Below are 56,563 nucleotides of genomic sequence, written 5' to 3' on the forward strand. Positions count from 1 at the left end.
AGCTCGATCAGGAAGGGGTGATCAGCCGAACGCACGGCGGCGTGACCCTCAACCGGTTTATTCCAGCACAACCGACCACGCAGGAGAAATCCCAGCGTAGCCAGCAGGAAAAATACGCCATCGCCAGCGCGGCGGCGGCGTTGGTCAAGGCCGGGGACGCCATTGTCCTCGATGCCGGGACTACCATGATTGAACTGGCCCGGCAAATTACCCATCTGCCGCTGCGGGTGATCACCAGCGACCTGCATATCGCCCTGTTCCTGTCGGAGTTTAAGCAAATTGAAGTGACGATCATCGGCGGGCGCATCGACGACAGCAGCCAGTCCTGCATCGGCGATCACGGGCGCCGCCTGCTGCAGAATATCTGGCCCGATCTGGCATTTGTCAGCTGCAACGGCTGGGACCTGGAGAAGGGCGTCACCTCGCCAACGGAAGAAAAAGCGGCGCTGAAGCGCGACTTAATCGCCAACGCCCGGCGGCGCATACTGCTGGCGGACAGCTCTAAATACGGCGCCTGGTCGCTGTTTAATATCACGCATCTCGACTCACTCACCGATATCATTACCGACAGTCATCTGCCGGAAGCGACGCGCGAAGCGTTAACGCATATTCATCCCCGGCTGATCGTGGCCGGCTAGCCGGGAAGCGGCTTACGGCAGACGGGCGATACTGGCTTTAATCACCTCGATAGCGTGGCGAAACTTCTCCGCTTCATCATCGGCCAGCTGCAGCTCAATAATTTGCTGCACGCCGCTTTGCGTGAGCACCGCCGGAACGCCGGCCGCCGCGCCGGTTACCCCGTACTCGCCATCAAGAATGCACGATACCGCCAGCGCACGATGGCTGCCGGTGAAAATATTGCGACAGATTTCGGCGATGGTCCCAGCGACGCCGTACTCCGTGCAGCCTTTGCCGGCGTAAATCTCAAACCCCAGCTTACGCACCTTGTCGGCAATCAGCTCCCGGTCGAGGGCTTTACCGGTATGTTTCTGGTAAACATCGGCGATGGCGGAGCCGTAAACCGCCGAGTGCGACCATACCGGAAACTGGGCATCGCCATGCTCGCCCAGAATAAAGGCGTCGATGCTTTGCGCGCCGATATCCAGCGCCTGGGCCAGCACCCTGCGTAAGCGGGTGGTATCTAACCAGACGCCGGTTCCCAGCACCTGGCCGCGCGGCAGGCCAGAAAGCTGCCACACCTGCCAGGTGATGATGTCGCAGGGATTGGTGGCAACCAAAAAGATGCCGTTGAAGCCGCCGTTCATCATCTGCGGGACAAGGCTTTTGACGATTTTCGCCGTGTTGGTCAATTCATCCAATCGGGTCTGGCCCGGCTTGAGCGCGCCGCCGGAAACGGTGATCACCGCGATATCGACATCGGCGCAGTCGCTGGCTTCGCGGGTGGAAATGGTCATCATTCCCGGCATATAGGCGGCCGCGTCGCTCAGGTCCTGAGCGTGCGCTTCGGCGCGTGGTTTATTGAGATCGACAAGGATCAACTCCTCGCAAACCGACTGGTTTAACAGGGCGTAGGCCGCAGAGGCGCCGACGTTTCCGGCCCCGATAATCATCACCTTGCGCGCTTTGGTATTCATCGTTTTATCCTGATAAAAGACATCATGCCGCAAAATTACTGCCTCCCAAGGGGTTAGCGCAAGCGGGGCCGGAAGCTATAAGTTAATGCTATGGCGGCGCTGCGGACGCTGCGCGCTACAGTACGCTCAAAAAAGGAGCTTATTTATGTACACCATCGCCGCGACCCCGCTAAACCACCCGGACCTCACCGCTTTAATTGCCGAACTGGACGCCTACCAGCAGACGCTCTATCCGGCGGAAAGCAACCATCTGATCGACCTGAGCGCGCTTCCGGCGGAGTCGGTTATCGCGCTAATTATCCGCGATACCCGGCAGCAGGCCGTTGGCTGCGGGGCGATCGTGCTCGGCGAAGAGGGGTTTGGCGAGATGAAACGGGTGTTCATTAACCCGGCCCATCGCGGCCAGCAGCTGGGAGAAAAACTGCTGGCGGCGCTGGAGAAAGAGGCGATAAATCGTGAATGCCATACCCTGCGCCTGGAAACCGGCATCCATCAGCACGCCGCCGTTGCGCTATATACGCGCAATGGGTATCAGACCCGCAGCGCCTTCGCGCCGTATCAGCCGGATCCGTTAAGCATCTTTATGGAGAAACTGCTGCTTGTCGATCTTCGTTCAGCAGCGCTATAAACGCTTCGAGCTGGCGAGTTTTCGCCCCGCGCCGCCAGACCAGCCAGGTCGTTAACCAGCGCCACTCTTCGGCCAGCGGCCAGGCGGAAACCTGCTGGTGGCCCGGCATGCTCTCGAGCATGCTGCGCGGGATCAGCGCCAGCCCGGCGCCGGCAATGACGCAGGCCAGCATTCCGTGGTAGGACTCCATCTCATGGATCCGCCCCGGGGTGGCGCGATCGGCGTGGAACCAGCTCTCAAAATGACGGCGGTAGGAGCAGTTGGCGCGAAACGCGTAGACGCTGGCGCCGTTCACTTCGCTGGCCCGGGCGATGGGCGGATGGCCAAATGGCGCGACGATCATCATCTCTTCCGGGAACACCGGTAACCCTTCAAGCCCCGGATGCACCAGCGGGCCGTCGACGAACGCCGCGCTCAGGTTGCCCTCGAGTACGCCGTCGATCATGGTGCCGGACGGGCCGGTGGAGAGGGCCAGATGGATCTTCGGATAGCGCTGATTAAAGTGCGCCAGGGTCGGGGAAATACGCACGGCGGCGGTACTCTCCAGCGAGCCGAGCGAAAACAGTCCCTGAGGCTCGTCCCCCGCGACCACCATCCGCGCCTCATCAACCAGCGCCAGGATCTGCTGGCTATAGCGTAAAAAGCTGTGTCCGGCGGGCGACAGGCGCAGGCGCTGGTTTTCGCGAATAAACAGTTCGACGCCGAGATCCGCCTCCAGCTGGCGAATGCGCGTGGTCAGGTTCGACGGCACGCGATGCACCTTCTGCGCGGCCTGGGTAATGCTGCCTGTGCTGGCGACGGCGTTAAACATCTCAAGCTGGGTCAGATCCATAGCGTTCTTCTTTTGTGAAAGGGTTGCTCAATATTATTCATTTTTAATGAAGGGAAGGGTAAGCCAGAATAAGGTCACTTCACAATCAACACAGAGAGAAAAATGATGAATTTATCTGCCACTCATGCGGTTTCCGTGAACCCAACGACAGGTGAAACGCTGTCGTCTCTGCCATGGGCCAGCGAACAACAGGTTGATTCAGCCATTGCCCTTGCGGAACAAGGCTATCGCCAATGGCGCAAGGTCAGCGTGGCGCAGCGCGCGACGACGCTGCGTAACGTCGGCGCCGCGATGCGCGCCCGGAGCGAAGCGCTGGCGCAAATGATTAGCCTTGAGATGGGCAAACCGATTGCCCAGGCGCGCGGCGAAGTCGCTAAATCCGCCAATCTTTGTGACTGGTATGCCGAACACGGCCCGGCGATGCTGAATACCGAAGCGACGCTGGTTGAAGACAATAAAGCGGTAATTGAGTACCGTCCGATGGGCGCTATCCTCGCGATCATGCCGTGGAACTTCCCGGTGTGGCAGGTGCTGCGCGGCGCGGTGCCGATTCTGCTGGCGGGCAACAGCTATCTGCTTAAGCATGCGCCAAACGTGCTGGGCAGCGCGGCGATGATTGGCGAAATTTTTGCCGCAGCGGGCGTGCCGGAAGGCGTGTTTGGCTGGGTGAACGCCACCAACGACGGCGTTTCGCAAATGATTAACGACCCGCGCATCGCCGCGGTGACCGTCACCGGCAGCGTGCGCGCCGGGAAGGCGATTGGTGCTCAGGCCGGCGCGGCGTTGAAAAAATGCGTGCTGGAGCTGGGCGGTTCCGATCCTTTTATCGTCCTTAACGACGCCGACCTTGATGAGGCGGTGAAGGCGGCGGTGATTGGCCGCTACCAGAATACCGGGCAGGTCTGCGCAGCCGCGAAGCGTTTCATCGTCGAGGCGGGTATTGCTGAAGCCTTTACGCAGAAATTTGTCGCCGCCGTCGCCGCGCTGAAAATGGGCGATCCGCGCGATGAGCAGAATTATATTGGACCGATGGCGCGTTTCGACCTGCGCGATGAGCTGCACGAGCAGGTGCGGGCAACCCTAAAAGAGGGGGCGACCCTGCTGCTGGGCGCGGAAAAAATCGAAGGCGCAGGCAACTACTATGCGCCAACGGTGCTGGGGAACGTCACCGCTGAGATGACCGGCTTTCGCGAGGAACTGTTTGGGCCGGTGGCGACGATTACCGAAGCCCGTGATGCCGATCATGCGCTGGCGCTGGCTAACGAGAGCGAATTTGGCCTTTCAGCAACGGTTTATACCACCAGTGAAACGCAGGCCCGGCGCTTTGCCGATGAGCTGGAGTGCGGCGGGGTGTTTATCAACGGCTACTGCGCCAGCGATGCCCGCGTGGCGTTCGGCGGCGTGAAGAAAAGCGGTTTTGGCCGCGAGCTCTCCCATTTTGGCCTGCATGAATTCTGCAACGTGCAGACTGTCTGGAGAGATCGCCGCTAACCCTACAAACTGCCCCCGGAGGCGGCGCAATGCCCCTGCCCGGGCTACGGGTCACAGCCATCTGCGATCGCGTAGCCCGGGAAAAAAGCCCCGATATGATTAAGCTATTCACTTAGCGGCACCGAAGCGAGAAAGAGGCTGTTTCTTCGCGCCGCGTGCGCCTATAATTACCGCCCGAATTTTGTTGTTGGCAAGGAGCCGCGCGTGGCGACGGTAATAAATAACGCAATGCTCGATGCCATTTTGGCTGAAGTCAGGCCGCTGATTGGACGCGGTAAAGTGGCGGACTATATTCCGGCGCTGGCCAGCGTCAGCGGCGATAAGCTCGGCGTGGCCATCTGTACGGTCGACGGTCAGCACTACAGCGCCGGCGACGCGCACGAGCGTTTCTCCATTCAATCGATCTCGAAAGTCCTGAGCCTGGTGGTGGCGATGAATCACTATCAGGAAGAGGAGATCTGGCAGCGGGTGGGGAAAGATCCCTCCGGCCAGCCTTTTAACTCGCTGTTGCAGCTGGAAATTGAGCAAGGCAAACCGCGCAACCCGTTTATTAACGCCGGGGCGCTGGTGGTCTGCGATATGCTGCAAAGCCGTCTTAGCGCGCCCCGCCAGCGAATGCTGGAAATCGTTCGTCGTCTGAGCGGGGTGGGCGATATCGCCTATGATCCGGTGGTTGCCCGCTCGGAGTTCGATCATTCGGCGCGCAATGCCGCTATCGCCTGGCTAATGAAATCCTTCGGCAATTTCCATAACGATGTCGCCACGGTACTGCAAAACTATTTCCACTACTGTTCGCTGGAGATGAGCTGCGTGGAGCTGGCGCGCACCTTTCTGTTTCTTGCTGACCGAGGTATCGCCCCGCACCTTGAGACGCCGGTGATTGCGCCGATTCAGTCGCGGCAGGTCAACGCCCTGATGATGACCAGCGGCATGTATCAGAACGCCGGTGAATTTGCGTGGCGCGTCGGTTTGCCGGCGAAATCCGGCGTCGGCGGCGGGATTGTGGCTATTGTCCCGCAGGAGATGGCGATCGCGGTGTGGAGCCCGGAGCTCGATGAGGCGGGGAACTCGCTGGCCGGGATTGCTTTACTGGAAAAACTCACCCAAAAGCTGGGGAGGTCGGTGTTCTGATGGTGCCAATCGAAAGCCTGTTTGCCCGCCTGCAGCGTTCCACTTTTCGCTCCCGTTTTCGCCTCAGCGTGAAAGAACGGCAGTACTGTTATGATAAGGGCGCGGAAGTTATCGACCAGCACGCGGCGGACTTTATCGCCCGGCGGCTGGCGCCCGCGCGCATTCCTAACGACGGCAAGCAGACCCCGATGCGCGGACATCCGGTGTTTATCGCCCAGCATGCCACCGCGACCTGCTGTCGCGGCTGTCTGGAGAAGTGGCACGCCATCCCGCGCGGGCGCGAGCTCAGCGACGAAGAGCAGCGCTACGTGGTGCAGGTTATTCACCACTGGCTGGTGATCCAGATGAATTCGCCGGATCGCGGCAGACCGTAATTCATCGGGCGGCGGTATATGCCTGATAATTATTCTCATGATATGATGAACCGCTTACTCATTATTAACATAATAATTGCCTGAAACATTTAGACGGATAATCATGAATGTCTCCACTGTCGATTCGGTCATTCACGCTGTTTCGTGAGGAACAGCCCGTGCGTGATGCGCTGGTGTTGTTCACTTTAACGCTACTGCTGCATTTCTTCGGCGCGATGCTGCGTCTGGTACAAGAATTGTCGTTCTTCTGGCCGCTTAACGCGGTGATGGCGGGGATTTTCGCGCGTTATATCTGGCTAAATCGCAGCTATTTTTACGCCATCTGTTTTGCCGCCATGCTGGTATATGACGGTTTAACTTCGCGTTGGGGGATGGGGCTCGCCTCCTTTCTGATCAATTTCTCCAATATCGTATTTATCGTTACCCTGGCGCAGCTCATTTTGTGGGATAAGCGGCGGGCGGATTCGATGCCGGGACCGATCAACGCGCTAAGCCTGTTTTGCTATTGCCTGCTGGCGGCGCTGCTGTGCGCGGCCGTTGGGGCGCTGGGTTCGGTAGATGTGGAACGCGCCACGTTTATTCCCCAACTGGCGGACTGGTTTAGCGAACAGTTTTCCACTGCCGTACTGATCCTGCCGTTCATTTTAACCCTCACGCTCCCTTCGGCGTTCGGGCGTTTTCGCCTGCGTCAGCTGTTACCGGCGATTGCGCTGGTGCTGTCAATTGTGCTCGGCGTGGCGGTGGGCGGGGCCGGGAGCATCACCTTCCCGCTACCGGCGCTGATCTGGTGCGCGATTCGCTACCCGCTGCCGCTGACCTGCCTGCTGACCTTTATTACCGGGATTAGCGAAATTCTGCTGGTGGCGAACTCGCTGATTCACCTCACGCCCGACACCCGAATGCAGCCGTGGCAGCTGTTTTCGACGCGTCTGGGTATCGCGGCGATGCTGATCAGCCCGATTATCGTCGCTTCCAGCGTCGAGGCGATAAATAATCTTGTCAAACAGCTGGCCCTGCGCGCTGACTTTGACTTTCAGACCCGGGTCTATTCTCGCTCGGGGTTAAGCGAAGCGCTGAAACGTCAGCCGCTGTCGGAAGATAAGCGGTTAACGGTCATGGTGCTGGATATCGACGGCTTCAAGCAGGTCAACGATCGCTGGGGCCATGAGTGCGGCGACTGCGTGCTGGCCCAGTTTGCGCAGCAGGTAAGGCTACTGGTGGGCGAAGAGGGCATGGTGGCGCGCATTGGCGGGGAAGAGTTTGCCGTCGCGGCGCTGACCTCATCAGAACGGGACGGACAGGTGCTGGCGGAAAAAATTCGTCAGGGAATCGAATCGCAGACCTTCACCTGGGGGCAATACAAAATCCAGCTGACCGTCAGCATGGGGCTGGAGAGCCAACCGCTCGCTACCGCCAGGGTTACGGATCTGTTCAACCAGCTGCTGATGGAAGCCGATGATTCGATGATTCGGGCGAAACGTGCCGGGCGCAACCGGATTTTTACGCACGAAATGGCCTGAATAACCCCATAAGAAAACGCGATGATAATTTTGCTTGTGTTAAATATAAGTTAAAAACATAGTGATGTGGTCAATTTCAAGGAGTTACCTATGACCACATCTTTCACTCTGCGCACGCTGTCGCGTGACGATATTCTCGAACACCTTTCTGAATTAACCGATATCCTCGTCAGCTGCGTCAACGGCGGGGCCTCGGTGAGCTTTATGCTGCCTTTCGCCCCGGAAACCGCGACGGCGTTCTGGCTGCGAATGGCGCAAAGCGTTGCCGCCGGGGAACGCGTTGTCCTCGCCGCGGCGGATGCAGAGCAGCGGCTCGTTGGTACGGTACAGCTGATTACCGACCAGCCGGAAAACCAACCGCACCGCGCCGATGTTGCCAAGCTCCTGGTTCACCAAAATGCGCGTCGTCAGGGGCTGGCGAATGCGCTGATGACCCGGCTGGAAGCGATCGCGCGCGAGCAGGGCAAAAGCGTTCTGGTGCTGGATACCGCAACCGGCAGTGGGGCAGAAAACTTTTACGTGCAGTGCGGCTGGGAAAAAGCCGGGGAAATCCCCCGCTATGCGCTGATGCCGGACGGCGAGCTGACGGCAACGTCGCTGTTCTATAAATTTCTGTCTTAAATTTGATATTGCATACAGCTTTGATCAAAACGGGGTTTCACTTAGCTAAAAACCTGATAACTTATTGGACCAATTACTCAGGTTGTATGACTACTCTATGAGGGAACCCTTGTGAAAACACTAAACCGTCGCGATTTCCCGGGCGCGCAGTACCCTGAACGTATCATTCAGTTTGGCGAAGGCAACTTCCTGCGCGCGTTTATCGACTGGCAGATCGATCTACTAAACGAGCATACCGACCTGAATGCCGGGGTGGTGATTGTGCGTCCGATTGAGAGTACGTTCCCGCCGTCGCTCAGCGTCCAGGACGGTCTCTACACCACGATAATTCGCGGCCTGAATGAGAAGGGTGAAGCGGTCAGCGATGCGCGCCTGATTCGCTCGGTCAACCGCGAAATTAGCGCCTATGCGGATTACGATGAACTGCTGCGGCTGGCGCATAACCCGGATATGCGCTTTGTGTTTTCCAATACCACCGAAGCGGGAATTAGCTACCATGCGGGCGACCGTTTTGACGATGCGCCCGCGGTAAGCTATCCGGCTAAACTGACCCGTCTGCTGTTTGAACGCTACAGCCATTTCTCCGGCGCGGCGGATAAAGGCTGGGTCATCGTTCCCTGCGAGCTGATTGACTATAATGGCGAAGCGCTGCGTGAACTGGTGCTGCGCTATGCGCAGGAGTGGGCGCTGCCGGAAGCCTTTGTGGCATGGCTGGATGAAGCCAACGCTTTTTGTTCTACGCTGGTAGACCGCATTGTGACCGGCTATCCGCGTGATGAAGCCGCGCAGATTGAAGAGCAGCTGGGATATAAAGACGCTTTCCTCGATACCGCCGAACACTTCTACCTGTTTGTCATTCAGGGGCCGAAATCTCTGGCCGCCGAGCTGCGACTCGATAAACTGCCGCTTAACGTCCTGATCGTGGACGATATTAAGCCGTACAAAGAGCGTAAAGTGGCCATTCTTAACGGCGCGCACACCGCGCTGGTGCCGGTCGCCTTCCAGGCAGGGCTGGATACCGTGGGCGATGCGATGAACGATGCGGAAATTTGCGCTTTCGTCGAGAAGGCGATTTACCAGGAGATCATTCCGGTTCTCGATCTGCCGCGCGATGAGCTGGAGTCTTTTGCCAGCGCGGTAACCGGTCGCTTCCGTAACCCCTATATTAAGCATCAGCTGCTGTCTATCGCGCTTAACGGGATGACTAAATACCGTACCCGTATTCTGCCGCAGCTGCTGGCGGGACAGAAGAAAGCGGGGAAACTCCCGGCGCGTCTGACCTTTGCGCTGGCGGCGCTGATCGCATTTTATCGCGGCGAGCGTCACGGCGAGAGCTATCCGGTACAGGACGACGCCGAATGGATAGAGAGCTATCAGGCGCTGTGGGCCCAGCATCGGGATCGTCAAATCAGCACCCGCGAGCTGGTAAACGCGGTGCTTTGCGTTGAGTCCCACTGGGAGCAGGACCTGACGAAAGTTTCCGGCCTGGCCGAGCAGGTGGCGCAGGATCTGGATGCTATTTTGCGCGACGGTATGCGCGCCGCCGTTAAGCCGCTGTGCTGATATCCTGAAACGACCGGATTGCGGCCGGGTAAGGCGCCAGCCGCTACCCGGCAAGAATCCCGGCACCGTGCCGAACGCGATTGGTTATCGAACGCAACCCGGCCGCTGCCGGGTTATTTTTTTCCCTTCATTAGTTACAACATCCTTTTTGCTTTTTTGACTGGCACAGGTCTGTAAGAACGCGCCAATTTCGTCCAGCAGCGATCATCAGGGCAAATAAGAGAAAAAGATGAATTGTGTCCCTGACGCTTGATCAAATTATCCGGCAGGAAAATAATGCCTTATCCAAACGAGAGGTTAGACCAATGGTCATCGAAATTCGTGAAGTGGGCCAGCAGGATAAAGCGCAGTGGCTACGGCTATGGGAAGGCTATACCCGTTTCTACGGTAGCGCGCAGCCGCCGGACGTCACGGAATACACCTGGCAGCGCATGCTGGATCCCGCTTCTCCCATGTTGGGGCGCGTGGCCCTGGCGGATGGCAACGTCGCTGGATTTGCGATTTGTGTCCTTCACGAAGGCACCTGGGTAAAGATGCCTGTTTGCTATCTGGAAGATCTGTTCGTTGCTCCGCCGATGCGCGGAAAAGGCATCGCCAGGGCATTGATGCAGGCGCTGCAAGCGGAAGGGAAAGAGAAAGGGTGGTCGCGTCTGTACTGGCACACTCGTACTGATAATCCGGCCCGGCGTCTGTATGATGAATTTACGCCAGCCGATGACTATGTTCGTTACCGCGTGACGCTCTGAAAATCTGAGATTAAGAAGTTATTAAGATTTCCCCTGTAAAACAGGGGAAACGACTCAGGAGTAACAAAATGGAAAAACGCATAGAGACGGTTGTGAACCTCATCATGTTTCTTTCGCTGCTGGCCACCGCGTGGGATCTCTCCCTGGTCCATCACCTGTCCTGGTAAACCTGAACGTACGGCGCCAAAGCCTGGCGCCGCAACGTTAGTTCCTACTTTAACATCAATACGTTATGCCAACCACGCTAGCGGCGCGCGACGATAAACAGGCGCGGAAATAGCAGTAGCACCTTTTCGTTACACTGTAACGGATAGTGCTGTTTCAGACGTGCCAGATAGCGTTCGAGAAAAGCCTGGCGCTGCGGTTCATCAAGAGGCTGTAAAAACGGGCGTAGGCCCGTTGACTGCAGCCATTCAATAATGGCCTGGTGCGAAGCCAGCGGGTGAAAGTAGGTGGTGCGCCAGATATCCACCTCGCAGCCGCAGGCGGTCAGCATATCGTAATACTCCGGCACATCCGGCAGCGGCGGCCGCCCGCTGGCTGGATATCCCAGCTCTTCCGCGACCTCACGCATCAGCACGTGCGAGGGTTCCTGCCAGTTAACCGGCATTTGCACCGCCAGTACGCCGTTTTCCGCAAGATTGCTGACCAGATGGGGAAAAAGCCGCTGATGATCCGTTAGCCATTGCAGCGAAGCATTGGCGTAAATAACGTCCGCCGGGCGCTCGGGGCGAAACCCGGCGATATCTCCTTCGACAAAGCGGCAGTCCGGGAGCCGCTGAGCGGCTTCTTCCAGCATGGCCGGTGAATTATCGACGCCAATAATTGTTGCTTCTGGCCAGGCATGCCGTAGCAGAGCGGTACTGTTGCCTGGCCCGCAGCCCAAATCAACGGCCAGCGCTACGGGATGGTGGGCGATGCGGGCGAGAAGCTCGGCGGCGGGCCGCGTGCGCTCCGCGCCGAATTGCAAATACAATGAAGGATTCCAGTCAGCCATAGCACGCTCCGGTTAAGAGAAACTCGTTCATCAGCATAGACGGCAATGCTTAACTGGCAAATAAACAACAGCTATATGCTAATGAAATGTGACGGTGTCACTTAACTTATGCCGGGTTCGTCACGGTAGACCCGGCGGAGGTTGGCTAGAGTAGGCGTCGCAAAAAAGGGGGGATGGTCATTAAATGGCGTTAATCATTAAGGTGTTACTTGAAAACCGGCTCGGCGAGGGGCAGGACAGCCTGCTGCAGGCGAAACCCGGATTAAGCCTGCTTGTGGAAGATGAAACCAGCCGGGTGCTGTTTGATACCGGGCCAGACGGCAGTTTTCTTCATAATGCGCAGCGGATGGGCGTCTCTTTATCTGACTTGACCGCCACGGTGCTCTCCCACGGTCATTACGACCACTGCGGCGGCGTGCCGTGGCTGCCGGATAACAGCCGTATCATTTGCCATCCGCTGATCGCGCAACAGCGCTACTCGGCGTTATCCCTTGCTGGACGTCGCTGGAAAGTCAAAAAACTGTCGCGAGAAATTGACTACTCCCGCCACCGCATGGAGTACAGCCGCGAACCGCTTGCGATCGGCGAACGACTGTTGTGGTCCGGCGAGATTGCGGTCGCGCGTCCGCGAGCCTATGGCGTCCTCGCGGGTCAATCGCCGAGGGAAGATTACCTTGCCGACGAAGGCGTGCTGATCTACCGCTCGACGCGGGGGTTAGTCATTATTTGCGGCTGCGGGCATCGCGGATTGATCGATACGATTCGCCACTGTCAGAAGATCACCGGCGTCCAGCAGATACGCGCCATCATCGGCGGCCTTCACCTGCGCAGCGCGACGCCGTGGGTGATACGTCGGCTAAAGCAGTTCTTGCGCCAGCAGAAGGTCGAGGAGGTGATGGCCTGCCACTGCACCGGTTCATGGGGGCGCTGGTGGCTTGCCGCGGATAGCGCCCCGGCCACCGGCGATACGTTGGTGCTGGAATAACAATCGCATTCACTTTTTCTAATTACATATAAATAACATTTTTGCTATTTATTAAATACATTAACCGTCGGCTATACACCTTCCCCCAGGGGGAAGGTCAAATACTGATATCCCTTTTTGGTGTAAATATTTATAGAGAAACTTCATTCTATTTAACCTGGGGTTTTCTCTTTGAAATATCATTTAATTCTGCCGGTGAGTGTGATTTAATTCAGCGGTCTTCTTATTGCGAATATCTCTATGATTGCGTCACTGCAGGCATTATTAAAACAAGCAACCCGGCGTCGGCTTCGTATCCGCGCGGGGCTTGTTATTGCCTGTTGGCTACTGCTCAACCTTCAGCTGACCATCGCGGCGCACCACGGCGGCCAACAGCAGCCGGTGGCGCCGCAGGCGCAGATTCACCATATTGTCGATGGCGTGATGAGCATGCCAGGCATGGAAAGCGTCGGTCAGAAAGCCATCTGCGAGAAGCACTGCGACCCCGATACCGCGCAGCCAAACTCATTAACCTCTTTACAGCTGAATGCGCTTCCCTCCGAAACCGCGCTATTAGTGGTTTCCCCGCAGCAGGAGACCTGCGCTGAACGTATGGACTGGCGGACGCCGCCGGTCACCGGTCCGCCGGCTGAAATACGCTTCTGCCGTTTCAGGGAATAAAACGCCGTTAAAAACATCCATCAGATCTGCCCGGTCTGCGGGCGACTTTATGTTTTTTTCGGAGACTTTATTATGCGTTCGACCTCTATTTTTCTGCTTATTACCAGCGTTCTGACCTTTTCCCTCACTTCATTTTCCGCCAGTGCGGAAGACGGCGCGATGCATCACCATAATATGTCCGCGAGGGCGGAGATGCCGGGGATGAATAAGCCGGATGATTCCGCCCCCCTTTATTCAACGAACGGGGTCATTAAAGCCTGGCGCGACAATGCCGTGGTGATTGCCCACGCTCCGGTTGCCGAGCTGAACTGGCCAGCGATGACCATGAGCTTTGCGCTCGGCGATAACCACGATAAAGAGCTGGCGGTGGGACAAAAGGTTGATTTCACCTTCCGTCAGACGGACTCCGGCTACGCGCTCGTTTCGATGACCGCGCACTAATTCCGGAGTCATTATGTCCATCTTAAATAAGGCGGCCCGCGGGCTGCCGCTTTTACTGTCGCTGATTTCCGCCAACGGCTGGGCGACGACGCTGGCTGAGGCCCTGTCGGCGGCGGAAAGCTACTCCGCCGAGCTCTCCGCCAACGATCATCAGGTGAATGCGTTAAAAAACAGGGCGGATTCCGCCATGCAGCTTCCCGATCCGAAGCTGAAGTTCGGCATTGAAAACGTTCCGCTGGGCGGCAACAACGCCAGCCGACTGACCCGCGAGGGGATGACCATGCAAAGGGTCGGCGTGATGCAGGACTACGTCAGCAGCACCAAGCGCGAACGAAAGGCCGACTCGATAACCGCCGAAGCGCGCCAGGCCGCCGCCAATGCCGATGTGATCCGCGCCCGGCTGCAGCGGGAAACCGCGCAGGCGTGGCTGGCGCTGGCGCTGGCGCAGAAATCACTGCGTTCAGTACAGGCGTTGATCAGCGAAACCTCCCGGCAAATCAACGTACAAAAGGCCGGCGTAAGCAGCGCCAGCGCCAGTCCCGGCAGCGTGCTCGACGTTCAGCTGGCGCTGAATGCCATGAAAAATGAGCAAGATAACGCCCGCCGCGATGTGCAGATTGCCCGGGCGCGCCTGTTGCAGCTTACCGGCAAAGAGGTCCGCGATATCTCCGGCCCGCTGCCGCGCATTGAACGCCTACCGGCCGATGAAGCCGCGTTAATGGCGGGGATTAAGCTACATCCTGAGGTGATTCAGGCCGCGCGCGAGGCCGATTTGGCGAAAGCGAAATCAGGGCAGTCGGAAGTCGCGGCGATCCCTGACGTTGGCGTCGAGGTCTATTACGCCCGGCGCGGGGACGATTACGACGATATGGTGGGCGTCATGTTTACCGTCGATATGCCTATTTTTCAGGGCAAACGCCAGGACAAAGAGCACGCCGCCGACGTCTCCCGTACCTATGAAGCCAACGATCGGCTGACGTTATTGATGCGCGAGCATCAGGCCCAGCAGTATCAGCTGATCTCGCAATATAACGCCGCGAAAGCCATTTACGATCGTCAGCAAAGCGAGGTGCTGCCGCTGCTGCGCAAGAAGGTGAGCCTCGTCAATGCCCAGTATCGGGGCGGCAGCTCGGCGCTGGCGGAACTGCTCGCCGCCCGTCGCGATCTGCTGAGCGGAGAAATTGCCAGCAACGACGCGGAGAAAGCGCTCGCTGATGCGTGGGCCGCCATTCGCTACCTTATTCCTCAGGATGTTAAATAATGAAGTCAAAATCTGCTATTACCCTTGTGGCGCTGGCCATCGCCCTGGCCGCCGCGGGCGGATACTGGCTCGGTTCGCGAAACGCGCCGACGCTTTCCGCGGACGGGGCTCAGACCGAAACGGGCCGCAAAGTGTTGTACTGGTACGATCCGATGACCCCCGGCACCCGCTTCGATAAACCGGGAAAGTCACCGTTTATGGATATGGATCTGGTGCCGCGCTACGCCGACGAAGGGGCGGGAGAGGAGGCCGGGAGCGTGCAGATTAGCGCCCGCCAGCAGCAAAACCTCGGCGTACGCACGGCTGATGTTGCCCGGCGGACGCTGGCGCAGAAGCTCAGCGCTTTCGGTACCGTCGCGATTGACGAGCGCAGCGTTGAAACGGTTCCGGCGCTGGCCAGCGGCCTGATCGAGAAACTTTACGTCAACGCCTCCCAGCAGTTTGTGAAAAAGAACGAGGCGCTGGCCGAGCTGTGGATCCCGCAGTGGGCGGCGGCGCAGCAGGAGTATCTGGCGGTGAGGCTGCTGGGCGATAGCGGTTTAACCGTCGCCGCGCGCGGCCGTTTGCAGCTGCAGTTTATGCCGGAAGCGATTATCCGCAGCGTTGAGCGCAGCGGTAAACCGCAAACCCGCATAACGGTACGCGCGCCGCACGATGGCTACGTCAGCAAGCTTGACGTGCGCACCGGCGCGCAGGTCACGGCAACCCAGCCGCTGTTCGAGCTGGCCAGCCTCGACCCGGTCTGGATCGTGATTGATTATCCGCAAAGCCAGGCCAGCCTGCTGCGCGTAGGCAGTCAGGTAACGGCCGTCACCAGCAGCTGGCCCGGCACAACGTTTCAGGGAACCGTCAGCGAGCTGCTTCCCGACCTCGAAGCGACCACCCGTACTCTGAAAGCCCGCGTAGTGCTCAATAATCCGCAGCATCAGCTCAAACCGGGCATGTATTTGAACGTTGAGCTGGCTGAGGCGCAGCAGGGGCGCGAGGTGCTAACTATCCCGGAAGAGGCATTAATTGCAACAGGCACCAGCAACCGGGTGCTGATCGCCGACGGCGAGGGGTATTTCCGTCCGGTCGAGGTGACCGCGGGACGAACGCAGGATGGTCTGGTTGAGGTAACTTCCGGCCTTGAAGAGGGGCAAAAGGTGGTCACCTCAGGTCAGTTCCTGATTGACTCCGAAGCCAGCCTGCGCAGCGCGCTGCCGCAAATGGCCGGGCAGAATGAAGAGGTAAAAAGCTACTCGGCGCAGGGCGTCATCAAGGCGGTGAGCGATGAGGCGGTAACGATCGCGCACCAGCCGGTCCCGGCGCTGAAGTGGCCGGCGATGATCATGGACTTTGCCATTACGCCGCCGCTGCGGGAGCAGGTGCGTCCCGGCGAGTCGGTGATGTTTCATTTCGTGCTGACCGATGAAGGGGCGCGGGTGACCTCAGTGATGCCGATGAGCGGCGCTAAGGAGCAGCCATGATTGCCGCCGTTATCCGCTGGTCGTTGCGCAACCGCCTGCTGGTACTGCTGGCGACGCTGATTATGGCCGCCTGGGGCGTCTGGTCGATACAGCAGGCGCCGCTGGACGCGCTGCCGGATCTTTCCGATACCCAGGTGATCATTCGCGTCAGCTATCCGGGCAAAGCGCCGCAAATTGTCGAAGATCAGGTGACCTATCCGCTGACCACTACCATGCTGTCGGTGCCGGGGGCGAAAACCGTGCGCGGTTTTTCCATGTTCGGCGATGCTTACGTTTACGTACTGTTTGAGGACGGTACCGACCCGTACTGGGCGCGCTCCCGCGTGCTGGAGTACCTGAGCCAAATCCAGAGCAGCCTGCCGCCGGAAACCAAAGCGTCGCTGGGGCCGGATGCCACCGGCGTCGGCTGGGTATTTGAATATGTGCTCACCGACAAAAGCGGCCAGCATAGCCTCGGCGACCTGCGGGCGATTCAGGACTGGATCCTTAAATATGAACTGAAAACCGTACCGGATGTTTCGGAGGTGGCCAGCGTCGGCGGGATGGTGAAAGAGTATCAGGTGGTTCTTAACCCAGACCGGCTGCGGGCGCTGAACGTCACTCACCAGCAGGTGATTAGCGCGATCCAGAGCGCCAACCAGGAAGGCGGTGGCTCGGTACTGGAACTGGGTGAAGCGGAATATATGGTACGCACCACCGGCTACCTGAAATCCATCGACGATTTTAACCAGGTCGTTATCGCCGAGCGCGGCGGCGTGCCGGTGCTGCTCTCCGACGTCGCCAGCGTGCGCCGGGGTCCGGCGATTCGGCGCGGCGTCGCCGAGCTCAACGGCGAAGGCGAGGTGGCGGGCGGCATTATCATCATGCGTTCGGGCAAAAACGCGCTGATCACCATTGACGCGGTGAAGGCCAAACTGGCGGAAGTGCAAAAAAGCCTGCCCGCAGGGGTAGAGATTGTCCCGGTGTACGACCGCTCGCAGCTGATTAAAAACTCGGTCGAAACCCTGACCCATAAGCTTATCGAAGAGTTTATCGTCGTGGCGGTGGTCTGCTCGCTGTTTCTGTTCCACTTCCGCAGCGCGCTGGTGGCGATGATCACGCTGCCGCTGGGGATCCTCGGCGCGTTTATCGTGATGCACTATCAGGGCGTCAGCGCCAATATGATGTCGCTCGGGGGGATTGCGATCGCTATCGGGGCCATGGTCGATGCGGCAATCGTGATGATTGAAAATATGCATAAGGTGCTGGAGCAGTGGCGGCACGAGCATCCCGAACGCCAGCCGTCTTCCGCCGACTACTGGCAGATTGCCCAGCACGCGGCGTCGGAAGTGGGGCCTGCGCTGTTTTGCAGCCTGCTGATTATCACCCTGTCGTTTATTCCGGTGTTCACCCTCGAGGCGCAGGAGGGCAAGATGTTCTCGCCGCTGGCCTTCACCAAAACCTGGTCGATGGCGGTGGCCGCCGGGTTGGGGATAACTCTGGTGCCGGTGCTGATGGGCTACTTCATCCGCGGCAAAATCCCTGATGAAAACGCCAATCCGCTCAACCGCTGGCTGATCCGCGCCTATGAACCGCTGCTGGATAAAGTTCTGCAGTGGCCGAAGGCGACGCTGGCGGCGGCGGGGCTGCTGCTGGTCGCCACGCTGTGGCCGCTGGCGCAGCTCGGCAGCGAATTCCTGCCGCAGATTGACGAGGGCGACCTGCTGTACATGCCCTCCACGCTGCCGGGGATCTCCAGCCGCGAAGCCGGACGTCTGCTGCAGCAAACCGACCGCCTGATCAAGACCATCCCTGAAGTGCAAAGCGTATTCGGTAAGGCCGGACGGGCGGATAGCGCCACCGACCCGGCGCCGCTGACCATGCTGGAAACCACCATTCAGTTCAAGCCGAAAAGCGAATGGCGGCCCGGCATGACCATGGATAAGCTCATTAGCGAGCTGGACAATACGGTGAAGGTGCCGGGCATCGCCAACGTCTGGGTGCCGCCGATTCGTAACCGCCTGGATATGCTGGCGACCGGTATTAAAAGCCCGGTCGGCATCAAAGTGAACGGCAACAATCTGGCGGAGATCGAAAAAACCGCCGAGGAGATTGAGCGTATCGTACGTAACGTACCGGGGGTGACCTCGGCGCTGGCGGAGCGTCTCGACGGCGGTCGCTATATCGATATCACTATCGACCGGGTGAAAGCCGCCCGCTACGGCGTGTCGGTGAAGGAGCTGCAGTCGATCGTCGCCAGCGTGGTCGGCGGCGATAACATCGGTGAAACCATCGAGGGGCGAGAACGTTACCCGATCAGCGTCCGCTATCCGCGCGACGTGCGCGACTCGCTGCAAAAGCTGCGCGATCTGCCGGTGGTGACCAGCGGCGGGGCGCAGGTGGCGCTTTCCGAACTGGCGGATATCGCCATCACCGACGGCCCGCCGATGCTGAAAAGCGAAAACGCCCGCCTGTCGGACTGGATCTACGTCGATATTCGCGGGCGTGACCTGAAATCCGCCGTGGACCAGATGCAGCGTGAGGTCAGCGAACAGGTCAAGCTGCCGGAAGGCATCTCGCTGACCTGGTCCGGGCAGTATGAGTATCTGGAGCGCGCGACGGCAAAGCTAAAAATCGTGCTGCCGTTTACCCTGATGATTATCTTTATTCTGCTTTACGTCACCTTCGGTCAGGTCAAAGACGCGCTGCTGATTATGGGTACCTTACCGTTTTCGCTGGTAGGCGGCGTCTGGCTGCTTTGGCTGCTGGGCTATAATCTGTCGGTGGCGGCCGCCGTGGGCTTTATCGCGCTGGCCGGCGTGGCGGCGGAGTTCGGGGTGATTATGGTGCTCTATTTAAACCAGGCGATCGCCAAACGCCGCGGACGGCTTGATGACCAGACGCTCAACGAGGCGATTCATGAAGGGGCGGTGCTGCGCGTGCGCCCGAAAGTGATGACCGTGGCGACGATTATGGCCGGGCTGCTGCCGATTATGTGGGGAGGCGGCACCGGATCGGAGGTGATGCAGCGTATCGCCGCGCCGATGATCGGCGGGATGATCACCGCGCCGCTGCTGTCGATGCTGGTGATCCCGGCAGTCTATCACCTGACGCACCGTAACAAACGCTAAAGTACAACGCCCGGGCCAGGCGGCTCGGGCGTGAATCAGTCGGCGTTCTTAAGATCTTCCGCGCGTTTGGCGGTGGCGTAAACAAAGTCCAGCATCGGCTCAAGGTCGGTATCGTAGCCGGCCTGAATGATTTTACCGCGCAGCCATTCGATCTCGCTGGTGATATCCGGGTGGAATATATTGTTGTCCTGCGCTTTGCGCAGCCATTTGAGCAGGAAATTATTTTTCCCGCGAACTCCGCCCGATTTCTTTGATTTTGCGTGCATTTTCAGCGCCACCAGAATGCAGTAATAGAAATGAACGCGCTGATTAAAACTTTGGTGCATGTCTTTATTTCCCGCCAGAATCAGGTTGCGGACGGGCATGGACCTTAAGCATGCGGTCTCTGATATTCACCCGTACCACCTACGCGCCGCTTGCCGGGCGCCGAGGCGATGGTGGCACGGAAGCCGAATTACAGTCAAATATTGATTAGTTTTATAGCAATATTTATTTGCGTCGATCGCCGCCCGACGGTCAGATTTATGCCCCGATGTGCAGCCGTAGTGAACACAGAAGGCTGGGCAAGTCGCGCGCGGCAGAGTATAAAATTTGTTAACGCATCATGGACAATGACGGGAGAGGGTATGGAATACGATTTAGACGGAATGGATGTACTTTTTGTCGCCGGCTTTGGGCCAATAACGCAGTCGGCCGCAGCCAGCCGTGACTTCTATGTCGCCGCGCTGGGGCTACCGCTCAAACCGATGCCCGGTAACGAAGCCTATCTGCTGACCGAACATGATGCCCTCGGCGGGGTAAAACATTTTGCCCTCTGGCCGCTGGCGCAGGCGGCGCGCTCCTGTTTTGACGCCGATAGCTGGCCAGACTATCTGCCGGTGCCTCAGGCGTGGATCGAGTTTGAAGTACGCGATATCGATTCGGCAACCGACGCGCTGAAGGCCAGAGGCTATCGGCTGCTGGTGGACAACCGCATTGAGCCGTGGGGGCAAACCGTCACGCGTCTGCTTAGCCCGGAAGGACTGCTGGCGGGGATCACCGTGACGCCGTGGCTGCGCGAGGGCAAAGCATGATGGCGGCGGAATTGATGACTGAAAGACTCCTGCTGATCCCCTTAACCGCAGACGATGCGCCGCAAATTCAGGTTCTCTTTCCACAGTGGGAAATCGTGCGTTATCTTGCCGCCGGTTTTCCATGGCCGTTCCCGGAGGATGGCGCGTCGCGCTATGTCAATAATGTGGCTTTACCGGCCGCAGCTAACGGCACCGCCTGGTTTTGGACCATTCGCCTTAAAACGGCGCCGGAGAGGGTAATTGGCCTGATTACGCTCTCTGATGAAGTGGATAACAACCGCGGGTTTTGGCTGGATCCGCGCTGGCACCGCCAGGGATTGATGACCGAAGCCTGCCACCGGGTGACCGATTTTTGGTTTAACACGCTTAACCGGGAGGTGCTGCGCGCGCCGAAAGCCTGCGACAATAGCGGGTCGAAAAAGATTTCGCACCGTAGCGGTATGCGGCTGATTCGTGTTGAGAAAAAGCAGTTCATCTGCGGTCTGCTGGACGCCGAATTGTGGGAAATAACCAAAGCGGAATGGAATGCATTGGCTGCCCAAGCTCCCGCGTCACATAGGGTGACAGGATGCTGATTTATAACGTATTCGGGCGTCATATTGGCGTCCAGCGTCAGGGCGAACGCTGGCAGCTTTTCCGCGTCGATCTTAACGAGGGGAAATTTTCGCCGCTGGCCGGGGTTATCATCCCGGACGATCTTACGGAGGCGGAAATTCCCGGCTGGCTGGGGGATATTTTTCACGAAGCGGCAAGCCCGCGCCATCCTGACGTCCGTCTTGTGGTTTAGGACTTAGGTCGCTACAAAGTGCGTCTTTTTTATAAATACCTTTTTTAACGAGTTAGATTTGTGTCGAAATTATTCCGGCAAGATATCCGACTCGTTGTTTTAGGATAGTTGAGGAGAGTGATCCAGGAAATTCGATGGTAAATGTTGAAAACAAAGCATCATTATATTCTGCAATATCAAATTCTAGCTTACAGACACTTATTACTGCTTCTTGTATAACATCCCCCGTTTTGAAAGAGCGGATGAATATCCCTGGGAAACATTTTTGTCAAACATTAACATAATGCTGCACCCCTTTAAAAGCGCCTTTTTCTAGTTCCGGGGCATAGACTCAATACGCTTCAAGTTGCATGTTCGGGCAACAGTGCAGCCCAAACCTTAAGGGTATAAAGCAACACGCGCAACATGCGACGCCTGGTATGGCGAGTATTGGGTTTTCTGGCATAGATTATTGATATTACAACTTTATTTAGGATATCCATGGAAGTGAGTAATCAGTTTTGTAATGCCCTTAAAGAAATTAAAACGCAATAAAATTTTATTAAATATTTCATATGTTATTGATTTTTATTGATTTATTATCTTGTTGTTATTTTAATTGATTTCGTTTTTGCAATTACTTTAGCTGGTGGTATAGTTATTACAGACCACAGAAGGTAAAGGGATTATGCTCATCATGCGACCAAAAGAAGTTCCAGCAACGACAGCCAGTACGATGTACAGAGATGAAAGTAGAGGTTTGCTTTCCCGTAAAGTCGTTATTGTTCTGGGTTTGCTTAGCGCCGTTGCTGCATTATCCACTGATATGTACTTGCCTTTATTCCCAGCTATCGCCAGTGATTTGCATACGACGCCTGACAAAGTTCAGCTTAGTATCACCGCTTTTATGGTGGGTTTAGGAATTGGGCAGTTATTCATTGGCCCATTGTCCGATCATTACGGCAGACGTAAATTATTGCTAGGCGGGATGACTCTATTAACCATCGCTTCATTAGCTGGCGCTATATCTACGAACATTCAGCTGCTTATTGTTACGCGATTCTTCCAGGGATTGGGAGGCGCGGCTGGTATCGTTCTTTCCCGGGCAATTATTTCCGATCTGTGCCCGGGGACTAAAGCCGCTCGATATTTTAATCTGGTGTTAGCGATACAGGGGATTGCCCCTGTTATTGCACCATTACTTGGCGGCGTGGCTGCATGGTTTATCTGGCCGGTGGTTTTTGTTTTTATGGCTGCAATATCATTAGTCTCCACCTTGCTCAGCAGTCATTTTATTAGCGAAACCTTACCCCGCCATCAGCGATTACCTTTCAACCTCAACGAGTTTATCAGTCAGTTTATCGAGCTGCTTAGTCATAAGAAATATATTGGTTATACTTTAATTTTTGCAATCCAGTTCGGGGCGCTATTTGCTTATATATCAGCATCGCCGTTTATCTATCAATCGGCGTTTGATTTATCCTCAGGGGAATTCGCTGTAATATTCTCTATCAACGCCGCAGTGATGATGTTTGGTAGTATTGTCAGCGCTCGCTATGTTACGAAATTTGGCGAAGATAACCTCATAATAGTGGGGGTAATAAGCACGCTGGTGATATCTATATTACTTTGCATTGTTAACTATATTTCTCATTTCCAGTTTGAGATTGCGGCGGTACTACTGTTAATAATGATGTTTACTATGGCTTTGACATTTGGTAATGCCGCGAGTATGGCCATGGCGGCATCTTCACATTTAAAAGGAACGGGTTCTGCTATTTTAGGTGTTTTTCAGTTTGGTATCGCTGCGATAACCCCATTACTGCTTGGATTTGGCGACCCGTTGTCATTACTGCCGATGTCGCTGATTATAGCGGGATGCTGTTTAATAGCCATCATGGCATTATTATTGACAGGTAAAAAAGGATAGTGTGATGAATACACATGACGCTATAAAAATTATTGGCGCAAGACAAAATAATCTGCAGGATATTGATTTAGAGGTCCCTAAAAATAAAATAACAGTTTTCACCGGTGTTTCCGGGTCGGGAAAAAGTTCTTTGGTATTCGGAACTATCGCGGCAGAATCTCAGCGTCAGCTAAATGACACGTTTCCTCCTTTTATTCGACACCGTTTACCGCATTATGGTAATCCTGAAGTTGATGACATTGAAAACCTGTCGGTGGCCATTATTATTGACCAAAAACGTATTGGTGGCAACGCACGTTCAACGGTGGGCACCGCATCAGATATTTATACCCTGCTACGGCTACTCTTTTCTCGTGTCGGCGTACCTTTCGTAGGTTATTCGAATGTTTTTTCATTCAATCATCCTGCGGGGATGTGTGCGACATGCGACGGGTTGGGGATTGCCAGTACCATTGATATCGACCAACTGATTGATTCAAATCTGTCATTAAATGCAGGTGCTATTCGTTATCCTTCTTTTGCACCGGGTTCATGGCGCTGGAAACGTTATGTTTATTCAGGGCTTTTTGATGCTGATAAAAAAATCGCGGATTATTCAAAAGAGGAACGAGAGTTATTACTTTATGCAGATAATCTCACTCCTGAAGCGCCGTTAGCCGGTTGGCCTAAGAGTGCAAAGTTTGAAGGCGTCATTACACGCTTTACGCGAAGTTATTTGAAACAAGAAACTAAAGATACTAAAACTGAGGAATTTCAGCGAGTCGTTAGTTTGCAGGTTTGCCCTTCTTGTCAGGGCATGAGGCTCAACGAGAAAATACTTTCCTGCAGAATTAGAGGGAAAAATATTGGCGAATGCGCAACGCTGCCTGTCACAGAGTTAAAGCTGTTTGTAGAAAAGCTCGATTATCCTGAAGTCAGGCCGCTGCTCGAAGCATTGCTGGAAAGGTTAGATGCAATGTGTGCAGTAGGCTTGGGATATCTGGATTTGAACCGGACGACTCCTAGCTTATCGGGCGGTGAATCCCAGCGATTAAAAATGGTCCGGCATCTGGGAAGTAGTCTGACCGGGATCGTTTATATCATTGATGAACCCAGTACCGGGCTTCATCCAGCAGATATTGTGAAACTGAATGTTTTAATTGGCAAACTACGTGACAAAGGCAATACCATTCTGATGGTGGAGCACGATCCCGACATGATAGCGATAGCCGAGCATGTTATTGATTTAGGGCCGGGAGCGGGTAAGCAAGGCGGGAATATTGTCTTTGAGGGCGACCTGTCGGCACTTAAGCAGTCCCAAACCTTGACGGGAAGATATTTCTCTTCACGGGCAGAGATAAATAACAGACCGAGATGTGCCAAAGGTTATATTTCGGTAAGAAACGCCACATTGCATAATCTACATAACTTATCGGTAGACGTGCCTTTGAGCGTTATGGTCGCTGTGACGGGGGTCGCTGGGTCGGGCAAAAGTTCATTCGTCATGGGAGCCCTGGCGCCACAATGTCCGGACGCGATCGTTATCGATCAAAAACCGATACATACTTCGATTCGATCGCATATTGCTTCCTGGTGCGGTGCATTTGATACGATCCGTTTACTGTTTGCCGAAAAAAACCATGTGTCAGCGTCGTGGTTCAGCGCCAATGCCAAAGGCGCCTGTCCGGAATGTCATGGGCTAGGAGTAATACAAACCGATCTGGCATTTATGGATACGGTTACGTTGCCCTGTGAGGCCTGTCAGGGGCAGCGCTATAGCCCACAGGCGCTAAAATATCGTTATCAGGGGAAAAATATTGCGGAGGTATTATCCCTGTCGATTAACGATGCTGGCGATTTTTTCCTGAATGAGCCACAGCTCAGGCCAATTTTTCGTAGTCTGGTCGAAGTCGGGTTGGGATATTTGCGCTTGGGGGAATCGTTAAATCATCTTTCAGGCGGTGAATGCCAGCGGCTGAAGTTAGCCTCACAATTAAATCATGATAGTGACATGTATATTTTCGATGAGCCAACCACCGGACTTCATCCCAGTGATGTTGCCTCGCTGCTGAAACTCTTTAACCGACTGGTAGATCGCGGAAACACCGTCATTATTATTGAACATAATATGGAGTTGATCGCTCAGGCTGACTGGATTATTGATATTGGACCCTATGCCGGGCAAGAAGGGGGAAAATTACTGTTTAGCGGTACACCTGAATCGATGCTGGCCTGTCGCCATTCTTTAACCGCGGAGTGGTTGCGCAAACATTGCCAGGTGGAGTGAGAAAGGGTGGTCGGGACAGCCAGAAGAGACTGGCAATAATGTGATGCATACCCATTATTATACGGATGTATTGTCCCGATAATCTTATTAGTCTACAGGCCAGTGGTAATCGCGATCCAGCCAGCCATCCAGGTCATAATCCATCATACATTGTTCGGCAAAACCTTTATATTCTTGTACCTGCCCCGACATCTGTGCGGCGAGCAACAATTCGATACGAACATTTTCATGACTGCCGGTATAATTTCGTTCATAGAGTTCGTGTCTGCTGGCGAATTCTGTTCCTACCGAGTCCCAAATTAGCTTCATGAGCTTGACCCGTTCCACGGCATCCATTCCGTTGGAACCGCGCATATATTTTTTCAGATAAGGCTCCAGTTCCGGCGCGGCAAAATCTTTGGCATGCGAATTGATATAAATAAGCGCGCTGCCAAGATCTTGCTCAATAATTTCTCTGATCCGTGGATAGCCGAGACTCATAAACCAACGGTAGGCTAAACCATAATCCAGATTAGGCAGGAGGGCGCCGTTGTGCCAGGGATTCGGCGATTTAGCCATTGCATCGCTTATGGCCCAGAAGAGGTTGCGCCAGGCCAGCATTTCCCCAACGCGGGTCTGTATACCGCGGAAATCGGCTACGCCGGTGGCCTCCACGCCTTTAATGAATAAACCACAGATAAAATCGATTTTTACCGCCAGACGCGTCACACCGTGGAACGTAGAGCGGTGCAGGAAGCCTGAACTGGGTAAAAACGTGGCCGCTTTAGCGGTATCGCCATAAATAAAAATGTTTTCCCAAGGAATCTTCACCTTATCCAGAATGAAGATCATGTCATTCTCGTCGTAGCGTGAGGAGAGTGGATAGTCAAAAGGACTGCCGATCTTTTCGGCGGCTAAGGAGTAAGAGGGGCGGCAAACCAGCTTCAGCCCTGGGGCATTCATGGGTAATGTGCATACCAGGGCAAATTCTCTTTTTTTGACAGGTAAACCGTAATGCGCGATGAAATTGTAATGCGTCAAGGCAGAGCCGGTAGCAACCACCTTGGCACCGCTAACAATCACGCCATCATCACACTCTTTTTCGACATGAATGCAGATATCTTCAATCTGGTCGGGCGGGAGATTGCGGTCAATAGGCGGGTTAATGATGGCGTGATTCCAGTAAAGTAGCTCCTCTTGCGAGCGTTTGTACCAGTGTCTGGCGTTATCCGCATATTCGCCGTAGGCCTCGGGATTGGCGCCGAGAGTCGTAAGAAACGACGCTTTAAAATCAGGGCTTCTTCCCAACCAGCCGTAGCTAAGCCTTGCCCACTGGGCGATTGCGTCGCGATCGCGTATCAGGTCGTCAACAGAATGCGGAACGCGGAAGAACGGATGGGTGACACCACCGCTACCGGTATCACACGGCGTGGTTAAAATAGCCTGATACTTTTCGTCATGGAGCGCGTCGTATAATTTAGCTATCGACAGTGCTGAATTGCGAAACGCTGGATGTGTAATAACATTGTCGACCTTTTCACCATAAGCCCATATTTCTCGTCCATCATTCAGACCCGCCAAAAAGTCATTACCGGTAGGTAACGATACTGATTTATTTCCCATGTCAGCTCTCTCCGAATATCGGTTTTCAACGCTTCCTTTTAAACGGCATCTTGTTGACTAAGAGTTACCGTTGTTGTTAAGGCGTTCTGTATCAGCCATTGATAAATAGAAAATGCGTCTTGCGTCAGGAATGACTCGTTATGAAATTGTATGGAGGCAACGTTACCTGACGATAATGCAACAATTTCACCGGAAGGGAGTCGCTCCAGCTGGACTGTTTTGTCATGCTCCGGGCTGTACCAGCATGGCCGCTGATGTAGCGCGGAGAAACTGTTATAGAAGCCAACGGTATGAGATTTTCCCTGAATGGATATCTGATGTTGGCTACCCTGACGGTTATTGATCAGCCGCTCGATCGGAATGCCTAATTCGGCGCAAATTAACTGATGTCCCAGACAAGTCCCGATTAGCGGACGCTGCTCCCGCAGCCGTTGCGCAATAATTTTTCGGCCCACGCGTATTTTTTCGAGTTGTATATTGGTTGGATCGCCAGGCCCGGGCCCAATGAATACGATGTCGCGATCGGTGAGCTGCGTTAGCTTGCTCAGGCAGTCATACCAGGGAATGAGGGTAACGGCGCAACCTGCGCTGCGTAACTGATAGGCAATCATGGCGGTGAAGTTGTCCTCCATGTCGATCAGTGTGATGGTATGACGAGAGAGTAAAGCGCACGGGCCCAATTGCGAGTTATCCAGCCAAAAGGCGGAGGCGCATGCATTCCGTTTTGCGAGTATCTGGTCAGCCCGATGGCGAAGTTCTGCAGACAATCCTGTTCGGTTTGGCGTCCCGGCGCTTGTGTCAGAGAAGAACGAATGCATTAGCCCTTGTAATTTGGCGCGTGTTTCTCCGGCTTCATTTTGCGCGATGGAACTTCTGACGATGGTTGAACCCGCCGTAAGCCGAAAATGTCCCTGAGCGGTAATATCGGCCGTGCGGATCATTATGGCCGAGTCCAGATAACGTTTACCTTCTTGCGCACCCGTTATAGCAACGATGCCGCTGTAATAGCCGCGTCCGCGGCGTTCTCGCCGGGCGATAACTTTACAGGCGCTTTCTATTGGGCTGCCGGTCACTGTTGGCGCAAAGAGCGATTGCCTGATGATCTCTTTCAGACTGCGATCTGAGCTGCCATGGATAAAATATTCGGTATGCGCGATGTGCGACATAGCTTTGAGCTTCGGCCCGGTTACCTGAATATCATGCTGACAGATGCTACTCATCATTTTGAGTTCTTCATCCACCACCATAAATAGTTCGTCGCGCTCTTTTTTATCCTGCAGAAAATCATCCAGCACGTGCGCCATATTCCCGGAGTCGGGGTATTTTAACGTGCCGCTGATAGGATTCATCGCCACGTTCTGCTCATCAACCTGGATATGCTGTTCAGGCGAACTACCTATGAAATAGCGGCTGCCGGTGAAGATCATCCATGTCCAGTAAGACCCGCATTCAGATTGCAGTAACCGTTTGTACAGCGTCAACGCGTGGCGGATGCTGAAGTCGGTTATATCGCCTTCCAGGCTGCGTGAAATCACAAAGTTGCTCCCTTCTCCGGAGCTGATTTCCTGATCAATGACGGTATCAACAATGTCGCCATACGTTTGATCATCAAGATCGAAGTGCAGGTTTCGCGGCTTGATATCATAGTCATTAATGGCTGCGATAAACGAATCTATAGGGTAATAATCTTGCCGCTCAATGTGCATGACGATCGTCTGTTCACCATCGTCAATGCAGGCATAACCTTTTTCTTTCAGCTGATTAAATGGTAATAAAATCAATTTGTTAAATGAGTTTTTTCCCTTCCCGTCCAGGGGAGGATCCAGCGCTAATTCTGAAAGGGATTGGTTTAGCTCAATATCCCCTTCAAGAAATAATACTGCCTTGATAGGTTCGCATTGGGGGCGGTAAATACAGGCAAAGGGTCTATCAAGATTGGCCAGATGAGCCGAAAGCTCGTCGGGCTTTGCTGTGCCTTTAGATAACATCATCATCTCCTGGAGTGCCGTGAGGATCTTTAATGTTCCAAAGCGTCGATAGCTTGTCGGGTTGACAGCACGACTGAGCTGGTTTCCGCAGCTATCTCAAGCGCCAGACGATGCTTTTCTTCAGAGAAATCGGCTAGCGCATCGGCAATAAAAAATGTCTCGATATCATTGGAATAGGCCTCTTGCGCTGTGCATAAACAACCGATATGGGCGTAAACGCCGCAGACGATCAGCTGATCGCATTTGAGTTCGTGCAACGTACTCAGAAGGGGGGAGTTAAAGAAGGCGCTGTATCGCCACTTCGTTAATACCCACTCATTTTCCAGAGGCGTCAACGGCGGAACAATCTGTTTATGTTCCTGGCTGCCGTTCATGCCTGAACCCCATAGACTGTGCAGTAAGCCGCGCTGTTGTGGCGTCATGTCGCCGGGTTGGGCAGTATAAAATACGGGTACATGCAGACGTCGGGCGACGCTAAGCAAGCGGTAAATGTTGTCGATAACCTGCGCTATCGGCGGGGCGTCAGCAGTGTAAAAATCGAGAAAATAACGCTGCATATCATGTATGAGTAGCGCCGCTCTTGAACTGTTGGGCCGCCAGTCTGCCATTGATTTGGGTAATTGACGTTCTGTCGGCAACGGATAGGGCTGTATCTTTTCCATGTTATTCTCCTTGTACGGTTAGCAGCTGCCGAGTGCGGCGCCACCGTCGACCAATAACGTTGAAAGCGTGGTTTGCCCTGATTCTTCGCACAGGTAAAAGCAGACCGCGGCAGCAATTTCTTCCGCCGTGGCGACTTTGTTGAGTGGGATACCGATGCGAAATTGTTGTGGATTACCGTTAAGCGTGTTTTGCCTGTCACTTTCGCTATGCCACATGCCGCGCAGCATCGGCGTATCGGTTGAGCCGGGAGCGACAACATTACAACGGATCCCGTACGGAGCGACCTCCAGCCCCAGAGCATAGGTAAATGCCTGGGCAGCGGCTTTTGAGGCGCAGTAGGCGGCCATCGTCGCCCGCGGCACGCGCGCTGCGTTTGAGGCGATAGTTACGATGCTGCCTTTACGCTGAGCCATCATCAGATTGGCTGCATGGCGGCTGGTGTTAAATACGCCAGTCGCGTTGACGGCAAATGTTTTCGTCCAATCTTGCGGCTGTGTTTCGGCCACGCTGGCGTGGCACAGTACGCCGGCGCCGTTGACCAGATAACCCACCGGACCCAGTTGGCGACCGATTGCGGTAAAGGCTTCTGCTACGCTGCGGTCGTCGGCAACGTCCACATTAAAGCCTGCAATGGGCTGCGGATGGTTATTTTGTAGTGTGGCTACAAGGGTTGCCAGCTGAGAGGCGTTATTATCAAGAAGCGCTAGTGAAACCCCTTCTTTCGCCAGCGCGTGGGCAACGGATTCGCCAATGCCACCGCAGGCGCCGGTAATAACGGCAATGTAGTCTTTATCAAAGGTCATTTTGTCTCTCTTTCCAGTGAGTTAATAACATCTGCGTTTGCGCGACGTTCAGGCGCGGGTCGCAGAGAATTTGCTTAAGTTCATGTTCTTCAGGGTGATTATTTTCACAGAAGCATTCGATGACCGGGTTCGGCGTCGCTTCCAGATGGAGTCCAGCGGCGCAGGCGTTATGTGATTTCACCTGCCTCAGGAAACCGGAGATTTCAGCCATCATGTCGCTAAGCTCGCGGCGTTTATTGCCCGCCTGCGTTTTCCCGGTATTCCCATGCATTGGATCGCACATCCATAACACCGGCGTTTCGGTTGCCTGTGCGGCCTGAATCAACGCGCCCAACCGATGAATATGTGAACGGCCAAAACGCGAAATAAAAGTCAGACGTCCAGGAATACGCTGAGGATTGAGTTGTCGGCAAAGTGTCGCGATGAACGACGGCGTTACGGTGGCGTCAATCTTGCAGGCAACAGGGTTGGCGATATTCGCCAGCATGGCGATATGTGGGCTGTCAGGCGCAAGAGTACGAATGCCGATCCAGGGCCAATGAGTGCTGGCTAAATAGGATTCTCCATGGGGATTAGTGCGGATTTGAGTGGTTTCATAGTCCAGCAACAGCGCTTCATGGCTGGTCCAGATGGGATGAACATCGCGAGGATATTCCCGTTCGTAACGTTTAATTTCGGCCAGCGTTTCCGCTGCAGCATGGTAGCTCAGCAGCATCCGTTGCGGATCGTTACGCCTGGCTTCTGGAGTCGCTTCGGGCCTGTTGACGGAATCACCGCGCCACACGGGAAGTACCCTGTCGCCATCGACTTCGTTGTGTTGTGAGCGTGGTTTAGCATATTGACCGGCAATTCTACCGACCGTCAATATCGGCAGTCCCATCAGGGTTGAGAGTTCGCGGGACATTTGCTCCAGGAAGGTCAATTTTTTCCGTACATGTAACGCGCCAGATTCGCAAATTCTTTCAGCGCAGTCGCCAGCCTGAAATATCATTGCTTTCCCTGCATAAACGGCGGCTAATGCTTTATTGAATTCGCTTATTTCTTCAAAACTTAATAACTCTGGAAGAGTGTCTAATTCACTTATGACCAGGGCAAGCATGTCCTTATCGCTCCAGAACGGCTGTTGCCAGTTGGACTTATTGCCAGGAAATGATGTCATTTCTAATCTCTCACTCGAAATTTAACAGGTTTTCCATTTGTTTTTTAACAAAAAAGCGATGAGAAAGTACTATTCCTTGTCTGTTTACCGGACATGAAAGACGATACGTTTTGCACAAAGATTGCACGCCAGTGAGTTCCTTATGTCAATCAAAAAAGTTGATTTTTTATTGTTGTTTTTTTAATTATTTGAATTTATTGATTATTATTTTTGGTTGTTTTTGGATTTTTTCTATATGATTTTTTTTTGGAAATCAAATTGACTGGGGGTCAGGTTCGAAGATAGACTATTGAAAACAACGCTTGGTTATGCTTGTGTTGCTTATATGTTGCTTTCCCTGCTGCGCTTTTTTTTGAGGCGTCTCACGGTAAGCTGGCGGCATTTCTTTAGATCTTTAATTTCTTCTTCAAGAGAAGATTTTATGCGTGTGAACGTTCCTAATTCTCCAGGAGAGAGTGATGACGCATTCAGCATATGTCAATCAGCTAAAGGCTGTTCCTGATATATTTGATGAGATTTCGCAACGTTTTCCGGACAGGGTTGCGTTAATTTTCGATCAAAGACAAATAACCTATCGAGAACTTGCTGAGCAATGTTCAGCGCTGGCTGCAGTATTGCAAAATAATTGCCTGATAAAAGGCGATATCGTTGCAATAAAAATAGAGCGTAGCCCGGAGTTATATATTTTTATGCTGGCGCTCATGAAAATAGGCGCTGTTATGGTTCCCGTGAACTCGAATAGTCCTGAGCGCTATATTGGTGAGGTTTTAAGTGCGGCGGGAGCCAGATACCTGATTAGCGATGATGTAACAAGCGTGCCCGGCGGGTCATGGCAGGTGTTGTCGAGCAGGACGTTGATACAAAACTGCGCTCAACAAAGAAGCGGGAATTATCCGGTATTAAGCGCTGATGATCCGGCGCTCATCTTGATGACCTCTGGATCAACAGGAAAACCGAAGAGCGTGCTGATCGCTCATCGCGGGATTGCCAGACTGAGTTTGCCGGTACCCGCGTTGGGGAATAGCGAGCGGGACTGCTATTTGCAAATTGCAGATGTTTCTTTCGCCGCCTCAGCGAATGAAATCTGGATGGCTTTATTGACCGGCGCGTGTCTGACGATTGCGCCGCCTGGCTTGCCGGATTTGATGGCCCTGGTACGGCAGATCGAATCGGATAACGTGACGATGCTATTCCTCTCTGGCGGGTTGTTCCGGCTATTTGTCGAGGTTTCGCTCGAAACGCTGCATATACCTGCTTGTGTGGTGGTGTCGGGCGATTTTGTCAACCCTCGTCTATTTAGCGTGGCGGCGCAGGCCGGTAAAGCAAAAATATTTAATGGATTAGGATGCACGGAAAATTCAGCGATCTCGTCTCTCTATCATGTTCAGTCGGAGGGGCAATTATCCAGTGATTCTCCTGTGCCTGTTGGTACTGCGCTCCCTTTGGTTGAGATGGTGGTGTTCAATGAACGGTTGCAACCCTGTGCCTGCGGTGAATATGGGGAATTGTTTATCGCAGGAGCTGGAGTGGCTCTGGGGTATTCCGATCCGCAACTGACGGCGGAAAGGTTTATCTCCATACCGTATCAAGGCACAGACGTGCTTTTTTATCGTACCGACGATCGCGCAACGTGCGACCAGGATAGCAATATCGTCCTGGTCGGAAGAGGCAACCATATTTGTAAAATTCGTGGCTTCCGCGTCAATCTCGCCGGTATTGAGCACCTGTTGCGCTTACATCACGCTGTGGAAGATGTGCTGATTGTGGTAGAGGAGACGCCGGATGAACCACGATTACATGCTTGTTATGTCACGCAGGATGACGCGCTATCCGTAGCGGATTTAAAGAATCACCTCGCTATGCATGCTCCTGCCTGGATGATACCTGAAAAATTTAGCCGTCTGGCGGTACTGCCAATGACCGCTAACGGCAAAAAAGATCGTTTACGGTTAAAAAATATTTTACTGGAGCAGGTGTAAATATGGACAACGTTGAGCAACAGCTACTCTCGATTTGGCAGGAGATTATTCATTCAGAGGCGATTAACCCGCAAGATAATTTATTAGACCAGGGTGGTAACTCATTACATTTCATAAAGTTGGCTTCAATGGTAAGCAAGACATTTCATTTGGCTGTCTCGCCGGCGGACATTTTCACTGCCGGAACTATTGCCGCGCTGGCTCAGACCATTCGGCAACGGCAACAGCTCTAATACCTGGAGCTGGGACAGCCGGCAAACAGGAAGGGTTTTACAGGGAATTTTAAGAGGGGGATAAAATGCCATCATTTAATAGCGACGAGTCAAATAAGGGCTGTTTGAACAAGGCGTGTGGAGAAAGTGCGGTAACGTATCTGGCAGCGACGCCCGGCCAGCAGGCAATGTGGTGGCTGGATAATACGCTGGATCAGCCCCAATGCTATAACGTGCCGGTGCTGCTGACCGTTAATGCGACACTGGACGCTGAGATTATGCAGCGCGCTGTGGCTGAGCTGACCTTGCGCCATGAAATATTCAGAACGCGTTTTGTTTATCTTGACGGTAAATTACAACAGCGTATCGGCGCTGATGGCTATCTCTCTTTTTCCCATCGACAACCAGAGCAGACGGAAACCCCTGAATCGGTGACTGCACAACTGGCGGCTAGCCGTTTATCATTAGCTGAGGGTCCGTTGAGTATCATTAATATGCTCAGTTCAGACTCGGGTACAACCTGGTTAGCATGCTGTTTCCACCACATCATTATTGATGCCCCCTCAGTACGTATTGTCTTGCATGATTTGCTGCGCATATATTGTGAGCTTGACGAGAAGCGCGCTCTGCCAGCGTTTAACGACACGGGAAGCTATCAGGAATTTACTCGTTGGCAGGCCGCATCCCTTGCGGCGGCGGAGTGCGAAGATATGCGGGATTACTGGCGGCAGGCACTGCATCCGGCTCCGCCACTGTCGGACCTCCCGGTCGATTTTCCCCGTCGTCTTCGGGAAGATACCAAAGCCGCCTATACCATGCTGGCGCTGAACGAACAGGAAGCGGACTCACTGCAGCGGCACGCGAGATCGTTGTCAATGACTCCATTTATGTATATGTCGATGTGCTGGCAATTTTTCCTCAGCCGCATGAGTGGGCAGAACGATATTACCGTTGGCGTACCTTTTACTCTGCGGGATCGCAGCGAGTTTGCCGAAACGCCGGGATATATGATCAATACTCTGCCGGTTCGCGTGCAGGTCAATGAAGATGACACGGTCAGGACGCTGGCTGCAAAGGTGCGTCAATCTTTTATTGGCGCGCATTTCAATAAGCTGCTCCCTTTCAATGAAATTGTCGCACTGTCGCGTGAAAACGCGGGGCAGGACAGTCCACTATTCAGAACGCTGTTGGTTATGCCCGATACCCGGGGCGATATTTTCAACGACTTGCCTTTTAAAGTCATGCTGGATGACTATTTTAGCCAGATGGCAAAATACGATCTGACGCTGTTCTTTGAAGCACAACCGCAGTGGAAGCTGACGCTGGAGTATAAGACGGCGTTGTATCATCCGCAGACCATTGACTACTGGTTGAAAATCTTTCGCCATTTATTGAGCGCGATGGGCGAGGACGGCGAGGTATTACTGTCATCCCTGAAGCTATTGGATGCACCGTTAAGTCGTGAACTGGTTGTTCGATCTAGCCTTAAGCCGTGCGCGGAGGCCTGGCGATTTGACGCTCTGGCGGCTTTCAATCAGCATGCTGTAAACCACTCTGCGGATACTGCGTTAATTACCGCTAATGGCACGCGATCGTATGGTTGGTTAGCGGAACGATCGGGGCAGATTGCCGCTTACCTGCAGCAGCAGTTTAATATCGCTCCTGGCAAACGTGTTGCGTTATTACTGGAAAGGAATGCCGAGGCGATTGCCACTCTGTTTGGCGTATTAAAAACCGGCGCGGCCTACATTCCGGTCGATCCGCAATACCCGCAAGAGCGTATCGGTTACATGTTACAGGACGCCAAGGTGGATTGCATCGCCACGACGCGATCGCTGGTAGCGAGATTTCCAGTGTCTGCCTCCGTACCTCTGTTATTAATCGATGATATTCCCCCGGAGTACCCTGGGGAATGGTCTTATATCAAAAGAATGCCCGACGATGAGCTGTATATCATTTATACATCCGGTTCAACCGGGCAGCCCAAGGGAGTACGGTTATTAAATAAAACGCTCAATAACCTGATTAAGTGGCAACAAGATGTATCTGAGTGCGGTCAGGGAGATTGTACTTTGCATTTTATGTCACTTTCTTTTGATGTATCGGTTCAGGAGATCTTCGGCACGTTAGCCTGCGGTGGGCGCTTATATATCGCCAGTGAAGAAGAGCGGAGAGACCTGGATCATCTGCAAGAGGTTATCCAGGCGCAGGGAATTAATCGGCTCTATTTCCCCTATGTTGCTTTGCAACAGTTCGCGCATTTGAGCGCATTGGCCAACAGGCAATTCCCGAGTTTAAAAGAGGTCTACTCCACTGGGGAACAGCTCGTACTCACTGCGGATATTAAACATTTTTTCAGGCAACCCGTTCGCCTGATTAATCTCTATGGTCCCTCAGAAAGCCACGTCTGTTCCGCATATGTGCTGCCGCCGGAGAGCGATAAATGGGGAGATGCAGCGTCCATTGGTTACCCTCTACCCGGATTCACTCTGCTGGTGGTGGATGCGCATCTGCAGCTGGTTCCCGCCGGCGTCGCCGGTGAACTGCTTATCGTTAGCGATTTTCTCTCTCCCGGCTATCACAATAAAAGTGAAGAAAGCGCTCGACGTTTTATCTCTGCTGAGGGCTTTGCCGCACAAAGTTGCCACGCGTATCGTACCGGTGATCTGGTGAGGCTGGAGCATGACGATCGGTTCAGCTATCTTGGCAGGATAGACAATCAGTTAAAAATACGCGGTTTTAGGATCGAACCGTCTGAAGTCGAGGCGGCCATCAATGCCCTGGAGGGCGTGCAGGTTTCAGCGGTAGTTGGCAGGGCAGATAATTCAGGAAGCAAGCAGCTCATCGCCTTTATTGCTGGCTTATTGGATGATAAAGGCAATCAAAAGGATAAGATCAAACGCGGCCTTCGCCTGGTGCTGCCGGAGTATATGGTTCCCACAGAGTTGGTCTTTGTGGATAAGCTGCCGACCACGCCTAGCGGGAAAATCGATCGTAAGGCATTGCTTAAGGTGGATATTATTATTGAATCATCCACGCAGATGCCGGAGCGGCCTCTGACCAAAACGCAGGAGCAGGTCAAGGCGCTATGGGAAACGCTATTTCCGGGACGTCAGATCGCACTGCACGATGATTTTTTCGCCATTGGTGGACATTCTTTGTTGGCCACACAGCTGGTTTTTCTGCTGCGTAAGGCGTTCGATTGCGATATTCCTCTACGTTTGTTATTTAATCATCCGACCTTGTCGGCTATGGCTGAGTCCATCGACGGCTATATTGCCAGTGAAAAGGGGCCCGTCGATGCCGTTGATCGTTCCTTTGTTCAGGACGGATACGAACGCATATATTGGCAGGGGGGAGTGCGTTCAACCCCTGGGCTGACGTTGCTCACCGGGGCGACAGGATTTTTGGGCATCTACCTGCTGCGTTCATTGCTATTGGCCGGGACCCAATCCGTGCTCTGTATGGTAAGAGCCAGGACAGATGAGCACGCGTTGGCTCGTTTGCGTGAAAATGCGATGCGTTACGGAATCGCCGATGAGATTGATTTTTCCCGGGTTGAAGTTTGCCTCGGCGATATTGGTCAGCGTAATTTAGGGTTAAGCTCTGAAGCGTATAGCCGTTTGGCAGAGCGAGTAGACACGGTATTCCATGCGGCCGCACAGATTAATTTTTTGCTCTCTTATTCTTCGGTAAAACAGTCAAATGTGCAGGGTACGCTGAATATTTTAGCTTTCTGCGGTTGTGGCGGACGTAAAACGCTGCACTATTTATCCACTATCGCGGTCTTTTCTCCACGCTATCCGCAATCGCCTATCGTGGAACATTGTGTGCCGGGGCATCCGGAAGCACTGTCGATAGGTTACACGCAAAGTAAGTGGGTGGCTGAACGCTATGTTATACAGGCCAGAGAACAGGGACTTGATGCTAACGTATTTCGCATAGGACGTATTGGCGGAGACAGCAGAAGTGGGGCCTGCCAGAGCGATGATTTTTTATGGCGACAGATAAAAAGTTTTATCCAGATGGGATTGGCACCCGATCCGTCTTCACTATCAACGGACCTGCTGCCTGTCGACTTTGTCGCTGAAGCGATAGTTGCATTAGCGCGTTCAGAAGCTACGCGACAGGAAAACTTCCATATTTTCCATCCGCAGAGCACTCGATTTGACCCGGTGTATCGGGCGATTCGTTCTCTGGGCTATCCGTTGGAAACGACTTCTGACGGCGAGTGGTTGCAACAACTTGAGCTGTGTGTCACCCAGGGGCGCGAGGTTGCGCTGGGGCCGGTCATTCATCTCTTTAAAGAGAATTTGTTGGATACTGGCGATAACGTCTACGGTAATCCAGAGACGACTAAGCGTATTGCACAACTGGGTTTGCGCTTTCCTGAACTGTCGGAGGAGACGTTCAAACGTATGATTGTTTATTTCCAGCGGCAGAACGAAATTGTCTAACAAGATTTTTATCAATTTCATCAAGAGGATAATAAAATGGTTCCGGCGTTATTTGATAAATATATTTCGGCAGTGATGGAGAAGTCATCGGATAAGCTGGCGTCCCTTTTCTCTGTTAACGGGCGTTTGTCGTTGCCTTTTCGTCGCAACAGGGAGGTGATTGTTGGACGTGAAAATATTCGCTTACACTATGCTAATGGCTTTGGCGTTGCGCCCTTACGCTTTACCTCTATAGAGGATGAACGATTTCATTATACGAATAATCCCGATGTCGTCATTGTTGAATATAAACTACATGGGAATACTCTGCCGGATGGAAAACACTTCTCTTTGTTATATGTTAATGTGATTGAAATAAATAATGGTGAGATAATTGAGTTAATAGATTATGAGGATGTTTTGAACAGAGAATATATCTTTCAGGATTAGCAGGACAGTTCTTATGTTGTTAATGGGGGCAAAAGGTATGATGACTTTTCCTTCCTTGAAGGGATGTGGTAAAATAGTAAGCTTAACTTATTGTAAACGGCATCAGGAGAATGTATGGAAATGAATAAAAAAGTGGCTAGTGGTTCTGAACGCGAAATATCATTGAATCGTCAATTTGAAGATGCTTTAGGAAATTTGCAATGCGTACTTGTTGCTCGTCGCTCGTTGATTAATCCTGATGGTATTAACTGGCCACAATACGATACGTTGTATATTTTACGCCAGTTCCAGCCCATGACTCCAAGCGCAATTGGTGAAAAGCTCGGTTTTGCGCGTAGTAAAATGTCCAAGATCCTGCGGATGTTGAAAGATAAGCACTTTGTTGAACAGGAATCGGCAGAAAGCGACAAACGAGAAATGCTGACGCGGATTACGGAAAAAGGTATTGAGTTCCTGCATTCTGCAGAATCCAGCAGGCGCATAATGGCTGAGCAGGTGGCATCGTGCATGTCGCAGGGTGAAATTGCTATTTTCGCTGAGCTTTGTACAAGGGCTGCAAATATATTACATGAGAATATTAAAGGTAAACTCGAAGACACCAGCGAAAATTAATAAGGTTTATGGTGATAAAACGCTAAACTGGTCGCTGGCGTGGAGTTCTCTTTGCCCAATGTCCAACCCAATATATGGCATAAGGATTGTGCTAAAACATTACTATGGGATGATGTTGGACGCCAACTATATATATTAAAAATGGGAAGGTTTTTACCGCAGGACATAAATAAAGTTAGACTAGACTGGTATAGTTAGTGTGTTATTCGCCAAACGTTGCATCATCGTATTGAGATTTTACTTATTTTTGATTAAACGTCATAACAACCTGTGCTGATAAACGCGTCGTCAAATAACTGTACCGGCTTTGGCGTCAGAGACTTGTCGCGAAGAACTTTTATACAAAGCGCGACGCGCCCGGCGAAGGGTATATCAATGATTGCGTTTTCAACGCGTTTTATCTAGAATCCTCGCTTTCGGAGATAGAAAATGTCCGTCGCAGATTCCCTTCTTGCTTATTCCTTTGCCGCGCTGCTGCTCACGCTGACCCCGGGTCTTGATACCGCGCTCATTTTGCGCACCTCCACCGTTGAAGGCGGAAAAAAGGCCTTTCAGGCGGCATTGGGTATTGATACTGGGTGTTTTATCTGGGGCGCGGTGGTGGCCTTCGGCCTCGGGGCGCTGCTGGCGGCATCGGCCCTGGCGTATGACCTGCTTAAATGGTGTGGGGCCGTCTATTTATGCTGGCTGGGCATTCAGTTAATTCTCAAACCGCGCAGCCACTTTAACAGTCAGGAAATAGCCGCTCCGTCGGCCAGCAACTGGTTTTTAAAAGGGATGCTGGGCAATGTGCTGAATCCGAAAATGGGGATATTTTATGTCTCTTTCCTGCCGCAGTTTATACCGGCGGGCCACTCGCCAACCATCTGGACATTTCTGCTGGTCGCTATTCATGTTGCGATTGGTACGCTCTGGTCGTTAACGCTGATTCTGGCCAGCCGTTACGCCGCCGGTCTTCTGAAAACACCGACCTTCATTCGCTGGATGGATCGCGCAACCGGTGGCGTCTTTATGCTGTTTGCCGCCAAACTGGCGCTCAGCCACCGCTAAAACATGCTGGACATGGACGTCCAGCCCTCACGTCATACTTCGTCGCCCGGCGAAGCGTTTCCCGGCATTCCCCGTAAAGTCATCGGCAGACAGGCCCATACATCGCTTGCGCGTGGGGTTGACCGATATCATAATAAAAAGAGAATTATATAAATTTATAATTCTCTTTTTGAGAATAATTGCGGAGGTAGCGGGTGAACGTTTTTGAACTCAGGCCGGGGTTAAAGGCCTTTCTGCTAGCGCTGGCCGGTTCGGCGGTGCTGATGATTGGCATGGGCTACGGGCGTTTCGCCTATACCGGGATCCTGCCACTGATGCTGAACGAGCAGGTGCTCTCGCTGCGTGAAGGCAACCTTGCCGCTTCGGCCAACTACGCGGGTTACCTGGCCGGCGCGCTGCTGCTGGCGAAAGCCAGGCCCGCGGACGCCAGAGTGTTAAATCTGCTTTCCGTATTGCTCACGCTGCTGTGCCTGGCGTTACTCGGCTGGCTGGTTTCGCCGCTGGCCATTATCGCGGTACGCGGAATAGCCGGACTGTTAAGCGCGGTTACGCTGATTGCCGCCTCCCTGTGGCTGCTGCAGCATATGAAGCACCATAACGGCGCGCCGGTGCTGTATTCCGGCGTCGGCATGGGGATATTTTTGTCGGCGGAATGTATCTCGCTGGGCAAGACCCTGGCGCTCTCCAGCCAGCAAATATGGCTGCTGTGCGCAATAAGCGCCGGCGCGCTTTTCATCCTGGCGCTGCGCCTGTTGCTGAGCCCGGCAGACTATCTTATTGCCTATCAATCGCCTGCTGGCGTACAGGACCAGCAGGCGCAAGGCCGCGTGCGTGAAGCGTGGAAGCTGCTGCTGGTTTACGGCCTGGCCGGCTTTGGCTACATCATCACCGCCACCTACCTGCCGCTGTTTCTCAGCGGCTCGCTGAACGCTATCGATCCGGTGCAGATCTGGGCCATTTTCGGTCTTGCCGCTGTGCCCTCGTGCTTTATCTGGCACCGGCTGGTCATCAGGTTTGGCTACCGTCGCGCGTTCACCCTTAATTTGCTGATTCAGGCCGTCGGCGTCATTCTCCCGGCGTGGAGCCACGCATTGCCGTTTTGTCTGCTGAGCGCGCTACTGGTCGGTTTTACCTTTATGGGAACGGTGACTATTGCGCTGCCGCAGGGAAGGCGGCTGAACCATCTGGTCTCATTCAATATGATTGCCGCCATGACCGCGACCTATGGCGTCGGGCAGATTGTCGGCCCGCTGGTTGCCGGCGCGCTGTATGAGCGCAGCGGGTCGTTTAATCCTTCGCTCAGCGCGGCGGCAGGGGCGCTGGTGGTGGCCGCCGCGCTGGTTGCCGCCGGAGGGCGGCGAGCGTCAAAGGTCGGAGGCTGATGTAAGAAGCTGGCGCATTTTATCGAGGGCGGGGGACGCGTAGCCTTTACGCCAGATAAGCTGCGTGACCGCCTGACCGACCGGGCGCACCCGGCTGGCTTCAGGCAGCGTCAGCGTATCGAGCACGCTCTGCGGCAGTATGCCGGCGTAGCCGCCGGAGGCGATACAGGCGAGCATCGCGTGATAGGAGCCGACGTCCTGGATCTCGCTCTCCGCCGCCTCGGATTGCGCCAGATACGCTTCACCCATCGCCCGGTAGGTACAGCCCTCCGCGAAGGCGGCAAAGCGAAAGCGTTGTCGATCCGCGGGAAGCACCAGTACCAGCTGTTCTTGAAAGAGCGGCAGATATTCCAGGTCTTCGGCGGGGGAAGCGCCCTGCGGCAGGCATACCAGCGCGCAATCGAGCGCGGCGTCCAGCACCTGCAGGGTCAACTGGCGGCTGGGTTGGGTTTTGAGCGTCAGTATCACCTCCGGGCACTGGGCATGAAACCGGGTAAGCAGCGGCGGCAGGCGGCTGGCGGCGGTGGCGTCCATCGCCCCCATGCGTAAATTACCGCCCGGGGTGGCGGGGTGCAGAGCCTGCCGGGCCTCCTCGGCAAGGCTGAGGATTTTCAGCGCATAGGCCAAAAAACGCTCCCCGGCGGGCGACAGCGGCATCTTCTTGTTACCGCGGGCAAACAGCTCAACGCCCAGCTCTTCTTCCAACTGGTGAATGCGGGTCGTAATGTTGGACTGCGCCCGCCCCAGCAGCTTTGCCGCGCGGGTGACGCTCTGTTCTTCCGCCACCGTTTTGAAAATCTGTAATGTGGTGTGGTTCATACTTTTATTCTTAATTTGAAAATAATGTTGATCTTATCATCTCTAAAAGAGATTTTAATTGCCTCAACGCACAAATTTTGTCAGGGCACACCATGAGCAACCGGCTTACGCAGCAGCTTGATATTGATTATCCCATTATTCAGGCGCCGATGGCCGGCGTGTCGACGCCGGAGCTGGCGGCCGCGGTTAGCGACGCCGGCGCGCTCGGCTCGCTGGGGCTGGGATCCTCCACGGTAGAGCAGGCCGAGGCGCTTATCAACCACACCCGGCGCTTAACCACCCGTCCGTTTAACGTCAACGTTTTTTGCCACGCCCCGGCAATAAGGGACCCGCAGCGTGAAGCGCAGTGGCTGGCGCGACTGCGCCCTGAGTTTGCGCGCTTTGGCGGCCTGCCACCGGAGACGCTGGCGGAAATCTACCTGAGTTTTCAGCAGCAGCCGCGGATGGCCGAGCTTTTGCTCGATCTTACTCCGGCGGTGGTCAGCTTCCATTTTGGTGTTCCGGAGCGAGGGGTCGTTGACCGGCTGCGTGAAAAAGGCATCGTTACCCTGGCGAGCGCCACCAGCGTGGAGGAGGCGCTGCTGGCCGTAGAGCAGGGCATCGATATGGTGGTGGCGCAGGGCTATGAGGCCGGCGGTCATCGCGGCATCTTCGATCCCCAGGCGCCCGATGGGCAGATGAGTACCTTTACCCTGATTCAGGCGCTTAAGCGGCGTATTGATATTCCGCTTATCGCCGCAGGTGGCATCATGGACGGCGCGGGAGTGAACAGCGTAATGCATCTCGGCGCCGAAGGCGCGCAGCTGGGAACGGCTTTTCTGCTGTGCCCGGAATCGGCAGCGGACTCCGGCTACCGCGAGGCGATTAAAGGCGCGACTGACGGACACACCGTGTTAACGTCGGCGATTTCCGGGCGCCCGGCAAGATGTTTGGTTAACGGCTGGCGCGCAATAAACGATCGCCACCTCGTACCGGATTATCCCGTGGCCTATGACGTCGGGAAAGCGCTGGCATCGGCGGCGAAAGCGCAGGGGGACCGCCAGTACGGCGCGCACTGGGCCGGGCAGGGCGTCAGCCTGATTCGCGAGCTGCCGGCGGCGGAGCTGATTCGGACCCTGGTAAACGAATGCGGGTTTTAAGCGCGGATGGCGCGCTGCCATCCGCTTAGCGTTAACGCCGGTGGGCGAGGCCGCGTACCAGACGGTCGCCGGCCATCTGCACGCCCTGCACCAGCGCGACCAGAATGAGCACCGTGCCGACCATCACCTCGTTATTAAAGCGCTGATAGCCGTAGCGAATGGCCAAATCGCCCAGCCCGCCGCCGCCAATCACGCCCGCCATCGAAGAGAAGCCGATCAGCATGACGATGGTCAGCGTGATGCCTGCCAGCAGGGTCGGCAGCGCTTCCGGCAGCAGCGATTTAAAGATAACGTGCCAGATGTTGCCGCCCATCGATAAAATCGCCTCGATACGCCCGTAATCCACTTCATCCAGCGCATTCTCCGTCAGCCGCGCAAAGAACGGAAAGGCGCCAATGGTGACCGGAACCACCGCGGCGGTACTGCCGAGGGTGGTGCCGATAATCAGCCGGGTAAAAGGGATCAGGGCGATCAGCAGGACGATAAACGGCAGCGAACGACCAAAGTTGATAATCGCGCCCAGCACGGCGTTGAGTTTCGGCATCGGCGCCAGGCCATTGCGGCGCGAAACAAACAGCAGCACGCCGGTCGGCAACCCGAGCAGCACGGTAAACAGCGCCGCCAGGCCGACCATATAAACGGTATCTACCGTGCCCTGAAGCAGCAGCGGCCAGAGATCTTCCCAACTCATGCTACTCCGCATAATGGCCTCCCGTGAAAACCGTGGCGGGCGAGGAAATCCCGCTCCGCCTGAGGATCGTGCAGCAGCGACTGCCGTAGCCGCGACCATGGAGCCACCAGCAAATCGGCGATTCTGCCGCTTTCAATAATCTCCCCGTGCTCCAGCAGCGCCGCGTGGTCGCAGAGGGTTTTCACCACGTCCAGTTCGTGGGTGATCAGCACGATGGTGAGGTTCAGCTGTTGATTGATATCCGCCAGCAGGCTGAGCACCGAGGCCGTGGTCTCGGGGTCGAGGGCGCTGGTGGCCTCATCGCACAGCAGCACGTCCGGCCTCGCGGCCAGCGCGCGGGCGATCCCGACACGCTGTTTTTGCCCGCCGGAAAGCTGTGACGGAAAGGCGGCGGCTTTGTCCGCCAGCCCGACCAGTTCCAGCAGCTCCGCCACCCGCGCCTGCCGCGCCGCTTTCGGCACTTTGGCTATCTCCAGCGGCACCGCGATGTTGTCGGCGACGCTGCGGGCGTGCAGTAAATTAAAGTGCTGGAAGATCATCCCGGTGCGCAGCCGGTACTCGCGCAGCGCGGTTTTATCCATCCGGGTAATATCGTTCCCGTTCACAATAATGCGACCCGACGTGGGCCGCTCCAGCAAATTCAGGCAGCGTATCAGCGTACTTTTGCCTGCGCCGCTGCGCCCAAGGATGCCGTAAACGGCTCCTTTCGGCACCTGCAGAGAGACATCGTTTAGCGCCGGTCGGCCTGTTCCGGCATAGGTTTTACTCAGCCCGGCAATCTCAATCATGACTGAGGGGCAACCGGGATCACCGAGCCGTTATACTGCTTACGAATAAATTCGGCGACCTGCGGCGAAGTGAGGTCTTTGGCCAGCGCCTTGATGCGCGGATCGTTTGCCAGCGCCGGCGTTGTCACCAGGATATTGGCGTACGGGTTGTTGGTCGCGCTCTCCAGACCCAGCGCATCTTTGGCTGGCACCAGCCCGGCTTCCAGCGCGTAATTGCCATTAATCACCGCCAGGTCGACGTCATCCAGCGACCGCGGGATTTGCGGTGATTCAATCTCAAGGATTTTCAGGTGTTTCGGGTTTTCCACAATATCTTTCGGCGTCGCCAGGGTGGTCGCCGGGTCGGTGAATTTGGCCGCCAGCTTAATCAGCCCCTGATTTTGCAGCAGAAACAGCGCGCGGCTCAGGTTGGTGGTGTTATTCGGTACCGCCACGGTGGCGTTCTCGGGCAGCGATTTAAAATCTTTATGCTTGCGCGAATAGATCCCCAGCGGCTCAATATGCACGGTCGCCGCGACGGCGAAGGTTTTACCCAGCGCTTTCTCCTGATCTTTCAGATAGGGCACGTGCTGGAAATAGTTGGCATCGACGTCGCCGTTGGCCAGCAGTTCGTTGGCGTTAACGCCGCTGGTGAGTTCGACAATTTTCAGGTCGAGGCTGGGATCGATCTTTTTAATGTAGTTAAGGATTTCGGCGTGCGGCACCGGGTCCGCGGCGACGCGCAGCGCGGCGGCCTGGGCGGAAGTCCATGCCAGAGAGAGAGACAGTGCAACCCCTGCCAGTTTAAATGCGGCATATTTCATCATCTTATTCCTTGTGTTTGTTGTTATGTTTAAACGATCAATTGCTCGGCGCGTTCGCGAAAAACATCCTGGTAGTAGCGTTCGGCGACATCAGGATGCGAACGCAGACGCCCTTTCAGGTAATTCCAGCCCACTTCGCGTAGCAGCGGGTTTTGCGGGTCGCTATCCGGTCCGAGGGCTTCGCGGGCCAGCTCGTCAGGTAGCGTGTAGACGGGGACCACGGCATCCAGCTGGGCGCCGAGGAAAAAGGCTATCGACAGCCGCTGCTGGTCGGCGGGCGGCGAAACGACCCGGTGCACCGTTGCGCGCAGATAGCCATTGGTCGCCAGCTCCAGCAGTTCGCCGATATTCACCACAAAGCTGCCCGCCAGCGGGGTGGCGTCAATCCAGCGGTCGGGGGAGACTTCGACCTGCAATCCTTTCTGCTCATCCTGCAACAAGAAGCTGAGGAAACCGGAGTCCTTATGCGCGCCAACGCCCTGGGCGCTCTGGGTTTCCTGCTGGCCGGGATAGCGGATTAGCTTGATATGTTCGTTGGGTTTTTCGCCGTACAGGCCATCAAAGGCATCCAACGGCAGGTGCAGCGCTTCGGCGAAGGCGCGCAGCAGGGTGATCCCAACCTGGGTCATTTCCCGTTGCCAGGTTAACAGCGTTGGTCTGAGCGAGGGCAACGCCTCTGGCCAGAGATTCGGCCCCTGCAGGCGCTGCCAGCGCGGAGCGCGTTCGTCAAGCCTGAGCGCCGGACGTTCGGCGCCGATATCGAACTGCTCGCGCCAGTCGGGCTGACCGCGGGTTAATTCCGACGCGGCGCGGTTGTAGCCGCGAAAATGTGGGGAGTGAATCATCGCCACGCTCTGCTTTTGAGCGTCGGGAAGGGCAAAAAAGGCGCGGGATTGCTCCTGTACGGCCTGCTGCAGCGACTCATCAACGCCGTGGTTGATCAGATAAAAGAAGCCGATATCGCGGGCGGCGTGGCGCAGGTCGGCGAGAAACGCCGCTTTTTCAGCGGGATCCGCGTAGCGGGCCAGATCCAGTATCGGTAAAGTTGTCGCGTTCATTGTGTTCTCCGAAGGCGGTATTCAGATGTTTTCGTCGGTACAGGTCCAGGGTTCGGGGACAACAACAGCGCATGATCGATTCCTCAGTCGGGGGGTTGAAGCCAGCTTGCCTTAAGCGAAAATATTCAACCAATAACGTTCTTTTCTAATTTATGACCGGGGAGGGTTCTGTGCTTTTGCGAATTTTGGATAAGGGAGAGGCGGGGCGGTTGCGATTGGCGTCTGGAGCCAGTATGGTGAGCAAAATTTTTAATTCAGGTAAAAGACGCAATGCAGCACCCAAACGATCCTCTGCACGGCATCACGCTGGAGGCGCTATTAAACGCGCTGGTCGCGCAATATGGCTGGGCCGAACTGGCGAAACGCATCAACATTAACTGCTTTAAAAGCGATCCGAGCATTAAATCGAGTCTGAAGTTTTTACGCCGCACGCCGTGGGCGCGTAAAGAGGTGGAAGCGCTGTATATTGATTCGCTGTCCGGTGCAGAGACGGCAAAAGAGGACGCGCCGGCGGATAATCCGTGGGCTCACTGGCAGAAAAAGTAAGGCGCGCAGCGGATAATTCCGCGCGCGCCTTGCGCTGTGTGTTACTGAAGATTGCCTGCGGTCAGGCTCTCTTTATCAAAGGCATGGCTGACATCTATATGATTCTGATGCACAGACGTATCGATATTTGAACCTGCCTCCGGGCGCGCAAAGCTATTCTCTGCGGCCATCGCGCCGGACGAGAGTGTAGCAGCCAGAAGCAGTGCGGTGACTACGCCGATATTTTTCATGTTGTGTTCCTTATTTCATCGTGTTGTCGCTGTCGCCTGTTTCTTGCGGCGGCCCGGCAATGTTGTCGATTTTATTTAGTCAGCTCAGCGGTCATATGTACGCGGTTATTGAACTGTGCGCTGGTGATTTTGTAGGACGCGCCTTGTTCTGCGGCCTGAGCGGCAATTTTGGCTTCTGCGCGGTCCAGAGTGGACGCGCTGGCGCTGATGCTCTGGGCAAAAGAGCCGAAAGAGATCAGGGAGAGAGCGGCAACTGCAACGAAAGTTTTGATGGATTTCATGGTCGTATTCCTTAAGTATTTTATCAGTGTTGGAGCGTTGTTGCCCCGATGTGATAAATGATAGGCCAACATGGTGATAATGAAAATCGAAACAATTTGCTCTCATCATTCAGTAAATTTGAATGATAAATGACGGTTTCCGCCATCCTGTTTTGCTAAGAAGATCTGATTACAATCCCGCCTCATTGTCATAACAAATATATAAAAAGTTATTTTTTAACTTTCGATAGACTATTTTCTTGTTTGCTATCGTCTGAACCCCGGCAATATAGTTTTTACACAGCAATCAATGCCGATAAGCAGCGGTTTTTTAAATCCTTCACGACTATCTCATTATGATGACTCTCAATAAGATCAGTAAAAGTTTCTCCGGGGAAAGCGTACTAAAAGAGGTATCGCTTAGCGTTAATTCCGGTGAGATTATTTGCATTATTGGCCCCAGCGGCTCAGGAAAAACCACGTTGTTGCGCACGCTTAATTTCTTAGAGCCCGCCGATAGCGGGAAAATAAAAATAGATGATGTGGCGCTGGATTGCGCAACGGCGGGGAAAAAAGAAATTGAAAAACTACGCGGTAAAACCGCCATGGTTTTTCAGTCGTGGAATCTGTTTCACAATCTTACCGCAGTGCAAAATATTACCGAAGGATTGATTTACGCTAAAAAACGTCCGCGTCAGGAGGCGCTCAATATTGCTGAGCGGCTTTTAAAGCAGGTGGGTTTGCTGCATAAAAAAGACCACTATCCCCACAGTCTTTCCGGTGGCCAAAAGCAGCGTATCGGGATTGCGCGCGCGCTGGCGATGAGCCCCGCCGTGCTGCTGCTGGATGAGCCGACCTCCGCGCTGGATCCTGAAAAAGTGGGTGAGGTGCTTGAGCTTATTCAGACCATTGCCGCCGCGGGCCAGACGATGATCATCGTCACCCACGAAATGGCGTTCGCCCGCCAGGTCGCTTCCCGGGTGATATTTATGGAAAACGGCGAGATTGTCGAACAGGGTCCGGCGGAACAGATATTTGGCGCAGCCCAGCAGGGCCGCACCCGGGCTTTCCTTGCGCAACTGCACTATCACGCCTGAGGCTGAAGATGAACAATAACCCGCTGTTTAGCTGGCAGGATATTGCCGGGATACTGCCGAAGCTGCTGGAAAACCTGCCCGTGACCCTCGGGATAGCGCTGGCGTCGCTGCTCCTTGGTTTGACGATCGCGCTGCCGATCGTGGTGCTGCAATTTAGCCGCATTAAGCCGCTCAGAGCGGCGGCAAACGGGTATACCGACATTCTGCGCGGCGCGCCCCTGGCGCTGCTGATCCTGCTGTTTTTCTTCGGCGGCAAATTAATCCTCACCGCGCTGTCGCTGCCGCCGCTGCTGATTAGCGATACCACCTTTGCGATTTTGTCTATTTCGGTCAGCATTAGCCCTTATTTTGCTGAAATGATGCGTTCAGCATGGGGCGCGGTGGATAGCGGCCAGAAAGAGGCCATTACCAGCCTGAATATCCCCTGGCATACCGGGCTGCTGCGGATCATATTCCCTCAGGGATTCATTATTGCCGTCCCGGTGTTTGGTAATCTTTTAATTAACCTGGTGAAAATGACCTCACTGGTCAATATTATTGGCATTGTTGATGTTTTTGGTCGCGCGCAAAAGATTTCGCAAAATAGCTATGGAGCTAAACAGGTGGCGGCCTTTATCAGCGTTATTATCGTCTACTGGGTACTGAATAGTTTTATTCTCTATTTGACTACTCGTATTGAAAAGAAATATCAGTTCCTGCTGGAGTGATAGATAAACATGTTTAGCCTGACGTTCATTCGGGATAATTTTACTTTTATATTAAGCGCGTTGCCGGTCACGCTGGCGATAACATTATTATCATTGCTGTTTTCCACGCTGCTGGGCGCGGCGCTGGCGTGGGCGATTATTCGTCAGATTCCGGGCGTTCAGGTTGCGGCGAAGGTATTCCTCTCCTTTGGCCGTTCGGTCCCGGTACTGGTGATGCTGTATTTCTTCTTTTACGTCTGGCCGTGGGTGGCCGTCGGGCTGTTTGGCGGCCCGCAGGACACTATGTTCGGCTATAAACTCTCGCCGCAGGCGGCGGCGGTCACTGCGCTATCGTTGATTTTCAGCGCTTATTTCGCTGAAACCTTTCGCGCCGGGTGGAACGCGGTTGATAAGGGGCAGCGGGAGGCAGCATGGTCAATTGGGCTAAGCGGATTCACGCAGTTCCGACGCATTATTTTGCCGCAGGCGGCGGTATCCGCGTTGCCGAACTTTACCAGCGTGCTGATCGATCTGATTAAAGACACCTCGCTGGTTTACACCATCACCGTTATTGATCTGATGGCGAAAGCCAATATCGCCGCCGCGCGCGGGTTTCATTTTGTCGAAGCCTATTGCGTGGTGTTGGTGATTTATATCCTGCTGTGCCTGGCGATTGCCAGAGCATTGCGCAGTGCAGAAACGTTTCTGAGCGCCCGCTGGCAAGGAAACGGACAAAAAAGTGGTCCACGGTTATCATTTTGGGGAAAGTATTTTGAAAAATAAAATATTACTGGTGAGTTCGCTCGCGTTGGTAATGGGAATTACCGGCGCGCAGGCGGTTGAGAAAAGCGCTAATGCCAAAACGGTTGAGGTGGTCGTCAATGCTAACGGTTTTCCCTTTAGCTTTGTTGACGATAACAACAATATTACCGGTTACGATGGCGACCTGTTAAAGGTGCTGGACCAGCGGTTAACCGACTATACGTTTCATTTTAATGCGGTCTCGCGCGACGCGATGATCGTCGGCCTATCGACCGGCGCCTATACCCTCGCGGCGGATCACTTTTATCTCACCAAAGAGCGGGCGGAAAAATACGACCACTCAGGCGAGCCGACCGGGATCAGCGATTTGCGTCTGATTGTGCGTAACGATGAGAACGATATTCATAACCTTGGCGATCTTGCCAGCGGTAAGAAAAAACTGGTGCCGATCCACACCTCCGACGCCCGGTATACGGTGATTGAAAACTACAATAAAAAACATCCGGGCCAACAAATTAACCTCCAGCCCAACGGCGAACAGTCCGCCGCCGATATTTTCAAAGCCGTGGCCTCCGGAGAATACGATGCGGCGATTTATCCCATTGGCGCGCTGCTGGCGCTAAATAAGGCGCTAAATCTAAATCTGAAAGCTTCGGATTCCGTCGGCCTGTTTCCTAACGTCTATTTGTATAAAAAGAATACCGACCCGCAGCTGATCAAAGCGATCGACGCGCAGCTGGTTGCCCTGAAAAAGGACGGCACGCTCGCTGAGCTCTCGCGAAAATGGTACGCCGAAGATGTGTATGCCCTGCCGGGCGCCAGCGACGTGAAAGTGAATACCGACTGGGAATAAGCGCATGACGCCAATAAGTTCCGAAACGGCGCATAACGCCGCCACCTTAAACGATGAGGTGACCCTGGCGTTGCGCGCCATTACTGAAAAACGCGCGGCAACCATCGGTTATCTGTTGGACGAAAGCCGCCAGCGCCAGATCGCCGATGATTTTGCCCGCGAGGCAATACGTCATTATGGCCGCGATCTCGGGCATAAGATCCGCGCGCAAATGGAGGATGAACGGGATTTGCAGGCGTTTGCCGGGCTGTTTACCCGCGGTCTGGAATCTCAGGTTTATGAGATGGAACCCGTCAGCATCGGCCGGGCCGAGTTTATCGTGCTGTTTCACTACTGTCCTTATGTCAACTGCTGGCAGCAGCAGGGGCGAGGCGCCAGCGACATTGCGACGCTGTGCGATATCTGCATGGAAGGCGATCATGCATTAACCGACGCGTTTCCGGGGCTGCATTTAGAGGTGCAGACCGCGCTGGCCCGCGGCGATGCCGCCTGTCGGCTGCGTTTTTATCAGGCAGAGGAGCGGGAGGGAGAATGACAACCTTAACGTGGGACCACGCGGTCCAGTTTGTTAATCAGCCTGAAGCGGCGATAGAGGCGCTGAGCGGGCAAAAGCTCAACGCGGTGGCCGGGGGGCGCCATCCGGGCTGGGGGACCCGGAATGCGCTGAGCTATTTCGGCCTGACCTATATCGAATTTCTGGCGATTGCCGATGGCGCAGAGCTGCTCTGCGCCGCAGAGACGTTTTTACTCTCTCGGGATGCCTCACGGCTGCTGCCGGAAAATGAAGCGCTGTATCGGGTGGCGCTGCGTAGCGACGATATTGCGCGCACGCATGCGGAGCTACATCAACAGGGCCTGCGGGTTTCGCCGATCGTCAACGGCCAGCGCAACGATCCGCAGGGCAACGTTATCAGCTGGCGGATCTTCACCATTGACGGCGACTCTGATGGCCTGGTCTATCCGTTCGTTCTGCAATGGGGCGAAGAGGATGACGCCCGGTTGATCCGCCTGCAGGCCCAGGGTCTCGCTGCGCCGCATCCGCTGGGGGAGATAGAGCTGCAGCGCGCGGTTTTTGCGGTTCACAATCCCCGGGCGGTACGCGACCGCTGGCAGCGGCTGTTTGGTTTTACCCCGCAAGGCGAACTCGGGCTGGAGGTGGGCGGCCGTGAGTTTATCTTCCGCCACGGCGCGGCGAACCAGCTGACTGAACTGGTGTTTCGCGTTGCCGACCCGGCGCTTAAAGGCCGGCGCTTTCGCGTTGGCAACGGCGAATATCTCTTTGAATAAGGAGCAGGAACGATGGCAAAGATCCATTTTATCGGCGCCGGACAGATGGCGGAGGCGATTATTCGCGCGTCATTAAGCAACGGCGCACTGCGGGCGGACGCGATCTCGCTGGAGGATATCGACAGCGCGCGAGCCGAGCATCTGTACGCCCATTATCGGTTGTCGGGCGACGGCGGCGTAAACGAGGCCTCTTTGCTGGTGCTGGGGATCCGTCCGCAGGACGATCTGGCGGGGGTGGCGAACCGCGTGCGCGCGCAGCTTAACGGTTTGACGACGGTGGTTTCTCTGATCGCGGGAGTGACCCTGGAAAAGCTGGCCTCCTTGTTTGGCGAGGCCACGCCGATTGCCAGAGCGATCCCCAATACCCTGACCGATACCGGATTTGGCTATAGCGGCGTGACCTTAAACGCTCACGCCAGCGCGGCGGAAATCGAACCGTTTCTGCGCGGCTTTGGCAAGGTACTGTATCTGCCTGAACGGCTGATCGACATCTTTACCGGCTTTGCTGTCGCGGGCCCCAACTATATCTACTATTTTATCGAGTCCTTTACCGACGCCGGCGTGCTGGCGGGGCTATCGCGACCCCAGGCAACGGAGGTGGTGCTGGAAAATCTGCTCGGCGCGGTCGAGATGCTGCGCCAAAGCCAGAAGCATCCGCGCCAGCTGTTGGATATCAATAATTCCCCGGCGGGAGTCGGGATCCACGGTCTGTACGAGCTGAATAACAGCGATTTTGCCGCCGGGCTTCAGCGTAGCGTACTGGCGGCGGTCAGGCGAACCCGTGAACTGGGACAGCGCTAAGCCTCTTGCTCCCGCGCCGGCTCGCGCAGCGCGCCCGGTGCTTTTCCGATAATGCGTTTAAAGGCGCGGCTGAAGGCGGCATGGGAACTGTAGCCCAGCCGGAAGGCCACTTTTTCCAGCGCCTGACCCTCATGGGAAATGTACTGCACCGCGAGGCGCATACGTAGCTCGGTCAGATAGCGGGCGGGCGTGGTGCCGGTGGCGGAGAGGAAACGTTCAGCAAATACCGAACGCGAGATCCCCGCCTCGCGGGCCAGATCCTCGACTTTCCAGTTAATGCCGGGCTGCTGATGCATCACGTAAATGGCCTTGGCCAGCTTAGGGTCGCGCAGCACCTGCACCCAGCCGGTGGCGTTGCCGCAGCCACACTCCACCCAGCCGCGGACAATCAGCGCGGCGACCACATCGGCCAGCCGCGCCAGTATACCGGCGTAGCCCGCCTGCCGAGTGAGGCTTTCGCGTTCCATCGCCGCCAGCATCGGCGGGATCTCCGGGCGGCTGGTCAGCAGGCTGCTGACCATCATCACTTCGGGCATCGCTTTGACCAGCGGCTGCATGCCGCCCAGCTCAAAGTCCATACAGGCGCTAAAGATAATGGCGCTGTCGTTTTTCGCGTCGTCGCACGCGTTTTTGACGCAGCTTACCGAGTCGCAGACCGGTTCGCTGGGCAGCCTGGACACATTCACCACCGCCGCCTGGTCGTCGGAGAGCAGCACGTGGCCATCGCCGTTGGGAATAAACAGCGCATCGCCGCTCTGCAGCATCAGGCGCTTGCCGCTGACCATGCGCAGCAGTACCGGCCCCCGGCTGATAAAGTGGAACTGCGCTTTACCGGGCACGAAGCCGAACTCGACGCCGAACGGGCGGGAAGTTTCGATGCGCCGGTAGTTGACGCCGGACAGGCGCATGCCGCGCAAGAGTTCGCTGGTGAGATCGAGGGCGTGCTGAGTCATCACATCATTCCCGGACGAATTATCAATAATCAAGGAGTATGCATCATAGATCGTCCGAACAGAAGCGCTTAACCTTAACGAAATGTTAATTGTTCTGGAGAGATGTTTATGAGTTCCTGCATTGCAGCTGAAGAGAGCCAGGCTAACGCCAGGCCCGCGTGGCGCGCCGTCTATGCGCTGGCGCTGGGGGTGTTTGGCCTGATTGTCGCCGAGTTTCTTCCTGCCAGTTTGTTAACGCCGATGGCGGCCAGCCTGGGCGTTAGCGAAGGTATGGCGGGGCAGGCGGTGACCGCGACGGCGCTGGTGGCGTTAGTGACCGGGCTACTGATCACTACCGCGACGCGAAATATTGACCGCCGCTGGGTGCTGATGTTCTTCTCGGTTTTGCAGATTATCTCCAGCATGATGGTGGCCTTCGCCGGTTCGCTGGAGTTTTTGCTGCTGGGGCGTCTGCTGCTGGGGATCGCCATCGGCGGCTTCTGGTCGATGTCGACCGCGACCACCATGCGCCTGGTCCCGGCGGCGATGGTGCCGAAAGCGCTGGCGATTATTTTTTCCGCCGTTTCAATCGCGACGGTGGTTGCCGCGCCGCTAGGCAGCTATTTCGGCGCGCTGATCGGCTGGCGCAACGTGTTTCTTATTTGTGCGCTGCCGAGCGTGGTTGCGCTGCTCTGGCAGCTGTGGGTTCTGCCCTCCATGCGTCCGGAGAGCGCCGGCAGCTTCGCTACGCTGTTTAAGGTACTGCGCCGTCCCGGTATGATTGGCGGGATGCTGGCGACCATCCTGATTTTCAGCGGCCATTTTGCTTTCTTTACCTATCTGCGCCCGTTCCTTGAAACCGTGGCTCAGGCCAGCGTCGAAGGGGTCTCCCTGATCCTGCTCGGTTTTGGGGTAGCGAACTTTATCGGAACCTCGATTGCCGGACATCTGTTAGCCCGAAGCCTGCGCTTGACGCTGGCGCTGGTGCCGCTGGCAATGAGCGTGCTGGCGCTGATGATGGTGGCGTTCGGCCACGTGGCGCTGCTGGATGGTCTGCTGGTAGCGATGTGGGGCTTTGCTTTTGGCCTGGTGCCGGTGGGCTGGTCGACCTGGCTTGCCACCACGGTGCCGGATGAAGCGGAAAGCGCCGGCGGCCTGCTGGTGGCATCTATTCAGCTGGCGATTAGCGCCGGTGCGGCTGGCGGTGGGGCGGTGTTCGATCTCAACGGCGCGAGCGGCGTTTTTGTCGGCAGCGGCGTGCTGCTGGTCAGCGCCATGGTGATTGTGCTGTTTGCGGTAAGAGTCAAACCGGTTGTGAGCGAGGAGTAGGGCATTTCCCGGGCTACGGATCCTGCTGATTTTGTAGCCCGGATAGGTGCGCGAGCACCGCCTCCGGGAAATTCTGCTACTCCGCGCTCTTCCCCCGGGGGCGGCGCAGAGCGCCTGCCCGGGCTACAGGACCGCAGATTGCGGGTAATCCGTAGCCCGGGTAAGGCGTTTTCGCCGCAACCCGGGATAGTGCGCGAACATCGCCTCCGGGGAGACATTAAATCTCGCCGATATCGTCGAGCAGATGCTGAATCAGCAGCGGAATCGGCCGGCCGGAAGCAACGCTTTTGCCGCCTTCGCGCCACAGCGCCGTGCCGCTGACGTCGAGATGGGCCCAGGGGATCTCCGGTGGGCAGAAATGCTGTAAAAGCCAGGCCGCGGAAGCGCTGATCGCCGCATTATTGCCCGGCGTGTTGCACAGGTCGGCAATGGCGCTTTCGGTCTGTTTCTTCAGCCTGCTATCCAGCGGCAGCGACCAGACTTCGTCTCCGCTCTTCATCCCTGCCTGGGTCAACGCCGCCCGCAGCGTTTCGTTTTGCGTCATCAAACCGCTTAAATCGTAACCCAGCGCTTTAACCACCGCGCCGGTCAGGGTTGCCATATCGATAATATAGCGCGCCTGCGGATGCCGCTGGCTGGCCCAGGCAATGGCGTCGGAAAGCACCAACCGACCTTCGGCGTCGGTGT

Annotated in this window: 55 protein-coding genes (2 of these 55 running past the window's edge); 37 read left to right on the forward strand and 18 right to left on the reverse strand. The window is 54.9% G+C overall.

The features are described from left to right. A protein-coding gene (locus tag ACE3MN_RS12425; RefSeq protein WP_024358066.1) for a DeoR/GlpR family DNA-binding transcription regulator crosses the window boundary here: on the forward strand, positions 1–638 show its 3' portion. 124 nt of this gene lie to the left of the window's left edge; only the last 638 of its 762 coding nucleotides appear in the window; the start codon falls outside the window, past its left edge; it ends in the stop codon at positions 636–638. Positions 639–650: 12 nt separating this feature from the next. On the opposite strand, the gene ACE3MN_RS12430 is transcribed toward ACE3MN_RS12425, so the two are convergent. After that, a complete protein-coding gene (locus ACE3MN_RS12430) occupies positions 651–1,595 on the reverse strand; it encodes an L-lactate dehydrogenase (protein ID WP_101868028.1) in 945 nt (314 codons plus the stop codon). A 145-nt stretch (positions 1,596–1,740) separates the two neighbouring features. Between ACE3MN_RS12430 and ACE3MN_RS12435 the strand changes: the two genes are divergently transcribed. Next, the gene (locus tag ACE3MN_RS12435; RefSeq protein WP_049085887.1) at positions 1,741–2,223 is read left to right on the forward strand and encodes a GNAT family N-acetyltransferase; all 483 of its coding nucleotides are present in this window, start codon (positions 1,741–1,743) and stop codon (positions 2,221–2,223) included. On the opposite strand, the gene ptrR is transcribed toward ACE3MN_RS12435, so the two are convergent. After that, the gene (ptrR, locus tag ACE3MN_RS12440; protein WP_004135506.1) at positions 2,177–3,055 is read right to left on the reverse strand and encodes a putrescine utilization regulator PtrR; all 879 of its coding nucleotides are present in this window, start codon (positions 3,053–3,055) and stop codon (positions 2,177–2,179) included. The two genes, ACE3MN_RS12435 and ptrR, sit on opposite strands and share 47 nt — an antisense overlap. 102 nt (positions 3,056–3,157) lie before the next feature. On the opposite strand from ptrR, the gene sad reads away from it, so the two are divergent. From sad to ACE3MN_RS12475, 7 genes are all read left to right on the forward strand, one after another. Next, a complete protein-coding gene (gene sad / locus ACE3MN_RS12445) occupies positions 3,158–4,546 on the forward strand; it encodes a succinate-semialdehyde dehydrogenase (RefSeq protein WP_171840894.1) in 1,389 nt (462 codons plus the stop codon). Between the two features lie 204 nt (positions 4,547–4,750). Continuing rightward, complete coding sequence (glsB, locus tag ACE3MN_RS12450) at positions 4,751–5,677, forward strand: glutaminase B (RefSeq protein ID WP_004135510.1); 927 nt, start codon at positions 4,751–4,753, stop codon at positions 5,675–5,677. Next, entirely contained in the window at positions 5,677–6,051 is a 375-nt protein-coding gene (locus ACE3MN_RS12455) for a DUF4186 domain-containing protein (protein WP_102649766.1), read from the forward strand. The genes glsB and ACE3MN_RS12455 overlap by 1 nt, the downstream gene beginning before the upstream one ends. 107 nt (positions 6,052–6,158) lie before the next feature. Further along, positions 6,159–7,571, forward strand: coding sequence for a GGDEF domain-containing protein (locus ACE3MN_RS12460; RefSeq protein WP_024358070.1), 1,413 nt, complete (start codon positions 6,159–6,161; stop codon positions 7,569–7,571). Between the two features lie 90 nt (positions 7,572–7,661). Next, positions 7,662–8,192 (forward strand): GNAT family N-acetyltransferase, encoded by a 531-nt coding sequence (locus ACE3MN_RS12465; protein ID WP_004135516.1) that lies wholly within the window; start codon positions 7,662–7,664, stop codon positions 8,190–8,192. A gap of 111 nt (positions 8,193–8,303) precedes the next feature. Then, entirely contained in the window at positions 8,304–9,755 is a 1,452-nt protein-coding gene (locus ACE3MN_RS12470; RefSeq protein WP_102649767.1) for a tagaturonate reductase, read from the forward strand. A 305-nt stretch (positions 9,756–10,060) separates the two neighbouring features. After that, on the forward strand, positions 10,061–10,501 hold the full coding sequence (locus ACE3MN_RS12475; protein WP_102649768.1) for a GNAT family N-acetyltransferase: 441 nt from the start codon (positions 10,061–10,063) through the stop codon (positions 10,499–10,501). Positions 10,502–10,745: 244 nt separating this feature from the next. Here ACE3MN_RS12475 and tam read toward each other — a convergent pair whose 3' ends face one another. Then, positions 10,746–11,498 carry a trans-aconitate 2-methyltransferase gene (gene tam / locus ACE3MN_RS12480; RefSeq protein WP_024358073.1) on the reverse strand — a complete coding sequence of 251 codons (753 nt, stop codon included), beginning with the start codon at positions 11,496–11,498 and terminating at the stop codon, positions 10,746–10,748. Positions 11,499–11,682: 184 nt separating this feature from the next. On the opposite strand from tam, the gene ACE3MN_RS12485 reads away from it, so the two are divergent. From ACE3MN_RS12485 to ACE3MN_RS12510, 6 genes are all read left to right on the forward strand, one after another. Continuing rightward, positions 11,683–12,483, forward strand: a complete 801-nt coding sequence (locus ACE3MN_RS12485; protein WP_102649769.1) for an MBL fold metallo-hydrolase — start codon at positions 11,683–11,685, stop codon at positions 12,481–12,483. A 240-nt stretch (positions 12,484–12,723) separates the two neighbouring features. Next, positions 12,724–13,143 (forward strand): hypothetical protein, encoded by a 420-nt coding sequence (locus tag ACE3MN_RS12490; protein WP_024358075.1) that lies wholly within the window; start codon positions 12,724–12,726, stop codon positions 13,141–13,143. A gap of 72 nt (positions 13,144–13,215) precedes the next feature. After that, positions 13,216–13,584, forward strand: coding sequence for a copper-binding protein (locus ACE3MN_RS12495; RefSeq protein WP_024358076.1), 369 nt, complete (start codon positions 13,216–13,218; stop codon positions 13,582–13,584). Between the two features lie 13 nt (positions 13,585–13,597). Then, complete coding sequence (locus ACE3MN_RS12500; protein ID WP_024358077.1) at positions 13,598–14,845, forward strand: TolC family protein; 1,248 nt, start codon at positions 13,598–13,600, stop codon at positions 14,843–14,845. Continuing rightward, entirely contained in the window at positions 14,845–16,314 is a 1,470-nt protein-coding gene (locus ACE3MN_RS12505) for an efflux RND transporter periplasmic adaptor subunit (protein WP_024358078.1), read from the forward strand. Before ACE3MN_RS12500 ends, ACE3MN_RS12505 begins: the two co-directional genes overlap by 1 nt. Next, complete coding sequence (locus tag ACE3MN_RS12510; protein WP_102649770.1) at positions 16,311–19,424, forward strand: efflux RND transporter permease subunit; 3,114 nt, start codon at positions 16,311–16,313, stop codon at positions 19,422–19,424. The genes ACE3MN_RS12505 and ACE3MN_RS12510 overlap by 4 nt, the downstream gene beginning before the upstream one ends. Before the next feature lie 35 nt (positions 19,425–19,459). On the opposite strand, the gene ACE3MN_RS12515 is transcribed toward ACE3MN_RS12510, so the two are convergent. After that, positions 19,460–19,750 (reverse strand): hypothetical protein, encoded by a 291-nt coding sequence (locus tag ACE3MN_RS12515; protein WP_004119983.1) that lies wholly within the window; start codon positions 19,748–19,750, stop codon positions 19,460–19,462. Positions 19,751–20,050: 300 nt separating this feature from the next. Between ACE3MN_RS12515 and ACE3MN_RS12520 the strand changes: the two genes are divergently transcribed. From ACE3MN_RS12520 to ACE3MN_RS12540, 5 genes are all read left to right on the forward strand, one after another. Then, positions 20,051–20,497: a VOC family protein gene (locus ACE3MN_RS12520; RefSeq protein WP_004135534.1), complete on the forward strand. Its 447-nt coding sequence runs from the start codon at positions 20,051–20,053 to the stop codon at positions 20,495–20,497. Then, positions 20,494–21,072 (forward strand): GNAT family N-acetyltransferase, encoded by a 579-nt coding sequence (locus tag ACE3MN_RS12525; RefSeq protein ID WP_049086288.1) that lies wholly within the window; start codon positions 20,494–20,496, stop codon positions 21,070–21,072. Before ACE3MN_RS12520 ends, ACE3MN_RS12525 begins: the two co-directional genes overlap by 4 nt. Then, positions 21,066–21,284, forward strand: coding sequence for a hypothetical protein (locus tag ACE3MN_RS12530; RefSeq protein ID WP_004135538.1), 219 nt, complete (start codon positions 21,066–21,068; stop codon positions 21,282–21,284). Before ACE3MN_RS12525 ends, ACE3MN_RS12530 begins: the two co-directional genes overlap by 7 nt. A 667-nt stretch (positions 21,285–21,951) precedes the next feature. Next, positions 21,952–23,193, forward strand: a complete 1,242-nt coding sequence (locus ACE3MN_RS12535) for a multidrug effflux MFS transporter (RefSeq protein WP_257999602.1) — start codon at positions 21,952–21,954, stop codon at positions 23,191–23,193. A 4-nt stretch (positions 23,194–23,197) separates the two neighbouring features. After that, positions 23,198–25,459: an excinuclease ABC subunit UvrA gene (locus ACE3MN_RS12540; RefSeq protein WP_049103391.1), complete on the forward strand. Its 2,262-nt coding sequence runs from the start codon at positions 23,198–23,200 to the stop codon at positions 25,457–25,459. 87 nt (positions 25,460–25,546) lie between these two features. On the opposite strand, the gene ACE3MN_RS12545 is transcribed toward ACE3MN_RS12540, so the two are convergent. The 5 genes from ACE3MN_RS12545 to ACE3MN_RS12565 are packed head-to-tail and all read right to left on the reverse strand — an operon-like array spanning position 25,547 to position 31,674. Beyond that, complete coding sequence (locus ACE3MN_RS12545) at positions 25,547–27,061, reverse strand: 4-hydroxyphenylacetate 3-hydroxylase family protein (RefSeq protein WP_004135545.1); 1,515 nt, start codon at positions 27,059–27,061, stop codon at positions 25,547–25,549. A 38-nt stretch (positions 27,062–27,099) separates the two neighbouring features. Further along, entirely contained in the window at positions 27,100–29,055 is a 1,956-nt protein-coding gene (locus tag ACE3MN_RS12550) for an anthranilate synthase family protein (RefSeq protein WP_224232389.1), read from the reverse strand. Between the two features lie 23 nt (positions 29,056–29,078). Then, on the reverse strand, positions 29,079–29,711 hold the full coding sequence (locus tag ACE3MN_RS12555; RefSeq protein WP_004135549.1) for an isochorismatase family protein: 633 nt from the start codon (positions 29,709–29,711) through the stop codon (positions 29,079–29,081). 18 nt (positions 29,712–29,729) lie between these two features. Beyond that, positions 29,730–30,515, reverse strand: coding sequence for a 2,3-dihydro-2,3-dihydroxybenzoate dehydrogenase (locus ACE3MN_RS12560; protein ID WP_004135551.1), 786 nt, complete (start codon positions 30,513–30,515; stop codon positions 29,730–29,732). Then, complete coding sequence (locus ACE3MN_RS12565; protein WP_102649771.1) at positions 30,505–31,674, reverse strand: 3-deoxy-7-phosphoheptulonate synthase; 1,170 nt, start codon at positions 31,672–31,674, stop codon at positions 30,505–30,507. Before ACE3MN_RS12565 ends, ACE3MN_RS12560 begins: the two co-directional genes overlap by 11 nt. Before the next feature lie 458 nt (positions 31,675–32,132). Here ACE3MN_RS12565 and ACE3MN_RS12570 point away from each other — a divergent pair, with 458 nt between their 5' ends. The 7 genes from ACE3MN_RS12570 (at position 32,133) to ACE3MN_RS12600 (ending at position 41,795) form a co-directional block, all read left to right on the forward strand. Then, a complete protein-coding gene (locus ACE3MN_RS12570; protein WP_004135553.1) occupies positions 32,133–33,653 on the forward strand; it encodes an amino acid adenylation domain-containing protein in 1,521 nt (506 codons plus the stop codon). A 2-nt stretch (positions 33,654–33,655) separates the two neighbouring features. Further along, complete coding sequence (locus tag ACE3MN_RS12575; protein ID WP_004135554.1) at positions 33,656–33,886, forward strand: acyl carrier protein; 231 nt, start codon at positions 33,656–33,658, stop codon at positions 33,884–33,886. Positions 33,887–33,951: 65 nt separating this feature from the next. Further along, positions 33,952–38,322, forward strand: coding sequence for a non-ribosomal peptide synthetase (locus ACE3MN_RS12580; RefSeq protein WP_102649772.1), 4,371 nt, complete (start codon positions 33,952–33,954; stop codon positions 38,320–38,322). 36 nt (positions 38,323–38,358) lie between these two features. Next, positions 38,359–38,751, forward strand: a complete 393-nt coding sequence (locus ACE3MN_RS12585; RefSeq protein WP_024358088.1) for a nuclear transport factor 2 family protein — start codon at positions 38,359–38,361, stop codon at positions 38,749–38,751. Positions 38,752–38,865: 114 nt separating this feature from the next. Further along, positions 38,866–39,363 (forward strand): MarR family winged helix-turn-helix transcriptional regulator, encoded by a 498-nt coding sequence (locus tag ACE3MN_RS12590; protein ID WP_024358089.1) that lies wholly within the window; start codon positions 38,866–38,868, stop codon positions 39,361–39,363. A gap of 429 nt (positions 39,364–39,792) precedes the next feature. Further along, a complete protein-coding gene (locus ACE3MN_RS12595) occupies positions 39,793–40,413 on the forward strand; it encodes a LysE family translocator (RefSeq protein ID WP_049086540.1) in 621 nt (206 codons plus the stop codon). A 194-nt stretch (positions 40,414–40,607) separates the two neighbouring features. Beyond that, positions 40,608–41,795, forward strand: a complete 1,188-nt coding sequence (locus ACE3MN_RS12600) for a YbfB/YjiJ family MFS transporter (RefSeq protein ID WP_049130281.1) — start codon at positions 40,608–40,610, stop codon at positions 41,793–41,795. On the opposite strand, the gene ACE3MN_RS12605 is transcribed toward ACE3MN_RS12600, so the two are convergent. Then, entirely contained in the window at positions 41,778–42,614 is an 837-nt protein-coding gene (locus ACE3MN_RS12605) for a LysR substrate-binding domain-containing protein (RefSeq protein WP_024358092.1), read from the reverse strand. The genes ACE3MN_RS12600 and ACE3MN_RS12605 overlap by 18 nt on opposite strands. Before the next feature lie 92 nt (positions 42,615–42,706). Between ACE3MN_RS12605 and ACE3MN_RS12610 the strand changes: the two genes are divergently transcribed. Then, positions 42,707–43,753: an NAD(P)H-dependent flavin oxidoreductase gene (locus tag ACE3MN_RS12610; RefSeq protein ID WP_102649773.1), complete on the forward strand. Its 1,047-nt coding sequence runs from the start codon at positions 42,707–42,709 to the stop codon at positions 43,751–43,753. A gap of 31 nt (positions 43,754–43,784) precedes the next feature. On the opposite strand, the gene ACE3MN_RS12615 is transcribed toward ACE3MN_RS12610, so the two are convergent. Genes ACE3MN_RS12615 through ACE3MN_RS12630 form a run of 4 tightly spaced genes read right to left on the reverse strand, consistent with a single transcriptional unit; the run spans position 43,785 to position 47,093 of the window. Continuing rightward, entirely contained in the window at positions 43,785–44,444 is a 660-nt protein-coding gene (locus ACE3MN_RS12615; RefSeq protein ID WP_162685384.1) for a methionine ABC transporter permease, read from the reverse strand. Further along, complete coding sequence (locus ACE3MN_RS12620; RefSeq protein ID WP_004134108.1) at positions 44,441–45,232, reverse strand: methionine ABC transporter ATP-binding protein; 792 nt, start codon at positions 45,230–45,232, stop codon at positions 44,441–44,443. Before ACE3MN_RS12620 ends, ACE3MN_RS12615 begins: the two co-directional genes overlap by 4 nt. Next, entirely contained in the window at positions 45,229–46,035 is an 807-nt protein-coding gene (locus tag ACE3MN_RS12625) for a MetQ/NlpA family ABC transporter substrate-binding protein (RefSeq protein WP_004134110.1), read from the reverse strand. Before ACE3MN_RS12625 ends, ACE3MN_RS12620 begins: the two co-directional genes overlap by 4 nt. Positions 46,036–46,064: 29 nt before the next feature. Continuing rightward, entirely contained in the window at positions 46,065–47,093 is a 1,029-nt protein-coding gene (locus tag ACE3MN_RS12630; RefSeq protein WP_049130283.1) for an isopenicillin N synthase family oxygenase, read from the reverse strand. A gap of 270 nt (positions 47,094–47,363) precedes the next feature. Here ACE3MN_RS12630 and ACE3MN_RS12635 point away from each other — a divergent pair, with 270 nt between their 5' ends. After that, on the forward strand, positions 47,364–47,639 hold the full coding sequence (locus tag ACE3MN_RS12635) for a VF530 family DNA-binding protein (RefSeq protein WP_049130285.1): 276 nt from the start codon (positions 47,364–47,366) through the stop codon (positions 47,637–47,639). A gap of 41 nt (positions 47,640–47,680) precedes the next feature. Here the strand turns inward: ACE3MN_RS12635 and ACE3MN_RS12640 are convergent, their stop codons facing one another. Together ACE3MN_RS12640 and ACE3MN_RS12645 are read right to left on the reverse strand one after the other, a co-directional pair. Beyond that, positions 47,681–47,869: a hypothetical protein gene (locus ACE3MN_RS12640; protein WP_004134116.1), complete on the reverse strand. Its 189-nt coding sequence runs from the start codon at positions 47,867–47,869 to the stop codon at positions 47,681–47,683. Between the two features lie 71 nt (positions 47,870–47,940). Then, positions 47,941–48,150, reverse strand: a complete 210-nt coding sequence (locus ACE3MN_RS12645; RefSeq protein ID WP_004120044.1) for a YdgH/BhsA/McbA-like domain containing protein — start codon at positions 48,148–48,150, stop codon at positions 47,941–47,943. Between the two features lie 335 nt (positions 48,151–48,485). Here ACE3MN_RS12645 and ACE3MN_RS12650 point away from each other — a divergent pair, with 335 nt between their 5' ends. From ACE3MN_RS12650 to ACE3MN_RS12680, 7 genes are read left to right on the forward strand one after another with little or no spacing between them, the layout of a single operon-like run. Then, positions 48,486–49,226: an amino acid ABC transporter ATP-binding protein gene (locus tag ACE3MN_RS12650; protein WP_024358097.1), complete on the forward strand. Its 741-nt coding sequence runs from the start codon at positions 48,486–48,488 to the stop codon at positions 49,224–49,226. Between the two features lie 8 nt (positions 49,227–49,234). Continuing rightward, positions 49,235–49,933, forward strand: coding sequence for an amino acid ABC transporter permease (locus ACE3MN_RS12655; protein ID WP_024358098.1), 699 nt, complete (start codon positions 49,235–49,237; stop codon positions 49,931–49,933). 9 nt (positions 49,934–49,942) lie between these two features. Beyond that, positions 49,943–50,695 (forward strand): amino acid ABC transporter permease, encoded by a 753-nt coding sequence (locus tag ACE3MN_RS12660; RefSeq protein ID WP_102649774.1) that lies wholly within the window; start codon positions 49,943–49,945, stop codon positions 50,693–50,695. Then, the gene (locus tag ACE3MN_RS12665) at positions 50,685–51,527 is read left to right on the forward strand and encodes a transporter substrate-binding domain-containing protein (RefSeq protein WP_049130288.1); all 843 of its coding nucleotides are present in this window, start codon (positions 50,685–50,687) and stop codon (positions 51,525–51,527) included. The genes ACE3MN_RS12660 and ACE3MN_RS12665 overlap by 11 nt, the downstream gene beginning before the upstream one ends. Before the next feature lie 4 nt (positions 51,528–51,531). Continuing rightward, entirely contained in the window at positions 51,532–52,062 is a 531-nt protein-coding gene (locus ACE3MN_RS12670; protein WP_049086282.1) for an L-2-amino-thiazoline-4-carboxylic acid hydrolase, read from the forward strand. Then, the gene (locus ACE3MN_RS12675) at positions 52,059–52,814 is read left to right on the forward strand and encodes a VOC family protein (RefSeq protein ID WP_102649775.1); all 756 of its coding nucleotides are present in this window, start codon (positions 52,059–52,061) and stop codon (positions 52,812–52,814) included. The genes ACE3MN_RS12670 and ACE3MN_RS12675 overlap by 4 nt, the downstream gene beginning before the upstream one ends. A gap of 12 nt (positions 52,815–52,826) precedes the next feature. Then, on the forward strand, positions 52,827–53,615 hold the full coding sequence (locus tag ACE3MN_RS12680) for a pyrroline-5-carboxylate reductase family protein (RefSeq protein WP_024358102.1): 789 nt from the start codon (positions 52,827–52,829) through the stop codon (positions 53,613–53,615). Here the strand turns inward: ACE3MN_RS12680 and ACE3MN_RS12685 are convergent. Beyond that, entirely contained in the window at positions 53,612–54,568 is a 957-nt protein-coding gene (locus ACE3MN_RS12685) for an AraC family transcriptional regulator (RefSeq protein WP_004134130.1), read from the reverse strand. The genes ACE3MN_RS12680 and ACE3MN_RS12685 overlap by 4 nt on opposite strands. A 108-nt stretch (positions 54,569–54,676) precedes the next feature. Between ACE3MN_RS12685 and ACE3MN_RS12690 the strand changes: the two genes are divergently transcribed. Continuing rightward, on the forward strand, positions 54,677–55,876 hold the full coding sequence (locus ACE3MN_RS12690; protein ID WP_004120066.1) for an MFS transporter: 1,200 nt from the start codon (positions 54,677–54,679) through the stop codon (positions 55,874–55,876). A 217-nt stretch (positions 55,877–56,093) separates the two neighbouring features. On the opposite strand, the gene ACE3MN_RS12695 is transcribed toward ACE3MN_RS12690, so the two are convergent. Continuing rightward, a protein-coding gene (locus tag ACE3MN_RS12695; RefSeq protein WP_024358103.1) for a M17 family metallopeptidase crosses the window boundary here: on the reverse strand, positions 56,094–56,563 show its 3' portion. Its footprint extends 988 nt past the window's final position; 470 of the gene's 1,458 nt are visible here — the last part of the coding sequence; its start codon lies off the right edge, out of view; its stop codon occupies positions 56,094–56,096.

Origin of the sequence: Klebsiella grimontii (assembly GCF_042137965.1) — a bacterium.
GTDB classification, from domain to species: domain Bacteria; phylum Pseudomonadota; class Gammaproteobacteria; order Enterobacterales; family Enterobacteriaceae; genus Klebsiella; species Klebsiella grimontii.

Excerpts from the sequence above, each read along its gene's own strand:
- ACE3MN_RS12430 (WP_101868028.1), bottom strand. The coding sequence starts at position 1,595 with ATGAATACCAAAGCGCGCAAGGTGATGATTATCGGGGCCGGAAACGTC.
- ACE3MN_RS12435 (WP_049085887.1), top strand. The coding sequence starts at position 1,741 with ATGTACACCATCGCCGCGACCCCGCTAAACCACCCGGACCTCACCGCT.
- ptrR (WP_004135506.1), bottom strand. The coding sequence starts at position 3,055 with ATGGATCTGACCCAGCTTGAGATGTTTAACGCCGTCGCCAGCACAGGC.
- sad (WP_171840894.1), top strand. The coding sequence starts at position 3,158 with ATGATGAATTTATCTGCCACTCATGCGGTTTCCGTGAACCCAACGACA.
- ACE3MN_RS12455 (WP_102649766.1), top strand. The coding sequence starts at position 5,677 with ATGGTGCCAATCGAAAGCCTGTTTGCCCGCCTGCAGCGTTCCACTTTT.
- ACE3MN_RS12460 (WP_024358070.1), top strand. The coding sequence starts at position 6,159 with ATGTCTCCACTGTCGATTCGGTCATTCACGCTGTTTCGTGAGGAACAG.
- ACE3MN_RS12465 (WP_004135516.1), top strand. The coding sequence starts at position 7,662 with ATGACCACATCTTTCACTCTGCGCACGCTGTCGCGTGACGATATTCTC.
- ACE3MN_RS12475 (WP_102649768.1), top strand. The coding sequence starts at position 10,061 with ATGGTCATCGAAATTCGTGAAGTGGGCCAGCAGGATAAAGCGCAGTGG.
- tam (WP_024358073.1), bottom strand. The coding sequence starts at position 11,498 with ATGGCTGACTGGAATCCTTCATTGTATTTGCAATTCGGCGCGGAGCGC.
- ACE3MN_RS12485 (WP_102649769.1), top strand. The coding sequence starts at position 11,683 with ATGGCGTTAATCATTAAGGTGTTACTTGAAAACCGGCTCGGCGAGGGG.
- ACE3MN_RS12490 (WP_024358075.1), top strand. The coding sequence starts at position 12,724 with ATGATTGCGTCACTGCAGGCATTATTAAAACAAGCAACCCGGCGTCGG.
- ACE3MN_RS12495 (WP_024358076.1), top strand. The coding sequence starts at position 13,216 with ATGCGTTCGACCTCTATTTTTCTGCTTATTACCAGCGTTCTGACCTTT.
- ACE3MN_RS12500 (WP_024358077.1), top strand. The coding sequence starts at position 13,598 with ATGTCCATCTTAAATAAGGCGGCCCGCGGGCTGCCGCTTTTACTGTCG.
- ACE3MN_RS12505 (WP_024358078.1), top strand. The coding sequence starts at position 14,845 with ATGAAGTCAAAATCTGCTATTACCCTTGTGGCGCTGGCCATCGCCCTG.
- ACE3MN_RS12510 (WP_102649770.1), top strand. The coding sequence starts at position 16,311 with ATGATTGCCGCCGTTATCCGCTGGTCGTTGCGCAACCGCCTGCTGGTA.
- ACE3MN_RS12515 (WP_004119983.1), bottom strand. The coding sequence starts at position 19,750 with ATGCACCAAAGTTTTAATCAGCGCGTTCATTTCTATTACTGCATTCTG.
- ACE3MN_RS12520 (WP_004135534.1), top strand. The coding sequence starts at position 20,051 with ATGGAATACGATTTAGACGGAATGGATGTACTTTTTGTCGCCGGCTTT.
- ACE3MN_RS12525 (WP_049086288.1), top strand. The coding sequence starts at position 20,494 with ATGATGGCGGCGGAATTGATGACTGAAAGACTCCTGCTGATCCCCTTA.
- ACE3MN_RS12530 (WP_004135538.1), top strand. The coding sequence starts at position 21,066 with ATGCTGATTTATAACGTATTCGGGCGTCATATTGGCGTCCAGCGTCAG.
- ACE3MN_RS12535 (WP_257999602.1), top strand. The coding sequence starts at position 21,952 with ATGCTCATCATGCGACCAAAAGAAGTTCCAGCAACGACAGCCAGTACG.
- ACE3MN_RS12540 (WP_049103391.1), top strand. The coding sequence starts at position 23,198 with ATGAATACACATGACGCTATAAAAATTATTGGCGCAAGACAAAATAAT.
- ACE3MN_RS12545 (WP_004135545.1), bottom strand. The coding sequence starts at position 27,061 with ATGGGAAATAAATCAGTATCGTTACCTACCGGTAATGACTTTTTGGCG.
- ACE3MN_RS12550 (WP_224232389.1), bottom strand. The coding sequence starts at position 29,055 with ATGATGATGTTATCTAAAGGCACAGCAAAGCCCGACGAGCTTTCGGCT.
- ACE3MN_RS12555 (WP_004135549.1), bottom strand. The coding sequence starts at position 29,711 with ATGGAAAAGATACAGCCCTATCCGTTGCCGACAGAACGTCAATTACCC.
- ACE3MN_RS12560 (WP_004135551.1), bottom strand. The coding sequence starts at position 30,515 with ATGACCTTTGATAAAGACTACATTGCCGTTATTACCGGCGCCTGCGGT.
- ACE3MN_RS12565 (WP_102649771.1), bottom strand. The coding sequence starts at position 31,674 with ATGACATCATTTCCTGGCAATAAGTCCAACTGGCAACAGCCGTTCTGG.
- ACE3MN_RS12570 (WP_004135553.1), top strand. The coding sequence starts at position 32,133 with ATGACGCATTCAGCATATGTCAATCAGCTAAAGGCTGTTCCTGATATA.
- ACE3MN_RS12575 (WP_004135554.1), top strand. The coding sequence starts at position 33,656 with ATGGACAACGTTGAGCAACAGCTACTCTCGATTTGGCAGGAGATTATT.
- ACE3MN_RS12580 (WP_102649772.1), top strand. The coding sequence starts at position 33,952 with ATGCCATCATTTAATAGCGACGAGTCAAATAAGGGCTGTTTGAACAAG.
- ACE3MN_RS12585 (WP_024358088.1), top strand. The coding sequence starts at position 38,359 with ATGGTTCCGGCGTTATTTGATAAATATATTTCGGCAGTGATGGAGAAG.
- ACE3MN_RS12590 (WP_024358089.1), top strand. The coding sequence starts at position 38,866 with ATGGAAATGAATAAAAAAGTGGCTAGTGGTTCTGAACGCGAAATATCA.
- ACE3MN_RS12595 (WP_049086540.1), top strand. The coding sequence starts at position 39,793 with ATGTCCGTCGCAGATTCCCTTCTTGCTTATTCCTTTGCCGCGCTGCTG.
- ACE3MN_RS12605 (WP_024358092.1), bottom strand. The coding sequence starts at position 42,614 with ATGAACCACACCACATTACAGATTTTCAAAACGGTGGCGGAAGAACAG.
- ACE3MN_RS12610 (WP_102649773.1), top strand. The coding sequence starts at position 42,707 with ATGAGCAACCGGCTTACGCAGCAGCTTGATATTGATTATCCCATTATT.
- ACE3MN_RS12615 (WP_162685384.1), bottom strand. The coding sequence starts at position 44,444 with ATGAGTTGGGAAGATCTCTGGCCGCTGCTGCTTCAGGGCACGGTAGAT.
- ACE3MN_RS12620 (WP_004134108.1), bottom strand. The coding sequence starts at position 45,232 with ATGATTGAGATTGCCGGGCTGAGTAAAACCTATGCCGGAACAGGCCGA.
- ACE3MN_RS12625 (WP_004134110.1), bottom strand. The coding sequence starts at position 46,035 with ATGAAATATGCCGCATTTAAACTGGCAGGGGTTGCACTGTCTCTCTCT.
- ACE3MN_RS12630 (WP_049130283.1), bottom strand. The coding sequence starts at position 47,093 with ATGAACGCGACAACTTTACCGATACTGGATCTGGCCCGCTACGCGGAT.
- ACE3MN_RS12635 (WP_049130285.1), top strand. The coding sequence starts at position 47,364 with ATGCAGCACCCAAACGATCCTCTGCACGGCATCACGCTGGAGGCGCTA.
- ACE3MN_RS12640 (WP_004134116.1), bottom strand. The coding sequence starts at position 47,869 with ATGAAAAATATCGGCGTAGTCACCGCACTGCTTCTGGCTGCTACACTC.
- ACE3MN_RS12645 (WP_004120044.1), bottom strand. The coding sequence starts at position 48,150 with ATGAAATCCATCAAAACTTTCGTTGCAGTTGCCGCTCTCTCCCTGATC.
- ACE3MN_RS12650 (WP_024358097.1), top strand. The coding sequence starts at position 48,486 with ATGATGACTCTCAATAAGATCAGTAAAAGTTTCTCCGGGGAAAGCGTA.
- ACE3MN_RS12655 (WP_024358098.1), top strand. The coding sequence starts at position 49,235 with ATGAACAATAACCCGCTGTTTAGCTGGCAGGATATTGCCGGGATACTG.
- ACE3MN_RS12660 (WP_102649774.1), top strand. The coding sequence starts at position 49,943 with ATGTTTAGCCTGACGTTCATTCGGGATAATTTTACTTTTATATTAAGC.
- ACE3MN_RS12670 (WP_049086282.1), top strand. The coding sequence starts at position 51,532 with ATGACGCCAATAAGTTCCGAAACGGCGCATAACGCCGCCACCTTAAAC.
- ACE3MN_RS12675 (WP_102649775.1), top strand. The coding sequence starts at position 52,059 with ATGACAACCTTAACGTGGGACCACGCGGTCCAGTTTGTTAATCAGCCT.
- ACE3MN_RS12680 (WP_024358102.1), top strand. The coding sequence starts at position 52,827 with ATGGCAAAGATCCATTTTATCGGCGCCGGACAGATGGCGGAGGCGATT.
- ACE3MN_RS12685 (WP_004134130.1), bottom strand. The coding sequence starts at position 54,568 with ATGACTCAGCACGCCCTCGATCTCACCAGCGAACTCTTGCGCGGCATG.
- ACE3MN_RS12690 (WP_004120066.1), top strand. The coding sequence starts at position 54,677 with ATGAGTTCCTGCATTGCAGCTGAAGAGAGCCAGGCTAACGCCAGGCCC.